Genomic DNA, 57,671 nt, shown 5'->3' with positions numbered 1-57,671 from the left:
CGTTGCATCTATGACGATATCTCCTTCTCCCGCGGTCATTTTCAGCAGTTCTTTGCTGTAAGGAAGAATTTTCTTCAAAATCATAGCGCTGATTCCTCCTCGAACCGCTGAAAGAGCTTCCCTTGATAGCTGCCGCGATTTTCAAATTCTATATTAATGGCGCCAAGCACTTCCCATTTGTTGACGCTCCACATCGGCCCGATCATCAATTCTATAGGTCCGTCACCTGTAATGCGGTGGACGATCATTTCCGGCGGAATGATCTCAAGCTGATCGCAAACGAGCTGCACATATTCATCTTGAGAAAGGAATTCGAGTTTTCCTTTTTCATATTGCTTGACCATCGGCGTGCCTTTCAATAGGTGCAAAAGATGGATTTTAATGCCCTGGACGTCCAAATCTGCGACAGCCTTTGCGGTTTCCATCATCATGTCCCGGTCTTCCAAAGGCAGTCCGTTGATAATATGTGAGCAGACCCGTATGCCGTGTTTTCTTAATTTTTTGACGCCTTCCACATAGCAGTTAAAATCATGTGCGCGGTTGATCAGAAGAGCGGTCCGTTCATGAACCGTTTGAAGCCCAAGCTCCACCCACAAATACGTGCGGTCATTCAGCTCTGCCAAGTAGTCCACGACATCATCAGGCAGACAGTCCGGGCGTGTGGCGATCGAAATGCCGACCACATCATCAAGTGCGAGAACAGATTCAAACTTCTCACGAAGCACCTCAACCGGCGCGTGTGTATTGGTGAAGGCCTGAAAATAGGCGATGTATTTGCCGTCCTTCCATTTTTCGTGCATGCGGTTTTTGATGTCATGGAATTGCGTAATTAAATCATCGGCCCGGTTCCCGGCAAAATCGCCGGAACCTGCAGCGCTGCAAAAAGTACAGCCGCCGTGTGCAACGGTGCCGTCCCGATTTGGACAGTCAAAGCCGCCGTCAAGCGCCACTTTAAACACCTTATGGCCGAAATGTTCTCTGAGATGATAATTCAATGTATGATAGCGTTTTTCCGTATTTGAATAAGGAAAAGGATTGTTCTGCATCACAATTCATGTGCCTCCTTGCGTACGATTGCATCCTAAAATTGTAGCACGCATTTTGCAAGAGAACAAATGAATATCGACCATAAATTACTTTATTGAACGAAGTCAGATGGGGCTACAATATGAATGATGGATTATTCCATTACCAAGAGGAGGGGTTACTGTGGCAACAAGACAATCAGTAGATGAACATCTCCAGCAATGTATGCAGGCGTATGATTATGCTGAAGAACAGCTGACAATCGCTTCAAAACAAGAGCATTATAACGACCAAGAATACAGTGATGCGCAAATGCAGCTTGAAAATGCGGTAAATGCCTTAAATAAGCTGTGGCTGTCGTCAAATGATCAGCAGAGGGAGCAGCTGTACAGAATGAGGCTTCAGCTTCAAGCTTTGCAAAATAACATGATCCTTCAGCACCCTCTTGATGTGTAAGAAACGGACCCTTTTCATAAGGGTCCGTTTTTTTGTAAAAAAAGGATTGACTTTGTGTGGGAAAATATTTATTGTATTAAGTGTACTAATTGAAGTAATACACTATAGACACTGATGAAAAGTCATTTATATATTAAATTAAGGGAGGCAGTTATGAAACATAAAAAACGAAACAAACGTAACTTGCCGATGCTGATCGCGGCATCTGTGATCGCTTGTTCTTTTTTTCTTGTTCTTGTGATAATCGGTTTTGAATGTCAAAAAAGTATCATTGATCAGTTTTATTTATAAAAGGTTCAGATCGTATAGAAAGTAGGGAAGTAAATGATTCAAATCGATCCAAGAAGCTCAACACCCATTTACGAACAAATTATTCAGCAAATGAAAGAGCTTTGTTTGAAAGGGATCATGAAGCCTGGCGATAAGCTTCCTTCTGTCAGAGAATTGGCGACGATCATTATTGCGAATCCGAACACTGTCAGCAAAGCGTATAAAGAGCTTGAGCGAGAGGGGATTATTGAAACGCTGCGGGGCAGAGGAACCTATATATCGGAGAATGCAAAAACGACACTGGTTGAAGGGAAGATGACGATGATTAAAGAGCAACTCAAACAGCTCATCATCGATGCACACTATGCAGGGGTTGAGCTGGAGAAACTGCAAGAATGGATAAAGGAAATCAGCGCTGATGTGAAGGGAGGCACAGAAAATGATTGAACTACGGCAGCTGTCAAAAACGATTGACGGCAATCAAGTATTAAAAGATGTTTCATTAACAATTGAAAAAGGAGAAATTTTCGGGCTGCTCGGCCGGAACGGATCGGGCAAAACGACGATGCTCCGTTTAATCCAGCAAATCATTTTTGCAGACAGCGGGACGATTTTGTTTGACGGCGTAGAAATCAAAAAGCATCCGAAGGTCAAACAGAATATCATCTACATGCCTGTTCAAAATCCTTTTTATGACAAGTATACATACAAGCAGCTTGTTGACATCCTGAGAAGGATTTATCCGAAGTTTGATGTCACCTACGCGAATGAGCTGATGAACAGATACGAAATTCCGGAAACGAAAAAATACCGCGAGCTGTCGACAGGTTTGAAAAAACAGCTTTCGCTCGTTCTGTCGTTTGCAGCAAGGCCGGCGCTGATCCTCCTTGATGAGCCGACGGATGGAATAGATGCGGTGACAAGGCATGATGTGCTGCAGCTGATGGTCGATGAAGTGGCAGAGCGTGATACGAGCATTCTGATCACCTCTCACCGGCTTGAGGACATAGAGCGGATGTGCAACCGAATCGGTTTTCTCGAAGATAACAGGCTGACGAATGTGATGGATCTTGATGAGCTAAAAGAAGAGTACATCAAAATTCAAATGGCGTTTGATACAGATGTCAATTTGGCCATCAGAGAGCAAAACATTCCGATGCTCGATCAGGCCGGCGTGTTCTATACGGTGCTGATTCCGAAAAGCGACGAAGAGAACAAGAGCTTTTTGAGAGAGCTGAAGCCAAAAGTGTGGAATGAGCTTCCTGTCAACTTGGAAGAAGTGTTCATTGCGAAGTTTGGAGGGAAGCGGAGATGGTAGACCGAGGTCTCCTCTATCGAGAGTGGAAGCAGAATCAAGTGGTGATTTTGCTAAGTATTGCGTTTTTAGTGCTGGCAAATCCGCTTTCTATCGTTAATACGTATTTGTCTTATCAAGGATGTCTGGCTCATCAAGACCCGCAATATTGTGATTTTATTGTCAATTATAGGGTAAGCAATCTGATAGATATCAACTGGGTGCCGGGTGTCATTTTGGCGGTCTGCTTCCTGGGAATGGAACGTTCGAAAGGCACGATGGATTTTATATTAAGCCTCCCGTATAACAGAAGCCAAATTTTCCAGACGAAATTTTGGTTAGGCGGTATTGTGATTGTGCTGTCGCAATTGATTGGCTTTTTAGTTTCATGGCTGCTGATTCTTATCTATAACCCTGAACACGTCTACTTTTTTGAGCACAGCAGCGTTGGAGTGATCGTGATTAGCTTTATGGCTTACTGTTTGTTGATGGCCGCTGGGGCATTAACGGGGAATGTTTTTGCCCAGTTATTAACGGCATTTGCTGCTGCGGTTTTACCGTATTTAATTGTTGCTTTGCCGCTTGGAAACTTTGAAGTTGTTTTTGGCGTGAGTATATGGGAACTATTCCCTTCTCCTGAGGCTTATTTTTCTCTAACGAGCAATTTATTATATCTAGTGCCTATTAGTTACGTTGCAAATGGATGGCTGTCTGACAGTAAATATATTTTATTGATTCCAGCTGCTATGTGCATACTGTTTTACTTGATTGGCTATATAAGCTTCAAAAAGCATCCAAGTGAGCGAAATGGACACTTTTTCCTTTGGAACAGATTAGACCGTCCTGTACAAATTCTGGTGATGTCCTTCGGTATTCTTGGTTTTGGTTTATTTGGATACTCTGCCGGACAGTCCATCATTGGTTACATTTTTGGAATGATCATTGGAGCCGTAGTTGGATTTTTTGTGAGCTACTTCTCTATTTATAAGAAAACGAAACATTAAGAAATACTTTCGGTTTGGAGGGAAGTGATTTGCCGGATTCCGGGCTGTTTTATAAAGAGTGGAAGCAAAATAAAGCTCTGCTAATCATGATTTTTTTGGTGTTTATGCTGAGCAATCCCTTTACCGTATTAAATACGTACATCTCATATCAAGGCTGCGTGGCTAATCAGAACGAGTGGGTTGGAACCTGTGTATTTACGATTAACTATTTAAACGGCACATTTATCTCGCTGTTTTGGATTTGGGGTGTCGTTTTGGCGGTCAGCCAGCTTGGGATGGAGCGAAGCAAGGGCTTGTTTGATTTTACATTAAGCCTTCCTTATACACGTGGGCAGGTATTTAACGCAAAGTTTATAATGGGCGGAATAGCGATTGTGGTTTCACAAATCACGGGATATGGATTATCTGTTTTGCTGGTTATGCTCTTGAAGCCTGATCAGGTTGTTCATTTTCATAACTACAGCCTTGGAATGATCATTATTAGCATGCTGGCTTATTCTTTGGTTATGGCTGGCGGAGCTCTGACAGGTCATATTTTCGCACAGCTTTTGGTCTCATTTACCGTCACCATCTTGCCTTTTTTAGGTATTACTTTGCCTGCAATCAACATAGATATCCTTTTTGGCGGAGCAGCATTTTTAGATCACCCTATTCCTGAATGGATGCAGTATATATTTCCTATCACATATGTTGTTCCAAACTGGGTTGAGGATTCACCGCATTATTTAGTGATTCCAGCGCTGATGAGCATCATGTTCTACATCATCGGCTATATTAGCTTCATCAAACTGTCAAATGAAAGAAATGGGTATTTCTTTTTGTGGAAATCGCTTGATCGTCCGGTTCAAGTAATCGTCATTATCATTGGAATCATGGGCTTCGGATATTTTGGATTTGCCGCAACGGAGAGTTTTGTCGGCTACATATTCGGCATGGCTGCAGGCGCTGTGATTGGTTTCTTCATCAGCTATTTTGCAATTTATAAAAAAACAAAACATTTATAAGGGAGAGAGAAAAGATGATTGATGTTCAGCATATCGACCATTCTTTCACGATCGGAAAAAAGGGCCGTGAGAATGAAGTTCCAGTATTGAAGGGTGTTTCCTTAAGCGTGGCGAAAGGTGAAATTGCCTGTATTGTCGGGCGAAGCGGATCAGGAAAATCAACGCTTCTAAATTTAATTTCCGGCTACATATCTCCAACAAAAGGGCGGATTGTCATTAATGGAACTGATGTTACTGGATTTAATGAAAAGGAATGGGCGCAATTTCGGCTTGACCATTTCGGGTTTATTTTTCAAAGCTTTCAGCTTATCCCGGGGTTAACGACGTATGAGAATGTTGAAATGCCGCTGGCGTTAAAAGGGATCAAGCCCTCTGAGCGGAAGCAAAAGGTGCAGGACATGCTGAAACGAGTCGGTCTAGAAAACCACGCCGCTCATTATCCGAATGAACTGTCAGGCGGCCAGCAGCAGCGTGTCAGTATTGCTCGAGCGTTGATTTTAAATCCTTCGATTATCTTAGCGGATGAGCCGACGGGAAGCCTTGATTCAGAAACGGAACATGAAGTGCTGGAATTGATTCAGCAGCTGAATCGCGAGCGGGGCATTACATTTGTGATCATTACTCACGATGATGAAGTCGCTTCTATCGGACATTCAAAATTTCAGCTTCATGACGGTGTGTTAAAAGGGGGAGTTACCGTTGAGGTTTAAGGATCAGGTTCATTTCATCAGAAGAAATATGAAGAAAAACAGATTGCGTGTCTTTATGACCATTCTTGCGACGACAATGGCGTGTGCGTTTTTGGTTGTACTGTCATCTGTTGGATTCGGCATTCAAAAGACGATTACAGATATCACGATGAGCCAGCAGGTTGTGACGAAAGTCAGTGTAATGGGCAAGGAAGGGGATAAGCCCATTAAAAAAGCTGATTTAGAGAAGTACGATCATGTAAGGTCAGTTGTAGAAAGAACGCAAGTGTATGAACCAAACAAAGCAACTTTAGGCAATCGTACAAATGAAAGCTCTAATTTGATCTTTACCAATATGAATGATGAACTGAAGGCCAATATGGAGTTGGACAAAGGAAGAGTCGCAAAGTCGCAAAATGAAATCGTAGTAGGATACGACTTTGCAAAGAGATTATTGACGAAAAAAGAATCGGAAGAGTATAACAAAAAAATCGAGGAAGCAAAGGGAAATCCGGAAGATATAAAAGAACCAGAAGGCTATAAGAAAGATATTCTGAACAAAACGATTGAATTAAGTGTATCGAAAACGGATCCTAAAACAGGCGATGTTGAAAAAACAAAAACATATGACTTTAAAATTGTCGGTATTACAAAAAAGCCATCTCAAGATTGGATGGAGGACTCAAACATTTTCATCAGTGATCAATTCAAGAAGGATTTTTCGGAATTCTTAGATTTCAAAGGCGGAAATGTGGAAAATAACATTGGCGTTTTTGCTGATAAATTTGAGAATGTGGAGCAGCTGACAAATGATTTGACAGATGATGGATACTATGTCACATCAGTTACTACCGAGCTTGAAGGAGTCAACACCTTCTTCATGGTCTTCAAAATCGGCTTGATCTTTGTCGGATGTATCGCTGTTATTATCTCAGCGATCGGCATTTTTAACACGATGACGATGGCGGTTACAGAAAGAACGCAGGAGATCGGCATTATGAAAGCGATTGGGGCAAGTCCGTCCATCATTCGCCGAATGTTTCTGATGGAAAGCGCGTATATCGGGATTTTAGGCTGTGTCATTGGGATTATCATTTCTTACGGCGTGAGCTACCTTGTCAACCTAGCCGTTCCGATGATTCTTGCGGCAACAAGTAGCGGCGATGCGGGCGATTTGAATTACACTTTCTCCTACATCCCAGCCAGCCTTGTGATCATTGCCGTTGTAATTTGTGGAGGGGTTGCGGTGATTTCGGGTATGAACCCGGCAAGAAAAGCAACCAAAACCAACGTGCTGACTGCGTTGAGAAGAGAGCTATAATGCGTACGAGCCGGCTGAGACAGCCGGCTTTCTCTATAGCGTATGAAGGCGTTTTGCTATACACTTGATAAAAAAGGAAAAAGTGCGGTGAGTCGATTGTTTAAACTTTTGCTGATTGAAGATGATGAATCGCTGTTTCATGAAATCAAAGATCGTTTAACGGGATGGTCCTATGATGTATACGGCATTCAGGATTTCAGTCAAGTGCTGCAGGAATTTGCGGCGGTTAAGCCTGATTGCGTCATTATTGATGTGCAGCTGCCTAAATTTGACGGTTTTCATTGGTGCCGGCTGATCCGCTCCCGGTCAAATGTTCCGATTCTCTTTTTATCCTCCCGAGATCATCCTGCTGATATGGTGATGTCCATGCAGCTTGGTGCTGATGACTTTATTCAAAAGCCGTTTCATTTTGATGTGCTGATTGCGAAAATCCAAGCGATATTCCGGCGCATGCATCATTATAATACGGAGCCAAGCACGATCAAAACATGGTGCGGGGCTGCCGTAGACGCAGAGCAGAATCTCGTCAGCAATGACAAAGGATCTGTTGAACTGACTAAAAATGAAATGTTCATTCTGAAACAGCTAATAGAACAAAAAAACAAGATCGTCAGCCGGGAAGAGCTGATCAGAAGCTTGTGGAACGATGAACGTTTTGTGAGTGATAATACGCTGACCGTCAATGTCAATCGCCTAAGGAAAAAACTGGATGATCTGCAGCTTGGCACATATATCGAGACAAAGGTCGGCCAAGGCTATATGGCGAAGGAAGAGGATCATTTCTATGATTAAAGCATTCCTTATCGAAAGGCGAAGCTGGATTGCAGCGTTTTTGTTTCAGCAGGTTTTGATCTTGTTTATTGCTTTTGTTGATCCCTCCATTTCATTTGAAAATGTTCTTTATATGGTGTATTTGTGTGTCCTGTTTTTTATGATATTTCTCCTGGTCCGCTATCGGAAAGAAACGGCGTTTTATAAAAGCCTGAAAACATGGGAGAACAATCTTGACGTGACAGCGATAAATGAACCGGAAACGCCGTTTGAATCGATGGTTGAAAGAAGCATTACAGGGCAAACGGAACACTTGAAGCAAACCGCTGCCCGGCACCGCTTGGCTTTAGAAAATGAAAAAGATGAGCTGATGGCATGGATCCATGAAGTCAAAACCCCATTAACAGCGATGCATTTAATCATTGATAGAATGGAAGACCAAGCTTTGAAACCCCAGCTATCATACGAATGGCTGCGTATTCACCTGCTTCTAGATCAGCAGCTTCATCAAAAACGTATGTCATTTATTGAAAACGATCTGTCTGTAGAATTCATTCAGCTTCAGCCTTTGATCTTCAAGGAAATTAAAGATTTACAATCGTGGTGTATCCAAAAAGGGATCGGCTTTGATATTCAGTTGGAGGCAGAGGAAGTGCTGAGCGATGCAAAATGGCTCGCGTTTATCGTCAGGCAGCTGCTGACAAACGCAGTGAAATACAGCGAAGCCTCTGAAATTGAGATCAAAAGCTTTCAAAAAGGGGAACGGGCGCAGCTCCAGGTGAAAGACTTTGGCAGGGGCATTGATCAAAAAGATGTACCGCGAATTTTTGATAAAGGCTTTACCTCCACAATGGACCATCATGATCAAGCGTCCACTGGCATGGGTCTGTACTTGGCGAAAAAAGCCGCGGCGCCGTTATTGATCCATATTGATGTTGATTCGGAGTTCGGTGCGGGGACCGTTTTTACATTAACCTTTCCAAAACGGAATCAATTTGAACGTGTCATAAGCATGTGACGAAAATGTCACATGCTTTTCTTTTTTGTTCGCTGTTTCGAAGGAAAAGACCGGCATTCCTTTTTATAATGAGATTATCCAATATAAAGGAGATTATAGAAATGATGATCTTACAAGCAAATAAAATTCGAAAAAGCTATGGAAACAAGCATAATAAACAAGAAGTGCTCAAAGGCATTGATATCCATATCCAAAAAGGCGAATTTGTCAGTATTATGGGGGCGTCCGGTTCTGGGAAAACCACATTGCTCAACGTACTGTCTTCGATTGATCAGGTCAGTCACGGAACGATCAACATTAACGGAAACGAAATGACTTCTATGAAGGAAAAGCAGCTGGCTGAATTTAGAAAACAGCATTTAGGCTTTATCTTTCAAGATTACAATTTGTTAGACACATTGACAGTGAAAGAGAATATCCTTCTGCCATTATCGATCACGAAAATATCAAAAAAGGAAGCCAATCGCAAGTTTGAGGAAGTTGCAAAGGAACTGGGAATTTATGAATTGCGGGATAAGTACCCGAATGAAATTTCCGGCGGCCAGAAGCAGAGAACATCGGCCGGGAGAGCATTTATTCATGACCCTAGCATTATTTTCGCTGATGAACCGACCGGCGCGCTCGATTCGAAATCAGCATCTGATCTATTAAACAAGCTGAGCCAGCTCAATCAAAAACGCAACGCCACGATTATTATGGTCACCCATGATCCTGTCGCGGCCAGCTACTGCGGCAGAGTCATTTTTATTAAAGACGGGCAAATGTATACACAGCTGAATAAAGGAGGCCAAGACAGACAGACGTTTTTCCAGGATATCATGAAAACGCAAGGCGTGTTAGGCGGGGTGCAGCATGAACATTAATCAGCTCATCCTGCGAAATTTGAAAAAGAATCTACGGAATTACTATTTGTATGTGTTTGCGTTAATCTTTAGCGTGGCGCTTTATTTCGCCTTTGTCACGCTCCAATATGATCCTGCGATTAACGAAGTGAAGGCTTCAATCAAGGGAGCCGCTGCCATTAAAACCGCTTCGATTTTGCTTGTGGCTGTAGTGACGATCTTCATTTTATATGCCAATACGATTTTTATTAAAAGACGGAGTAAAGAAATCGGGCTGTTTCAATTAATCGGAATGACGAAAGATAAAATCTTTCGCATCTTAAGTGCAGAAAATATCATGCTGTATTTCGGTTCTTTAGTGATTGGGGTAGTGGCTGGGTTTTCGATCTCGAAGCTTGTCCTGATGATTCTGTTCAAAATTGTCGATGTCAAAGCTGCTGCGAAACTGCACTTTTCCGAGCAGGCCTTAATCCAAACGATCATTGTGTTCTGTTGCATTTACCTATTAATCATGGTGATGAATTATACGTTTATCAAAAAACAAAGTATTTTATCTTTATTTAAAGTGGCGTCTTCCACTGAAGATAAAGTGAAGAAAATATCATTTTTCCAGATGCTGATCGGCGCTTTAGGCATCGTGCTGATTTTGACAGGGTACTATGTGTCTTCTGAGCTGTTTGGCGGAAAATTTAAGACCATAAATGAACTGTTTGGCGCGATGAGCTTTATCCTGGGGACTGTCATTATCGGGACGTTTCTCTTTTATAAAGGTTCGGTTACGTTTATCTCTAATATCATTCGAAAAAGCAAGGGCGGCTACTTAAATATTTCAGAAGTCCTGTCACTGTCATCGATCATGTTCAGAATGAAATCGAACGCTTTGCTGCTGACAATTATTACAACCGTTTCAGCGCTCGCCATCGGGCTGTTATCGCTCGCTTATATTTCGTATTACTCGGCAGAAAAGACTGCTGAACAAAATGTAGCGGCTGATTTTTCATTCATGAATGAGAAAGATGCCAAACGATTTGAAAGCAGTTTGGTTGATCATAACATCTCGTTTGTAAAAAAAGTAACCCCTGTCCTGCAAGCAAATGTTGACATTGCAAATATCATGGATGGAACCCCGAAAGAGATGCAGGGCGATCCTAGCAAAACGCAGCTTGCTGTTATCAGTGACAAAGATGTAAAAGATGTCGATGTGGAGGCTGGAGATGCCGTTTTCTCAGGATACACCGACTTGCTGCAAAAAATAATGGTTTTCAAAGACTCGGGTGTCATTAAAGTAAAAAGCAAGCATGAGACGCAACCATTACACTATAAAGGATTAAGAGAAGAGTTTCTTGTATCCTACACGTTTACAAGCGGGGGTCTGCCCGCTGTTATTGTGGATGACAGCTTGTTTAAGCGGCTGAACAAAGATAAAGATCCCCGCATTCAACTTGCGCAATCTGAATTTATTGGCATCAATGTGAAACATGAAGACCAGCTTGAAAAAGCAAATGAGCTTTTTCAAAAGGTGAACAAGAAGGATCAGCATTTATCAAGATTGGATACAAGCATTATGCAAAAATCACTGTTTGGTCTTGTTATGTTCATCGTCGGCTTCTTAGGATTAACGTTCCTGATTACATCAGGATGTATCCTTTATTTTAAACAAATGGGTGAAAGTGAAGATGAAAAACCAAATTATACGATTTTGAGAAAACTTGGTTTTACGCAGGGCGACCTGATAAAGGGCATACGCATCAAACAAATGTACAACTTCGGCATTCCGCTGGTTGTCGGCCTCTTCCACAGCTACTTTGCCGTCCAATCCGGCTGGTTCTTATTCGGGTCAGAGGTATGGACGCCGATGATAGTGGTGATGGTGTTATATACTGCGCTCTACTCGATTTTTGGTTTTCTGTCAGTTCTTTATTATAAGAAGGTTATTAAATCGTCGTTGTGAAACAGAAAAAGCTCCAGAGATTCTGGAGCTTTTTGTTTATCGTTTTGGCGCCCGGTAACCGGCGGCTTCAGCTTCTTCAACTGAACAAAACATTTCAGCCGGGTCGGTTGTCCGGTCGTAGTATGTACTGCCCGGCGTATGGTAGATGCCGTTTTTACTTCCTTTAATATTGCAGCCTTCTGCTGTATCAGCGGTTTTGGATTCATCACTTTTATTGGTATTGCTTGAAGTATTTCCAGTGTCTTCATGAGAACTGGCAGTATGGCTTTTTGCCTCTTTTAATTGCTTTTCAAGCTTTGTTTTATCTTGTTGGAGTGTTTCATTTTCAGCCTTTAACGTTTTTGTATCTTCTTTGAGCTGTTTTTGATTTTCTTGAAGCTCTTTAATCTCAGCTTTTAATGATTTCTGAGTCTTTTTTAGTTCGCTATTTTCTTTTTCAATCTGCTTTAGCTTGTCTTGATCTTCTGTGTTATCTTTCAATTTCTGTGCTTCAGAGCTGACAGATTTATATTCTTTCTCAAGTGCTTCATGCTCTTTTGTAAGACTATTATATTCGGCGTTTAGCGCTGAATACTTTTTCTCAGCATTTGCTGCAGCAGCATCAGGTTCTGTCAAGCCTGCTCCGGTGAAGAGCAGCACCAGGCCCCCTATCAAAAGCGGCCAAAAGAGTTTCTTAGAGAAACGTTTTTCTTTTTTTAGCACATATCTGACGAGGTGATACAATCCATAGCCAAGCGAAATGAGACATGCGAGAAAACCTAAGAATGCTAATACCATTTCCATAAAATTACCCCTTTTTCTATTTATTTTACAGTTTTTGAGCAATATTTGTTAGATTTTTTCACGCTCATCAGTTGAAAAATGTGAGATAGACAGATAGAATGAATGTGCTATGATAACTCGATTCGTACGGAGCCGTTTTAGGTTTCGTTTTTTTCATGAGCTTTTTTAGGTAAGAAAGGGGGATGAGTATGCCGCGTGCTCTTAAAATTTTAATCATTGGAATGTTTATTAATGTGACGGGTGCTTCTTTTTTATGGCCGTTGAATACGATTTATATCCATAATCATTTAGGGAAGTCATTAACAGTAGCCGGACTTGTGCTGATGCTGAATTCCGGCGCCAGTGTGGCAGGAAATTTATGCGGCGGTTTTTTGTTTGATAAAATCGGCGGCTTTAAATCGATTATGCTTGGGATTGCGATTACGTTAGCAAGCCTGATGGGCCTTGTCTTTTTTCATGATTGGCCGGCTTATATTGTGTTGCTGACGATTGTGGGCTTTGGTTCCGGTGTTGTTTTTCCGGCCAGCTACGCAATGGCTGGATCGGTGTGGCCTGAAGGGGGAAGGAAGGCATTTAATGCGATCTATGTCGCGCAAAACGCGGGTGTGGCCGTCGGCTCAGCACTTGGCGGTGTAGTGGCGTCTTTCTCGTTTTCATACGTATTTTTGGCGAATGCTGCATTGTATCTGGTCTTTTTCTTTATCGTATATTTCGGATTTCGAAATATTCAGACGAAGGATGCGTCTCAAACATCGGTGCTTGATTATGATGCTGTAAATAGCAAAGCAAAATTTGCCGCGCTCATCATATTAAGCAGCGGCTATGTACTCGGGTGGCTTGCTTATTCTCAGTGGTCTACCACAATTGCTTCGTACACACAAAGCATTGGAATATCTCTTTCCTTATACAGCGTGCTGTGGACGGTTAACGGAATTCTAATTGTGCTTGGCCAGCCGCTTGTCAGCTTTGTGGTGAAAAAATGGGCGGAGTCGCTGAAAGCGCAAATGGTCATCGGATTTATCATTTTCATTGTATCCTTCAGTATGCTGCTGACGGCAAAGCACTTCCCGATGTTTATGGCTGCCATGGTGATCCTGACCATCGGAGAAATGCTTGTCTGGCCTGCGGTGCCGACGATTGCCAACCAGCTTGCCCCTAAAGGGAAAGAGGGTTTTTATCAAGGCTTTGTCAACAGCGCGGCGACAGGCGGGAGAATGATTGGTCCGTTGTTCGGCGGTTTGCTTGTTGATCATTTCGGCATTCAGGCTCTTGTTTTATCTCTATTGGTTTTGCTGTTGATCAGTATTGCCACTACGCTTTTATATGACAAACGGATAAAACCGGCAAAAGGAACAAATAAGCAAGCATCTATCTCTTCATAATAAAAGATCCCGCCGGATGAGCGGGATCTTTTTACATGATCGGAAGCACGTTAACGGCATCCTTTACATTTGAATATGTTTTCAGCGATGAAAAATTAGCATCCAGTCTATTCATTTTCATGGCCAGTTCGGGCTTAATGCCGGTAATAATTAATTCGGTTCCAGTCAATTTCAGCAAATGGCTCAGCTTGAAAATCTGGTCGGCGGTTTGTTCATTCACTTGTGCCAATCCTGATAAATCAATGATCAAATAATCATCTTTGGATGTTGATAAGATATTCGTCAATGTGCAGACGATGGAATTAAATCGTTCCTCTGTCAGGTTGCCGATCAGCGGAAGAGCCGAAATGCCGTTGCGAATCGGGACAATAGGCGTTGAAAGTGCAGTAATTTCTGTGAGGGAATCCTCGAGAAGCTTTTCATACTCTTTTTGCTGGGTGATGTTATTTTGAATTCCGACAAAATAGGTCTTGTCTTCGATCTCCAGCGGATCAATACTCAATTCATTCCAGAACATCGTTCCGTCTTTTTTGTAGTTTTGGATCTGAACGGTAACCGGTTCTTTATTTTGTAAAGCGATTCTGATATTGTCTACTTCAGCGGGGTCTGTGTGTTCTCCCTGTAAGAAGCGGCAGTTCTTTCCTAAAATCTCTCCGGCTTCATAGCCGGTCATTTGAACAAAGCCTTGATTTACGTAGACAATAGGATTATCTTCAAGTGCAGGATCTGTAATTACCACACCAACCCGCGCGTGATCAAGCGCTTTTTTGATAACTTCCAGCTGTCCTTGTATTCCAAATGATTGAAAACTAGCCATATAAATCCCCCTTAGGCTGTCAGCTAACTGTGCGAGAGCCTGGTATTCCCCTTTTTTTAATGAATTCTACAGTAACCGTAGCACAACACATGTTCTGATTCAAGCAAGCGCAGTTTGTTGTTTGTCATTAGGGCTTGTCCTCGTATACACTAAAAATAAGAACAGAGATTGAACATATGAACGGAAGAATATTGTATAAGCTTAATAAGTGACTAGGTCAATGTCACTGGGTGAAAAATGAATCCAATGCATCAAGCTTACCGATCATGTGTTCACATATAATGGAAGAAACAAGCTTTTTTCAGATTTGCCAGTATGTAGATATCGAAAATCATCGGAATCGTTTAAGGGGGCTGGATGGCCTGAAGTCGCTTTACGAAATAAGGGCTTTAGGAAGGTGATGATGAAGATGCTGCATCAGGTACTTATTGCTTGTGTAATTGGAGGAATCATGGGGATTCTCGGTCATGTGAAAAAGAGAGGCAGGCTGGAGAAGCCCAGAATGACGAAGCGGTTTATCTATCTTGGATTTTTGGAAGATTGGTTTATTGGAATGACAGCTTCCATTTTACTTGTATTATCCGCTGACCCCGATTCAGGAATTCAACTTGTCATCTTATCCATTATCTCAGGCTACGGCGGTGAAGCTGTTCTCAGAAGTTTTGACTTTGTGAGAGAAATGAACAGCGGCGGCGAACCGGCCGAGTCCAAACGTCAAACCAAAACTCCACCCGAATAATTGTCCTCAATCCTCGCCCGTTCAGGGTACATTCCCATTGTATACAAACCTGCTTGCACTTATGAACAGAATTCTATAAAATACAGTTAAGATTACGGTTGCGATAAGAACAATGAAGAGGAGCAGTAAGAAACAGATATTGTTGCAGAGAGTTGACGGCTGGTGAAAGTCAATCAAGTTTGTTTCCGAACTCACCTCAGAGTTGCAGCGGTGAAAAGCCGCTGACGCATAACTGCGTTAAAAGTATCAAGTGAGTGCGGCGTATGCCGCACTAACGAGGGTGGTACCGCGGGAAAACGAAAGTCTCTCGTCCCTTTTAGGGATGAGGGAGTTTTTTTTAGTTTGGGAATATTCTGAATATAATCCTCTCCTTCCCGTCAATACTTGAACCATAAACGCCGTATTCAATCAGAAGGAGGTTTTTACTTTGAGTTTTCAGCACAAAGAGATAGAAAAGAAATGGCAAACATATTGGCTTGAAAACAAAACATTTGCCACTCTTGATAATAATGAAAAACAAAAATTTTACGCGCTGGACATGTTCCCTTATCCGTCAGGAGCGGGATTGCACGTCGGCCATCCTGAAGGGTATACAGCTACGGATATCCTGTCCCGCATGAAGCGCATGCAGGGCTATGATGTCCTTCATCCAATGGGCTGGGATGCATTCGGCCTTCCGGCTGAACAATACGCACTCGACACAGGAAACGATCCCGCTGTGTTTACGAAGCAGAATATCGATAATTTCCGCCGCCAGATTCAGTCGCTTGGCTTCTCATATGATTGGGATCGTGAAATTAATACAACTGACCCTGAATACTATAAATGGACGCAATGGATTTTCTTAAAGCTTTACGAAAAAGGCCTTGCTTACGTTGATGAAGTGCCTGTAAACTGGTGCCCTGCGCTCGGTACGGTTCTTGCCAACGAAGAAGTTATTGACGGCAAGAGCGAACGCGGCGGCCATCCGGTCGAGAGACGCCCGATGAAGCAGTGGATGCTGAAAATTACAGCATATGCGGACAGGCTTCTTGAAGACTTGGAAGAGCTTGACTGGCCGGAGAGCATTAAAGATATGCAGCGCAACTGGATCGGCCGTTCTGAAGGCGCTCACGTTCATTTTGCTATAGATGGACATGATGAATCCTTTACGGTGTTTACGACAAGACCAGATACGCTGTTTGGCGCTACATACACTGTACTTGCTCCAGAACATGCATTGGTGGAACACATCACAACGGCTGAGCAAAAAGATGCTGTTGAAGCATATATCAAAGAAATTCAATCAAAGAGTGACCTTGAGCGTACAGATCTTGCGAAAACAAAGACAGGCGTTTTCACAGGCGCCTATGCGATCAATCCTGTAAACGGAGAAAAATTGCCGATCTGGATTGCGGATTATGTTCTTGCATCATACGGAACAGGTGCTGTTATGGCTGTTCCTGGGCACGATGAGCGTGATTTTGAATTCGCCAAAACATTCGGCCTTCCGGTGAAGGAAGTCGTGAAAGGCGGAAATGTTGAGGAAGCAGCGTACACTGGTGACGGCGAGCACGTGAACTCTGATTTTCTGAACGGCCTTAACAAGCAGGAAGCGATTGAGAAAGTGATCGCTTGGCTGGAAGAAACGAAAAACGGCGAGAAGAAAGTGACGTACCGTCTGCGCGACTGGCTCTTCAGCCGCCAGCGTTATTGGGGCGAGCCGATTCCGGTCATTCATTGGGAAGACGGAACATCAACGGCTGTGCCGGAAGAGGAACTGCCGCTGATTTTGCCGAAAACGGATGAAATCAAACCGAGCGGAACAGGCGAATCACCGCTTGCGAACATTAAAGATTGGGTGGAAGTCACAGATCCTGAGACTGGTAAAAAAGGAAGAAGAGAAACGAATACAATGCCGCAATGGGCGGGAAGCTGCTGGTATTTCTTGCGCTATATTGATCCGCGCAATCCGGATCAGCTGGCATCACCAGAAAAATTGGAAAAATGGCTTCCGGTTGATATGTATATCGGAGGTGCAGAACATGCCGTGCTTCACCTTCTGTATGCCCGCTTCTGGCATAAGTTCCTTTATGATATCGGCGTAGTGCCAACGAAAGAACCGTTCCAAAAGCTGTACAACCAAGGTATGATTCTCGGCGAAAACAACGAAAAAATGAGTAAATCTAAAGGGAACGTTGTCAACCCTGACGAGATCGTTTCCTCTCACGGCGCTGATACGCTGAGATTGTACGAAATGTTCATGGGACCGCTTGATGCTTCTATCGCCTGGTCTGAATCAGGATTAGACGGCGCGCGCCGCTTCCTTGACCGCGTATGGCGCCTGTTTGTTGAAGACAACGGTGAGCTTAATGGCAAAATCGTTGAAGGGGCCGGTGAAACATTGGAGCGCGTGTATCATGAAACGGTCATGAAAGTCACAGACCATTATGAAGGCCTTCGTTTCAACACTGGTATTTCCCAGCTGATGGTCTTTATTAATGAAGCTTATAAAGCAACAGAGCTGCCGAAAGAATATATGGAAGGCTTCGTGAAGCTTCTTTCTCCTGTCGCGCCTCACTTAGCGGAAGAGCTTTGGGAGAAGCTTGGCCATTCCGGCACGATTGCATACGAAGCTTGGCCTGTATATGATGAGACGAAACTTGTCGATGATGAAGTTGAAATCGTTGTTCAGCTGAACGGAAAAGTAAAAGCAAAATTACAGGTTCCTGCCGATGCGACGAAAGAACAGCTGGAACAGCTTGCTCAAGCAGATGAAAAGATCAAAGAGCAGCTTGAAGGCAAAACGATTCGAAAAATCATCGCGGTGCCTGGCAAGCTTGTCAATATTGTGGCAAACTAAGCCTAGAAAAAATCCCCTTTGCCAAAAGGGGATTTTTTTCATCAGTCTCTAAATAGCAATCGTCCAGCTGACTTTGATATACTGAACATAATCATTGTGAATAGGAGTGTTTTCTTTGGAGATAAAAGAAATCAGCACAGCCGCTTTGAAAGAAAAAATTGAGGCGGACGAAGAACTATATTTAATTGATGTAAGAGAAGATGAAGAGGTGGCGGAAGGCATGATCCCGCAAGCCGTTCATATTCGGATGGGGGATATTCCTGAAAAAATGGACACCCTTGACAAAGACAAAGAGTACGTGTTTATCTGCCGCTCAGGAATGCGCAGCATGAATGTCTGCAGGTACTTGGATGAGCAGGGCTTTAAAACAGTTAATGTTGAAGGCGGCATGATGGCCTGGGAAGGCGAAACAAAACCAAAAAACTAGGGAGAACGATCCCCTAGTTTTTTTATTTATATTTCGGGAGCCAATCGCCGTGTGCTGCAAATAAATCATCACACATGGAGATGATGTCAGTCATGGAAAGCTCCGCACTTGTATGCGGATCAAGCATTGCCGCTTGATAAACTGCTTCTTTTTTCAATGTAACAGCGGCTTCAATTGTCATCAGCTGTGTATTAATATTCGTCCGGTTTAAGGCTGCAAGCTGCTCAGGCAGTTCTCCGACGAAGCACGGGGTGATTTTTTTTCTGTCGGCGACGCATGTCACTTCTACAACCGCTTTTGAAGGAAGATTGGTGATCAGTCCAGTATTCAAGACGTTTCCCCCGAAGGTAAACGGCTCGTTCGTTTCCATTGCTTCTATAATTCTTGACCCATATTCTTTTGAGCGTTCGTGTGTAAGGTTTTTATTATTGACAATATCATCCCGCATTTTCTCCCAATTTTGAATCTGTTTGACGCACCTTCTAGGATATTCGTCGAGCGGGATTTGCAGCTCGCTGATCAGCTCGGGATAGTTCCGTTTAATAAAGTATGGATGGTATTCTGCGTTGTGTTCGGACGATTCCGTGACATAATAGCCGAACTTATCCATTAATTCAAACCGCACCATATCATGATGTTTTGTTTTTTGTTTTTCTTTCGCTCTCCTTTTAATTTCTGGATATAGATCTACGCCGTCTTTTTTGACTTCCAAAAGCCAAGCCATATGATTGATGCCCGCGATGCGCTCCTCGATTCCGCCATGCTCCATTCGGAGAGATTTGAATAAATCCTTCGTACACACTTGAACACTGTGGCAGAGCCCAATTGTTTTAATATTCGTATAGCGGAGCATGGCGCCTGTAAGAGAGGCCATTGGATTTGTATAGTTTAAAAACCACGCATCCGGGCACATTTCCTCCATATCTTTTGCAATATCAAATAAGACCGGGATTGTTCTGAGTGACCTGAAGATTCCGCCGATGCCGACTGTGTCGGCGATCGTCTGGCGCAGCCCGTACCTTTTAGGAATCTCGAAATCTATGACTGTGCTCGGTTTATATCCTCCAACCTGAATCGCATTGATGACATAGCTTGCGTTCTGCAAGGCGAGTTTTCTGTCATCATAGCTGTTGATGGCCACACTCGGGTTATAGCGGTCTCTCAAATTTTCGAGCATGAGCTGGGATTCCTGCAAGCGTTTAGGATCAATGTCGTAAAGGGCGAATTCAAATCCATTCAGCGCTTCTGTTAACAAGCAGTCTCCCAAAACATTTTTGGCGAAAATGGTGCTCCCTGCACCGATAAATGTAATTTTTTTCATATTGCTTCCTCCTTTAACGTTATCCCTTTACCGCTCCGGATGAAAGGCCGGCAATAAAGTATTTTTGCAGCGCCAAAAACAGAATAACCATCGGCAGCATCGCCATAAGGGCAGCTGCGGCAACTAAATGCAGATTGTTGGCGTTTTCTCCGAAAAAACCTGCCATGGCTACTGTTAATGTCTGAACCTTTTGATCTTGTAAAAAGAAAATCGCAAATTGATAGTCGTTCCATATGAAGACACAGGAAATAATACAGATGGTCGCGGTGATCGGCTTCAGCAGAGGAAACACGATCGTAAAAAAGATTTTCAGCATGCCTGCACCGTCAATTCTTGCGGCTTCTTCAAGCTCTTTTGGAATGGTCGAACGGATGAAGCCAGAATACAAGAATACGGTTAACGGCATATAAGCCGCTGTATTGATCAAAATGGCGATGGCATGTGTATTGACCATTCCGGCGTCCACGACCATTCGGTACAAAGGCACCATCGACGTTAACGGAGGGATGATCATAATAGAAATCAGCAAGGCAAAAACGGCTTTATTCAGTTTCGTTTCCCGCCTGGCAAGGGGGTAGGCGGCAAGTGAGCCGAATATAATCAATAACAAGGCAGAAAAACCTGTGATTAGGATGGTGTTTATAAATGAGTTTCCTAATGAAGCGCGCTCCCACGCTTCTAAAAAATTGTGAAAGGAGATGTCGGCTGGAAACAGCCATTTTGAACTGTAGTCTCCTTTTGCTTTTAATGAAGTGGTCACCAAGATGTAAAAAGGAATAAAATGCGCACAGGCTACAATGGCGGCAAAAAGCGTAACGATCCGCAGGTTTTTAGAACGGGCGGCTTTCATGACATTTCCGTCTCCTTTCTTTTAAAGTACGCAAGCGCGCAAAAGCTGATGATCAAAATGACAAATGCCATAAATATGCCTTGTGTTGCGGCATAGCCGGCATCCTGCCGTTTGAAATACAAATCATACATAAACGTGGACATGGATTGAGACGCATTTCCGGGGCCGCCTGCGGTGAGGGCGATAATGACATCAAACAGCTTTAAGCCTCCGATAATGTTGATGACCATATTAATCGTGATCGAGGGCATTAACAGCGGCAGTGTAATGCTGAAAAACTGCTGGCCTTGTTTCGCGCCATCCATTTGTGCAGCTTCATAGTAGTCTTTCGGAATGCTTTGCAGGCCAGCTAAGTAGACAACCATAGCGATCCCGACATATTGATAGGTGTTAATCATGACAATAATCCATGGATTGAGCGTTGGGCTGGCGAGCGCATTGATCGGACTGATGCCGAAAACACCGAGCAAATCGTTGAGCGCGCCTCCGTCATAGGAGAAGAAAAAGTACCAGATGTAGCCCATAATGAGCGGGCTGATCATCACCGGCAAATACACAATTGTTCTTGTTATCGCTTTCATTTTGATGCTTTGATTCAATAGAAGGGCGTACAGGAGTCCGATCACATTTTGGAAAAAGGTGCTGCCGAGTCCGTAAAGCAGCGTGTTTTTTAAGATGTGCCAAGTGTCAGGATCAGAAAACAGCCTTTCATATTGCGCGAATCCCACCCATTGGTAGATTTGTGAAAAGCCGTTCCAGTTTGTAAAGGTGATCAATGCGCCTTTCACAAACGGATAAATCATAAAGATCAGAACGGAGAGCAAAGCAGGAATGTACATCCACCAAAGTGAGGACTGCTTTTTTGGCTTAACCTGTTTCACATGAACGTCCCTTGCGATCTCACTCATTGTTTTCAGCTCCCTGTGTTTCCGATTGCTCCCGGAGTCGTTTATATTCTCTCCCCAGCTTCTTCGAAATTTCTTGAGGCGTCAATATGTCAGCCGCAAGCTCCTGCCCGGCCGTGCCCAGAACATCCCACATTCCGTTTGGCAAGTATAAACGGTCGAAGTAAGGTTCGACTTTGACATCTCGATAGTGATCATAGTCATTTGCGTAGAAAATATCAGCTTTCACATTGGTCAGCCCTGATGGAAGCGATGTGGCTTCAGCCATTTGTTTGGCATTGGCAGGGCGGGCCATAAATGAGATGAATTCTTTTGCTTCCTTTACGTGAGGGGAGTCTTTCCATGCTGCAAGTGTGTAGCGTTCACCGCCGATCCATATCGGATCATCACCGGCATGTATGGCAGGTGTCGGGATAATGCCGACCTTGACCTTCGAATTGATCTGGGCAACGTCTTGGCCGAGTGTGCCGCCTTGCATCGTAAAGGCGATTTTGTTTTGGGCCATTAATTCAATGAGTTGTGATTTTTTTGCGGTTACGGCGTCAATATTGAGCAGTTTTTCTTTCTGCATTTGTTTAAGGGTGTCTGATAAATAAGTGAATTTGCTCCAGTGAAAAGTGCCGTTGGTGAGCTGTTTTTTTTCATTATGGGCAGGATCTGTGATGAGAAGAGGTGTAGCGAATTGGTCGTAATATTGGGCAAATGAGCTTTTGTCATATCCGGCAAACCAGAAGGGAACAATGCTTCCCTTGCTCTTTTCTTTAATCATTCTCAGCGCTTTCATAAAGTCATCCATGGTTTCCGGAGGATCAATGCCGTATTGGTCTAAAATATTGCGGTTATATGCCAGACCGTCTTTTGCCTGATTGATCGGATAGGCATACACCTTTCCGCTTTTATTTTTGAGGATGCTGTTTAAATTTGGATCGAGATCTTGGGTCCAATCCATATCCCTGAGATCTGCTGTATATTCTCCATACCTGATTTTTCCCCAGCCATGTGTATCGAAAAGGTCAGGCAAATCATTGGCTGCCATTCTGACACGCATCATATTTTCATAGTCATTGCCTGGGAAATGAAGGCTGACACGAATGTCTCTGTGTTCCTTTTCGAACGCTGCCGCCAGTTTTCTGAACGTATCTCTTTCACTGTCCGTTGACATTGTAGAATAAATGGTTAACGTCTTTTTTGCGGTCTCAGCTGAGCTTTTCTCTGCTGAGCAACCGGGCAGAATAAGCAGAATAAGAGAGAGAAATAAAACAAAAGTGTGTTTCATCTTTTCCTCCTTATTATCGTGATGAATGCTTGCTTATGTCACCTCCTTAGCTGTATATCCGCAGCTTTGTCTTACGATTAATGTTGTGGGCAGGGTGACATGGTGAGGAAGCGTTCGGCCATTGAGGCGGTCAAGCAGCAGTTTTACGCCTGTACGGCCCATTTCCTCTGTGTACACCTTCACCGTCGTTAATGGCGTACTGGCAAATTCAGTTTCCTCAATGCCGTTAAAGCTGACGATCGCAGCATCCCGAGGCACTTGGAGTCCGGCTTCCTGAAACGCTTTTAATGCGCCGATCGCCATGGAATCGCTGGCGATAAAGAATGCTTCCGGCAGATTGCCTTGAGCTATTGCTTTCTTCATCAGGCGATAGCCCTCACGCATGCTGTATTCTCCGACCAGCACATGCTCAGGCTGGGGGGCGGCGGACTCCAAAAAGGCGGTCAGCCGTTTGTCTTCAATCGTTCTGCGAATGCTTTGACCGTCCTTCAGCGTATGCTCTTTTTCCTGTCCGCCAATGTAGCCTAGCCGTTTGTAACCAAGGCTGAGAAGGTGATCAATCGCTTGGCGTGAAGCGGATTCAAAATCAATGCCAATCGAATCGTATGTTTGCGGATCAGGAGAATGATTGATAAATACGGCATGTTCCAGCCTTCCGCTGATATGCTTCACTGCTTCATCATGAACACGGCCGATGACAATGACACCATCCAGTTCCCGAAAAATATGCTCCTGAAAGGAACCGAGATGAATTGAATTCGTAATGAAAATTTCTTGTTTAAAGCATTCTTTTTCAATGCCTTTGCGAATCGAAGAAAAATAAGGGTCCTGCCGTTCCTGATCAGGGGACAGACAGCTTAGTACGCCGATCAGCGGCTGGGCCCGCTGTTTTTGCCCGCGGGATTTCCGGCGTTTGGCAACCGTTTGATAGCCAAGCTCTTCTGCGATCGTGATGACTCTTTGTCTCGTTTCGCCCGCAACAGAAAGCGACTCATCTTCATTTAAAATCCTGGAAACCGTCGCACTGGAAACATTAGCTTTCAAGGCGATATCTTTAATCCGAACCATAGTAATCCCTCTCATCTATTTAGTAAAATATTAACTCCTCTGTTTTGATAAATTGATACTATCATACGAAAGTAAGCGGTTACAATGATTATTTTCGGAATATTTCGTTATATTTACTAAATATTTAGTAAATGATGCGATTTGCATTGGAAAAATAAAGGGGAAACCAGATCCATCTCGTAAATGTGAAGTAAGCGAATAAGGAAGGGTGAGGGAATGAGTACGGAAAGAAGAAAGCAGCTGTTTCGATTGCTTGGAGATTTGCCTGATCGGAGGAAAACCAGTACGGAGATATTGCGTATTGAAGAAAGAGAAGGATATATCATTGAAACGCTTCTGCTCGATCTAAACGGACATGAAAAGGTGCCCGCCTATTTTGTGAAACCGAAGTCTGCAGAAGGGCTGTGTCCAGCCGTATTGTTTCAGCATTCGCATGGCGGCCAGTATGACAGGGGAAAAAGTGAACTGATTGAAGGAGCGGATTATTTGAAAGCGCCATCTTTTGCCCGTGAGTTTACTTCTCTTGGGTACGGCGTGCTTGCGATTGATCATTGGGGATTTGGAGATCGGCGGGGAAAAACGGAAAGCGAGATTTTTAAAGAAATGCTTCTAACCGGAAGAGTGATGTGGGGCATGATGATTTATGACAGTTTAAGAGCGTTAGATTATATGCAGTCTCGTCCTGATGTTCAGCCTGACAGAATCGGAACGATCGGCATGTCTATGGGAGGGTTGATGGCGTGGTGGACAGCGGCGCTCGATGACCGGATTAAGGTGTGTGTGGATTTGTGCAGCCAAGTAGATCATCACGTCCTGATGAAAACAAAGAATCTTGACCGGCATGGCTTTTATTATTACGTCCCGTCGCTTGCAAAGCATTTTTCCGCATCGGAGATCCAAAGCATGATCGCGCCGCGCCCGCACCTTAGCCTTGTTGGTGTACACGACCGGTTAACGCCGGTGGAAGGTATGGACAAAATCGAAAAAGAATTGACGGCTGTGTATGCTGGACAGGGAGCTTCTGATCGCTATCGGATGATCCGTTCCGCTTCGGGGCATTTCGAAACAGCAGTTATGAGGCATGAAGCTGTCCGGTTTTTGCAAAAGTGGCTGTGACCGTTACGGGAAACTGGCAGAAAAGCACAAATTAAAGAGTATTGTCAGAAACACATCAAATTTCTATGAGCGAGGGAAGTGGAACCAATGGAATTACAAGACATTTTGGATTGGGCTTTCCGGCGGCATCTCAATCCAATAAGCTGGTATATTCGCCCCCTCTTTTTACTAGTATTGGTTTATGCTGCGTATAAGCACAGCTGGAAAGGCATTATCATCACTTTTGTATTGATGATGAGCAGTATGGTCTGGTTTCCAGAACCTAAGAAGATTCATCTGCAAATGCAAAAAGTGCTCGAATTCGAGCAAATGCTTTTAAGCAGTCCGGTCTCGGCTGTTTTAACAATTGCTTTCATGATGGTTTTTCTCGGTTTTATTTTGGCTGCTTTCTGGAAGCGGTCGCTTGTATTCGGTTTAATCCTATTGAATGTGACACTCGTTGGGAAGGTGGCCCTGTCCTTATTTTTCACAGGTGAGAATGGCTGGGCACCGTTAGGCAATACGATTTTTGGACTGGTGATGGTAAATGGGATCGCCTTGTTCATCAAGTATCGAAATCGAAAAAAACACAGTGGAATAGACATCTAAGGCTAGGACCGTTTTACTGTAAAACGGTCTTTTTGCTCATTTCAAGAACTAGCCCTAAAAAACAAAATGAAGATTTCTTATATTGACAGAATCATATGTGAATAATAATATTCTAATTGTTAACTTTTATTTATAATTGGTTAACAATTAGAATAGGATGTGATATACGTTCTTTAGTTATCAGTGAAAGGGCGAGAATGGATGCAAGAAGAAACTTTTTATAGTGTCAGAATGAGGGCTTCCATGAATGGATCTCATGAAGACGGCGGAAAGCATATATCTGGCGGAGAACGGCTTATTCCTTTCCATGAGATGAAGCGTACAGTCAATGCCTTATTAGAAAAAGGGTTATCCCATTCAAGGGGAAAGCCTGATTTTATGCAAATTCAATTTGAAGAGGTTCATGAACCGATAAAAGTCATTCAGCCATTGCCGGTGCATACGAACGAAGTGAGCTCCCCAGAAGAGGGACAAAAGCTTGCCCGATTGTTATTGGAAAGAGAAGGCGTTTCACGAGAAGTGATTGAAAAAGCATATCAACAAATCCCTGAATGGGCTGTTGTCAGGGGAGCTATTTTGTTTGATATTCATTCAGGCAAGCGGATTGATCAAACAAAAGGAAAAGGGGTGCGGGTCTCCAGAATGGATTGGCCGGACGCCAATTTTGAAAAATGGGCGCTTCGCTGTCACGTGCCGGCACATTCTAGAATAAAAGAGGCCCTTGCGCTTGCTTCAAAGGTTAGCCGGCACCCGGCAGCCGTTGCAGAATTATGCTGGTCAGATGACCCTGATTACATAACAGGATACGTTTCAGGTAAAAAAATGGGCTATCAGCGTATTACAGCAATGAAAGAATACGGGACTGAAGAGGGCTGCCGCATCTTTTTTGTTGATGGCTCCGAAGATATAAACACGTACTTACATGACCTGAAGAAGCAGCCTATTTTGATAGAGTGGGAGGAAGACTATGACTCATGATTTGATAGAAAACAGTAAAAAGCACCTCTGGCTGCCTTTTACCCAAATGAAAGATTACGATGAGAACCCCTTAATTATAGAAAGCGGCACTGGAATCAAAGTCAAAGACATAAACGGCAAGGAATACTATGACGGTTTTTCTTCTGTTTGGCTTAATGTCCACGGGCACCGAAAAAAGGAATTGGATGATGCCATAAAAAATCAGCTCGGAAAAATCGCGCACTCCACGCTATTGGGCATGGCCAACGTTCCAGCAACCCAGCTTGCCGAAGTATTAATCGACATCAGCCCAAAAAAGCTCACACGTGTTTTTTATTCAGACAGCGGTGCAGAAGCAATGGAAATAGCCCTGAAAATGGCGTTTCAGTATTGGAAGAATATTGGAAGATCTAAGAAACAAAAATTTATCGCAATGAAAAATGGGTATCACGGTGATACGATTGGCGCCGTCAGTGTCGGTTCAATTGAACTATTCCATCATGTATACGGCCCGTTAATGTTTGATAGTTACAAAGCTCCGATTCCTTATGTGTACCGCTCTGAAAGCGGCGATCCTGATGAGTGCCGTGATAAGTGCCTGCGAGAGCTTGAACAGCTGCTCGAGGAACATCATAAGGAAATTGCGGCACTTTCCATTGAATCAATGGTTCAAGGAGCTTCCGGTATGATTGTGATGCCGGAAGGATATTTGGCAGGCGTGCGCGAGCTATGTACAAAATACGATGTCTTAATGATCGTAGATGAAGTAGCTACAGGTTTTGGCCGTACAGGAAAAATGTTTGCGTGTGAGCACGAGAATGTCCAGCCTGATCTGATGGCTGCCGGGAAAGGCATTACAGGAGGCTATTTGCCAATCGCCGTTACATTTGCCACTGAAGACATCTATAAGGCATTCTATGATGATTATGAAAACCAAAAAACCTTTTTTCACGGCCATTCCTATACGGGAAATCAGCTAGGCTGTGCGGTTGCGCTTGAAAATCTGGCATTATTTGAATCTGAAAACATTGTGGACCAAGTAGCGCAAAAAAGTGAAAAGCTCCATTTCCTTCTTCAAGATCTGTACGCTCTTCCGCACGTGGGGGATATTCGGCAGCTGGGCTTTATGTGCGGTGCAGAGCTTGTTCAGTCAAAGGAAAGCAAAAAGCCTTATCCTGCTGATTGGCGGGTTGGATACAAAGTTTCTCTTAAAATGCGGGAGCTTGGCATGCTGACAAGGCCGCTGGGGGACGTGATTGCATTTCTGCCTCCTCTCGCCAGCACAGCCGAAGAGCTTGCAGAAATGGTTGCCATTATGAAACAAGCGATCCAAGAGGTTACCAGCCTTGAAGATTGACGCCTGGTTAAACGAGCGGTTAGACAGAGCGAAGGAAGCCGGCGTATACCGCAACCTGCGGACAATGGATGGAGCCCCGATTCCAGAGAGGGAAATTGATGAAGAGAATCAAACGGTTTGGTCTTCAAACAATTATTTAGGACTGGCAAGCCATAGCCGCTTGATCTCTGCAGCCCAAGAAGCACTGCTCCAATTTGGGGCAGGAAGCAGCGGCTCCCGTTTAACGACAGGCAATTCGGTTTGGCATGAAAAGCTTGAAAAAAAGATTGCCACCTTTAAACGGACGGAAGCGGCTTTACTGTTTTCGAGCGGTTATTTGGCTAATGTCGGTGTCCTTTCATCATTGCCAGAAAAGGAAGATGCCATTTTAAGTGATCAACTCAATCATGCAAGTATAATTGATGGCTGCCGGCTATCTAAGGCTGATACAGTTGTTTACCGGCATATTGATATGGATGATCTTGAAAACAAGCTAAATGAAACACAGCGTTATCAGCGCCGTTTTATCGTAACAGACGGGGTATTCAGCATGGATGGCACGATTGCCCCTCTTGATCAGATCATCTCACTTGCGAAACGCTATCATGCCTTCGTAATCGTTGATGACGCCCACGCCACAGGTGTTTTGGGTGAATCAGGAGGGGGAACGAGTGATTACTTTGGCGTTTGTCCTGACATTGTGATCGGCACCTTAAGCAAAGCTGTTGGCACGGAAGGCGGTTTTGCGGCAGGTTCAGCGGTCTTCATAGATTTTTTGCTCAACAATGCCAGAACATTTATCTTTCAAACTGCTATTCCGCCAGCCAGCTGTGCAGCCGCTTATGAGGCTTTCAACATCATTGAAGCCAGCAGGGAAAAACGTCAGCTTTTATTTTCTTATATCAACATGATCAGAACGAGTCTGAAGAACATGGGTTATGTGGTAAAAGGTGATCATACTCCGATTATCCCTGTGGTCATCGGCGATGCCCGTAAAACTGTCACATTTGCTGAAAAGCTGTATGACAATGGGATTTATGCCCCTGCCATTCGGCCGCCGACTGTTGCGCCAGGTGAAAGCCGGATTCGATTAACCATCACAGCTGACCACAGGGCAAGTGATATTGATCATTTGCTGACATCATTTCATTCAATTGGAAAGGAGCTGCACATCATTTGAGGGGTTTTTTTGTGACAGGAACAGATACAGAAGTGGGGAAAACGGTTATATCCAGCGGTCTTGCCGCTTTATTGCGAGAACATAAAAAAGATGTCGGGGTGTTTAAACCATTTTTAAGCGGTATATCTCGTCATCATCCGGATAGTGATACAAGTCTGCTGAAAGACATGTCGCAGACCAATCTTTCGCATGAAGACATTACGCCTTTTGCCTTCAAAGCGCCGCTTGCACCATATATCGCAGGAAAGCTGGAAGGGAAGGCTGTCACCATGGAAGAGGTCTTAAGCCATTGGGAGCGGATAAGAGAAAAACATGAATGCTTTATTGTAGAAGGTGCGGGCGGTATTTCTGTGCCATTGGGAGAGGATTTTTTAGTCAGTCATGTTATAAAAGCGTTACAGCTTCCCGTCATCATTGTGGCACGTCCTCATCTCGGAACCATTAATCATACCTTTTTAACTGTCCAATATGCACAAAGCATGGGTCTGTCAATCGCCGGAATTGTCATCAATGGAATCAGTGATTCTCCTGACGATGATGAAAAAACCAATCCTGAAATGATTGAGCGCTTATGCGGTGTGCCGATTTTAGGGATTACGCCAAAGCTTGCCAACGTGACGAAAGAAACAGTTCTACATATGGTAAAAGACCATATCAAACTATCATTATTGAAGAATCAAGTGGGGGTATGAGAATGAATCAATGGATGGAACTCGCAGACCGGGTGCTTACTGGAGCAGAAGTGACCGACGAAGAGGCGCTTTCGATATTAAACTGTCCGGATGAAGATATTTTGCTTTTAATGCATGGTGCTTTTCACATCAGAAAACACTTTTATGGAAAAAAGGTAAAGCTCAATATGATTATGAATGCGAAATCAGGACTCTGTCCGGAAAACTGCGGCTATTGTTCACAGTCTGCGATTTCAAAAGCACCGATTCAGTCGTACCGGATGGTGAATAAGGAAACGCTTCTGGAAGGCGCAAAGCGGGCGCACGATCTGAATATCGGCACATATTGCATCGTGGCAAGCGGCAGGGGGCCGTCCAACAGAGAAGTGGATCAGGTCGTAGACGCGGTGCAGGAAATTAAAGAAACATATGGACTGAAGGTTTGTGCGTGTCTCGGACTGTTAAAGCCGGAGCAGGCAAAGCGGCTGAAAGAAGCCGGAGTAGATCGCTATAATCATAATTTGAATACTTCACAGAGAAACCATTCAAACATTACGACCTCGCATACATACGATGACAGGGTCAATACGGTTGAAATGGCAAAAGAATCGGGGCTGTCTCCATGTTCAGGCGCCATTATCGGAATGAAGGAGACAACACAGGACGTCATCGATATTGCAAGAAGCTTGAAGGCCCTTGACGCAGATTCCATTCCGGTGAATTTTCTGCATGCGATTGACGGCACGCCATTAGAAGGCGTCAACGAATTAAACCCGCTGTATTGTTTAAAAGTGCTGGCGCTGTTCCGTTTTATCAATCCGTCAAAAGAAATCCGCATTTCAGGAGGAAGAGAGGTCAATCTCCGTTCATTACAGCCATTAGGGCTGTACGCCGCTAACTCCATTTTTGTCGGAGATTACTTAACAACTGCCGGACAAGAGGAGACGGAAGACCATAAAATGCTGAATGATTTGGGCTTCGAAGTCGAATCTGTCGAAGAAATGAAGGCCAGTTTAAGTGCGAAAAGCTGAAAGAATCAATAAAAGCAATCGGTGTGATGTCGATTGCTTTTTATTTTTAAATAGTGAGGAGAAGGTACACATGACAATTGCATTTTCAACTGCATCTTCTGAGTTTTTGAAAAATCCATATCCTTTTTACGAAACATTGCGCGCTGTTCATCCTATATATAAAGGGAGTTTCTTGAAATACCCGGGCTGGTATGTCACAGGATATGAAGAAACGGCAGTTATCCTGAAAGATGCCAGATTCAAAGTCCGTCCTCCGCTTCCTGAGACGTCAATCAAATATCAGGATCTTAAACATGTGCAAAGTCAGATGATGCTGTTTCAGAATCAGCCTGATCATAGACGATTACGCACGCTGGCCAGCGGAGCGTTTACGCCGAGAATGGCAGAGAGCTATCGTCCGTATGTCAATGAAACTGTCCATCACTTGCTTGATCAAGTGCAAGGTGAAAAAAAGATGGAGGTGATTTCGGACTTTGCTTTTCCTTTAGCGAGCTACGTCATAGCCAGCATTATAGGTGTACCGGCGGTAGATAGGGAGCAATTAAAAGAATGGGCTGCAAGTCTCATTCAAACCATTGATTTTACCCGGTCAAGAAAGGCGTTAACAGAAGGCAATCATATCGCTGTACAGGCTATGGAATATTTTAAAGATCTGATTCAAAAGCGAAAACGGCATCCGCAGCAGGACATGATCAGCATGCTCTTGAAGGGGAAAGAAAAGGATAAGCTGACGGAAGAGGAAGCGGCATCTACATGCATTTTGCTGGCGATCGCCGGACATGAGACAACGGTTAATCTCATCAGCAATTCAGTCCTTTGTTTGCTGCAGCATCCTGAACAGCTTTTGATGCTGAAAGAAAACCCAAATCTTATTGATACCGCAGTTGAGGAATGTTTACGCTATGAAAGCCCCACGCAAATGACTGCCAGAGTTGCATCAGAGGATATTGACATCAACGGGGTGACGATTCGTAGAGGGGAACAAGTCTATCTTCTGTTAGGGGCTGCTAATCGAGATCCAAACATATTCACGCACGCCGATGATTTCGATATAACCAGAAGCCCTAATCCGCATCTTTCATTCGGGCATGGACATCATGTTTGCCTAGGATCCTCACTGGCACGATTAGAAGCAAAGATAGCGATTCATACCCTTCTGCAGCGAATGCCCGGCCTCAAGCTCGCTGGCTCTGAATGGCAGTACCGGCCGCTTTTTGGCTTCCGGGCGCTTGAGCAGCTGCCGGTGACTTTTGAATAAACTAAAAGAGCATGTGAGTGCCAAAAAAGTGTCAGCCCCGGCGAAAATGGGCAATCTATAAAAAAAGGGGAGTGAACACAGTGAAAAAAGTGCTGATCGCCGGCGGAAATGGTGTGATTGGGAGACTGCTTGCTGAAGGGCTTATATCAGATTATGAAGTGACAGTGCTTGATAAAGATGATTTCGATGGCACTGCCTCTTCCATTCAGGCTGATGCGGCAAATTATGAGGAGCTGTTGAAGAAGATTCCGAAAGATACCGATGTGATCTTGAATTTATTGGCTGTCAAAATCAAATACGATGTCATGGACATCGCTGAATTTGAGAAAATGACGGATGTTTTCTATAGGGCAAGCTATTACTTGTGCCGCGCCGCAGCGGAGCTCGGCATTCAAAAGCTCGTGTTCGCCAGCAGCAACCATGTCACAGATGTATACGAAAAGGACGGGCGTTCTCTCTTAGGGCGGGAAATCACAACAAGCGATTATCCGCTGTCAAAGAACTTGTACGGTGTATTAAAGCTGACCTCGGAACAGATTGGCCATTTATTTTATTTGGAAAATAAGCTTTCAGTGATCAACCTTCGAATCGGAACTGTCGTCACAGATGAAATGGATACGCTGCATGAAAAAGAACGGGTGAAAAAGACGCTGCTGTCTCATCCCGATTTGCTTTCGATTTTCAAAGCTGCCATTGAAACCAATATCCGGTACGGCACTTATTACGCTGTCTCGGATAATCCGGGCCGGCCATGGTCCATTGAATCCGCTGTCAATGAACTTGGATTTTCACCTCAAATCAATACTGCCGAGCTTCTGAAAGAGGAAGAGAACGGAGCATAATCATTTTCTAAGATTATGCTCTTTTTCTTTTGTCATCAGTTCTCATTCACGGCAAGCCCCGCAGCGAAAGGGACTCTGTTCAAATGATTATAGACATGGCAATCACAGATTTGCTACATTTTAGACACGATATCGTCACATGCTGCAGCTCGTTTAAAAAAGAATGATAACGCTTACAAAAGAGAGGTGGGAGCTATCGCACATTCACTGAAAAATCGCCTGTTTGATATTTTGATTTACGGGTTTTTGCTGATGTTCGCTTTAATATGCGTACTTCCGTTTATTCATGTCATCGCGGCTTCTTTCGCCACAGTAGAAGAAGTTGTGTCGAAAAAATTTATTTTAATACCGACCACTTTTTCGCTTGATGCTTATCGTTACATTTTTTCAACAGATATTATTTATAAGAGTTTGCTTGTTTCTGTGTTTGTGACAGTGATAGGCACTGCAGTCAGCATGTTTCTTTCGTCACTGATGGCTTACGGGTTATCCCGCCGTGATTTAATCGGCCGGCAGCCGCTCATGTTTCTCGTCGTATTTACGATGCTCTTCAGCGGCGGCATGATTCCGACTTTCCTTGTAGTCAAATCGCTTGGATTGCTCGATTCTTACTGGGCGCTCATTTTGCCGACAGCCATTAATGCCTTTAACCTGATCATTCTGAAAAACTTCTTTCAAAATATCCCGTCAAGCCTGGAAGAGTCGGCGAAAATCGACGGGTGCAATGATCTGGGCATTTTCTTTAAAATTGTGCTGCCGCTGTCTCTTCCTGCGATCGCAACGATCTCGCTATTTTATGCGGTTACGTATTGGAACACGTATATGACGGCGATCTTGTACCTAAATGATTCAGCAAAATGGCCGATTCAGGTGCTTTTACGCCAAATCGTGATTGTATCAAGCGGGATGCAGGGGGATATGTCAGAAATGGGGTCAAGCAGTCCGCCGCCGGAGCAAACCATCAAAATGGCGGTCATAGTGGTGGCGACTATCCCAGTTCTGCTTGTCTATCCTTTTATACAAAAGCATTTTGCAAAAGGAGCTTTGCTGGGATCTGTCAAAGGATAAAAAATATGAAACGGAGGGGTACGATGGGAAACAAATGGAGGGTGCTTTTGATTGTGCTTGTACTTGCACTCGGAGGAGTGCTGGCGGGCTGTAAAGGGGCTGATCAGTCTTCAGCTGAAGGCAAAGCTGACTCTGATTCAAAGGTAAAGCTGTCTTGGATGGCGATTTTGTACCATCAGCAACCGCCGAAAGACAGAGCAATTAAAGAAATTGAAAAGCTGACAAATACAGAACTGGACATCACCTGGGTTCCAGACGCGGTGAAAGAAGACAGGCTGAATGCCGCGCTTGCAGCCGGCAATCTTCCGCAAATCGTGACCATTCAGGATATTAAAAATTCGTCAGTCATGAATGCCTTCAGATCAGGAATGTTCTGGGAGATTGGCGATTATATCAAGGATTATCCGAACTTAAGCAAAATGAACAAACTCATTAATAAAAACGTAACAATCGACGGCAAGCTCTACGGGATATACCGAGAACGTCCGCTTTCCAGACAGGGGATCGTCATTCGGAAGGACTGGCTGGACAATTTGAATTTGAAAACGCCGAAAACACTGGATGAGCTTTATGAAGTGGCCAAAGCGTTTACGGAGGACGACCCGGATAAAGATGGGAAAGACGATACATTCGGGCTGACAGACCGCAATGACTTAATTTACGGCGCGTTTAAAACGCTTGGCTCGTATGAAGGCATGCCGACAGATTGGAAGGAATCAGGCGGCAAATTCACGCCTGATTTCATGACGCAGGAATACAAAGATACAATGAACTATATGAAAAAACTGCGTGACAACGGCTATATGAATAAGGATTTTCCTGTCACAAGCAAAACCCAGCAGCAGGAGCTGTTTTCTCAAGGTAAAGCCGGCATCTACATTGGGAATATGGTAGATGCGGTTAATCTGCGCGACCATGCCTCCGATAAATCGATGAAGCTTGAAATCATCAACCGCATAAAAGGCCCAGATGGGAAAGAGCGGGTGTGGGCATCAGGAGGGCATAACGGCTTGTTTGCTTTTCCAAAAACGAGTGTGAAAACGGAAGCTGAGCTTAAACGGATTTTGGCGTTTTTTGATCGAATTGCCGAAGAAGACGTCTATAGCCTGATGACTTATGGCATTGACGGCGTTCATTACAACAAAGGAGAGGGCAAAACGTTCACACGCGAGGAAAGCCAAGTGAAAGACTGGCAGACTGATATTCAGCCGCTGTCCGCCTTAATCGCCATTGATAAAGCCTACTTAAAAAACACTGGGGATCCGCTTCGGACGGCGTACGAGGAGCTGACCGAAGACAATGAAAAGATCATCGTCCCAAACCCTGCTGAAAGCCTGTATTCTGCTGCGGAGTCGGAACGGGGGGATGAACTGAAGAAAATTATTGATGATGCGACCTATAAATATATGATTGGAGACATCACAGAAAGCCAGTTTGATCAAGAAGTGGAAAAATGGGAGTCAAGCGGCGGAAAGCAGATTATTCAGGAGTACGAAGAAGCGTTTAAACAAGCAAAATAACACTGGAAAAACCCAAAACGTGTAAGCTGTTTTGGGTTTTTTACATGCTTCTTTTTTGCTGGCGGTAGTTTCCCGGTGTAATCCCCTCCAGCTTTTTAAATGATCTGATAAAGTTTTGCGAGTTTTTGTATTTCAGCTTTTCGGCAATGTCTTTTACCGCCATATCGGTTTCGGCAAGCCAGTTTTTCGCCATATGATGGCGGTAGCTGGAGACATATTCGCTGAATGAAATGCCCATTTCTTTTTTGAAAATGCTGCTTAAATAGTTTGGGTTGTAATGCAGCCTGCGGGCGATTTCGTCCAGTGTCAAATCGGATTCAAACTCATGGTGGATGATATGAATAATGTTGTCAGAAATATTTTTGTACTGGGCATCCGCGCGGGCGTTCACTTTGTCTGTCATCGGATCAATGAACTCATTCTTGAGCCAGTTTTCGGTATCCTCGAACGTTTTCAGCTCAAAAATTTGGTCATACAGCATTTTGTTTTCTTCAAGCTCAAACAATTCGATACCGAGCACATGCATCAGTTCAATCACATGGTTCAAAAAGCGGGCGATTGCGATTTGGAATTGATACGGATTGGTGTTTTGAGTGAAGATCGACTGCAAAATCGCGTGCAGGCATTTGTCCGCTTTCTCCTTGTCTCCTGCTTTTACGGCATCGAACAGCTCATGCTGAAGCTGTTTTGGAAAATGGGTTTTGAAGGTTTTTTTCTGGTCAAGGTCTTCATAAAAGATAATCGATTTGTTTTCTGCTTTGAGCCGGTATTTCAACGCCTCCGAGCCTTCAGCGTAGGCTGTTTTCGCCTTTGTAAGCGCATCAAACGGCTGGCTGATACCGATGCTGACTGACAGCTGCAGCTCAGTTTCCGCCTTTTCCTGAATCATCCGTGCAGTCTCATTCAGCTCATCCATGAATTCTTCCTTTGTCCCATTCTGATTGATCAGAATGGTTGTCTGCTGTTTGTCTACGACGGCGGGGGCAAGATGTTTGTCTGCCGGTATGTTGCGCTCAATCAGGCTGTTGACGGCAAACAAAAGCAGATCCATATCTTTTTTCTCATAAGGCGTATGATTCAGGGTATCAATTTGCAGCACGAGCAGGGCGAGATGCCGCCAATTTTGCTTTAAACCGAGGCTTTCAAAACGGTTATTGACCTCCTCATCCGTCAGTTTTCCAAGCATGAGCCTAACCATAAAATACTGCTGTAAATGAGTCGCCTGCTGTTTCATCGTCTCTTCAAGGTCGTCATTTCTGTCTTTTAGCTGCTTAAAGCTCTGTTCAATTAACTCGAATTCATTTTGAGGCGGCTGTTTCTCTTGTATAGCACTATGTCTTGCAAATGATTCGTAAAGCACTCTGATCGGCTTGTAAAAATGGCGGGAGCCAAGCCAAGAGAACAACAGTGAAAGCGCTAACAAAATAAAGCATACTGTAAAGGTGATCCAGCCAATTGACTTGGCTTCTTTTTTTAGTTCAGGCAAGGAAACGAGAGAAAAATAAGTCCATGTGTTATAGTCAGATTTTTGATAGGTGACTTTATAATGAATCCGGTCAATTACTGTTTCAAACTGTCCGTTATTGGCGGTCTGCGCCAGCATGTTTTGGACAAAGTCGTCGTTTTGAAGAGATTCACCGATATCAGACATGCTGTTATGCAGGATGATACGGCCTTTTTCATCAATGATATACAGGTTGTTGGCGTTTGAATAGTCAGGCATATTTTTGACAAGCGAGCAGCTTGGGATGCTCGCGGCGGCCAATCCCTTCGTATTTGTGCTGTTCAGAGGAAGCTGTTTAATCAAATTGATATTGTAGCGACAGTTGTCTGATGTCCCTTCTTTTGTCGAAATCAAATGATTGTTTTCTTCAAGGGTCCAATACGAGCGGCTCGCTTTGTGTTGCGTGTACGCTGCGGCTGCTTCATGAAGAGAGTCTGTATTCAAGCGGTACAAGCCGGAATTGTTCATGTACCATTTTTTCATATAACTGACTAGCGTCATGTTGGACAGGTCGGTATCAAAGCTTTGCAGATAGTTGAGCTCTTGGTTCACTTGGTTATAGATTTGAAATTGGTCAGAGTGCAAAGGCTCGGACAGTGTGCGAAGGAGAGGCGGCGAACTCACATAGTGGGTTAAAGAGTGATCGACAGTTTTCAATATATGCTCGATGCTTTGCTGAGTCTGCTGGAGTGTGTCGAGTTTTTCCTCCGAAACGTTGGAGATAGCTGTCTTCTGAGAGTGCTCGTACGAAAACAATCCGACCAGAATGACCGGAATGGTGCTGAGCAGACAGAAAAACGTGATTAGTTTGTAATAAAACTTGTATTGGCTTCCTTTCATAAAACCCCCCATTTCATAACATCGACATCACCTTAATACAATTAATCCAAAGATTGATAGATATTGTCAATAATCATTTTCTAATATCGGTGTCTTTTTTTCAGGTGGAATGGCTGAACCCTTGATCATAAAGGGATAAGGCAGGATGTGATCAGATGATTGTAGACGGACTTTTGCCTGCTGCGCTACAGTGAATGCAAGAACCCGTGAAAGGAGGCTTGGAAAAGATGAAAACCGCAGAAGCGCAAGCGCCGGCTGTTGATGCAGTCATTTTAAAAAAAAAAAAAAGAAAGCGCTTACTAAATAAGCTGATGCAACAGAAATATTTATACTTGATGATTTTGCCGGGGTGTATTTATTTTTTGCTTTTTAAGTATGTCCCGATGTGGGGAATTGTGATTGCGTTTCAGGATTATCAGCCGTTTCTCGGCATTTTGGGCAGTGAGTGGGTCGGGCTGAAGCATTTTATCAGGCTGTTTACAGAGCCTACATTTTTTCTCCTGTTAAAAAACACGCTCGTGTTATTTGCTTTGAATCTGGTTATATTTTTCCCGGTGCCGATTTTGCTGGCGCTTCTATTAAACGAAGTGCGGATCGCTCTCTTTAAAAAATTTGTTCAAACGCTGATTTATATCCCGCATTTTATGTCTTGGGTCATTGTTGTATCGCTTTCGTTTGTGCTTTTAACAGTAGACGGAGGCTTGATTAATGAACTGATTGTGTTTTTTGGCGGTGAAAAAATCAATTTTCTGCTGAACGAAGAATGGTTCCGGCCCCTGTATATTCTGCAGGTCATCTGGAGGGAAGCGGGCTGGTCGACAATCATTTATCTGGCGGCCATTACAGCTGTTGACCCCCAGCTGTATGAAGCGGCGAAAATGGATGGAGCGGGACGGCTGCGGCAAATGTGGCATATTACCCTGCCCGCCATTAAAAGTGTCATCGTCGTTTTATTGATTTTAAAAATCGGAGACACGCTGGAGCTTGGCTTTGAGCATGTGTATTTGCTGTTAAACGCGACAAACAGGGAAGTGGCGGAAATTTTTGATACGTACGTTTATACTGCAGGGCTGAAACAGGGCCAATTCAGTTACAGTACAGCAGTCGGTGTATTTAAAGCGGCGGTCGGGCTGATTTTGGTCATGCTTGCGAATCGTTTGGCGAAGAAATTTGGCGAGGAAGGAATCTATTAAGAAAGGGATGGGATCAATGGATCAATCAATCGCTGTAAAATCGCCTCTTACGTACGCGGAGGCATTGGCAAAAACGATTATGAACACGTACACAGTGGAGGAGCTGCCGCCTGCAAACCGCTGGCACTACCATCAGGGTGTTTTCTTATGTGGGGTATTGCGGCTGTGGGAAGCAACCGGGGAAAAGCGGTATTTTGAGTATGCGAAGGCTTACGCAGATCTCTTAATCGATGATTATGGCAATCTGTTATTTAGAAGAGATGAGCTTGACGCTATTCAAGCGGGTCTTATTCTTTTTCCATTATACGAGCAGACCAAGGATGAGCGGTATGTCAAAGCGGCAAAAAGGCTGCGCAGCTTGTATGGGACACTGAACCGGACGTCTGAGGATGGTTTTTGGCACAAGGACGGCTATCCTTATCAAATGTGGCTTGACGGTTTATACATGGGCGGGCCGTTCGCACTGAAATACGCCAATCTGAAGCAGGAGCCGGAGCTGTTTGATCAGGTCGTGCTCCAGGAGTCGCTGATGAGAAAGCATACAAAGGATTCTAAAACGGGACTCTTTTATCATGCCTGGGATGAAGCGAAAAAAATGCCTTGGGCCAATGAAGAGACAGGCTGCTCCCCAGAATTCTGGGCGCGTTCCATCGGGTGGTACGTCATGTCTCTTGCCGACATGATTGAAGAGCTGCCGAAAAAGCACCCAAACCGTCACGTGTGGAAAAAAACGCTGCAGGACATGATGAAAAGCATCTGCCGCTATCAAGACAAGGAGACGGGGTTATGGTACCAGATCGTTGATAAGGGCGACAGGTCCGATAACTGGCTGGAAAGCTCAGGATCCTGTCTGTACATGTACGCAATCGCAAAAGGACTCAATAAAGGATATCTAGACAGTGCATACGAACCAACACTGTTAAAAGCGTACCAAGGTTTGATTCAGCATAAAACCGAAACAACAAAAGATGGTGCGTTTCTCGTCAAAGATATATGTGTCGGAACGTCAGCCGGTTTCTATGACTATTACGTCAGCCGGGAAAGAAGCACAAACGATCTGCACGGGGCCGGTGCGTTTATTTTGGCCATGACAGAGCTGGAGCCTCTTTTTAGGTCAGCGGGGAAATGAAAATAAGTATACGTACGGCTTTGTGTGTGATCATCTCAGTGCTCTTTTTGGCATCATGCTCAAGCAGGCCGGACGGAATGCATGTTATCCTCTTTTCTGATATGCAGGCAGGCGTACAGGAAAACATAAAAGAGGCCGCTGAGCAAAAGGCCGGGAAGGTTGATATCTTTCCAGCCTTTCCGGAAAAACTGCTGACTGAAATCACCGCTCGTGAGGGAGATGTTTTCATCGTGCCTGAAGACATGTTTCAAGCGTACGATGATCCAGAAAATTTTCAGCTGTTAGACGGATTGCCATCGGAAAAAACATCTCCTTATACAACGGTTAATAAAAAAACAGGAGAAAAAACGGTCTATGCCGTTCAGATCGAAAAAGGGGAAAAACAGCTGAACGGCTATACTTTTCGATTGAATCGCAATATGGCGGCGTTTATCCCTGTGTACGCTAAAAAAACAGAGGAAGCGCTGCAGCTGATTTCTCAACTAACTGAAGCCCGATAGAGGTGAGGACATTGAAGAACATCGTCATTTGCGGAGTGAGCAGCAGAGCTCTCAGTATGTTTATCAAACCGCTGATGGAGCGGTTTTCAACACATTATGAGATTACAGGATTGCTGGATGCTGATCCGAAACGTTTTGCCGTATGCAAGAAGAAGTTTCCCGAGCTTGCCCACGTGCCGGAGTACAACGAAGATGCTTTTGATGAGATGATGCGCGTTTCAAAGCCTGATATCGTCATTGTAGCAGGCAGGGATGACACCCATGTCGCATATATCTTAAAAAGCCTTCAGTGGGATATGGATGTGATTACAGAAAAACCAATGGTGACGACGGTACAGGATGCGAATCGGGTGCTTGAGGCGGAGGCGAAAAGCAAAGGAAATGTCACCGTGGCGTTTAACTATCGCTATAGCCCGTTTCATCGGAAAATTAAAGAAATGATTCTGGACGGAAAAATAGGCAGGGTAACCTCTGTTGATTTGAATTGGTATATTGATACGTATCACGGCGCCAGCTATTTTAAACGCTGGAACCGGTCAAGACCACTTTCTGGCGGTCTTTCTGTCCATAAATCAACACACCACTTCGATCTCGTTAATTGGTGGCTCGGGCAAAATCCGGCGGAGGTATTTGCTTACGGCGCCTTGAATTACTATGGGCCGGACAGTGAGTGGAACCCGCTGCCGGAAGAAGACGGGCGTTTTTGCGGGACGTGCAGCGTCAAAGAAAAATGCCATTACTATTCAAGATGGCATCCCCGCTCCTCCAAAGCCTCTGTTAAGGATGATCACCTCCAAACGGGGGACCAGTCCAGCTTATATACTGCATACAGGCCTGACGCGTGTATTTTTGACGAGGAAATTGACATTGAGGATACGTACGTGGCGGCTGTCAAATATGACGGCGGTGCGCTTTTAAGCTACTCGATCATATTTTCCGCCCCGTATGAAGGCTACCGGCTGACAATCAATGGCACAAAAGGGCGTATCGAATCAAATGAATTTCACGAGCCTTCCAGAATTCCGTTTGCTTTTCCTGAGCAGACGATTGAATATTATCCGCTCTTTGAATCAAAGCAGACGATACAAGTGGTCAAAAACGAGGGCGGGCACGGTGGAGGCGATCCGTTATTGCTTGAAGATCTTTTTTTAGGAAAAGACCCGTTGCGCCGCTATGACATTTTAGCCGGGGCTGAAGCAGGAGCTTACTCCATCGCGGTTGGTGAGGGGATGTGGCGCTCGGTTGCTGAAAAGAAGCCGATCGACATTAAAAGGCTTTTTCAGATGCAAAATGTATAATGCGAAAAGGAGGGGCCGCTGTGGAGCATGATGGTTCAATGGGGCGGGTGCTGCGCTTTTGTGAGTGGATCATGAGATTTGCTTATACAAACCTGCTTTGGCTGTTTTTTACGTTGCTCGGTCTCGGTGTGTTCGGCGTCATGCCCGCGACCGCAGCTTTATTCGCTGTCATGCGGAAATGGGTTCAGGGGCAGGACAGCGTTCCAGTGCTAAAAACGTTTTGGCGGGAATACAAGGCAGAATTTTTTCGTTCAAATTTGATCGGTGCTGTACTGGCCATCATCGGATTGATTATTTATATTGATTTGGCCTTTATTTATCCGAGCCATTTCCTCCTGCATGTCCTGCGCTTCGCCATTATGATATTTGGATTTTTGTTCGTATCCATGCTTTTTTATGTGTTTCCGCTGCTTGTCCATTTTGATTGGAAAAAACGTCTGTACGTGAAGTTTTCGCTCTTGCTCAGTGTAGCCTATTTGCAATATACACTCGTGATGCTTGCGCTGACAGTGGCTCTCCTTTTCTTGCTTGCGTTCCTGCCCGGCATTGTCCCTTTTTTCAGCGTCAGCCTGATCAGCTACTGTCATATGCGAATCGTTTATGCTGTGCTGCTCAAAGTGGAGCAGCAAGACGATGAGCCGCAGAGAAAACACCATACACGGGAAGCTTTTTATCCGAAGATGAGGTGATCATCATTTCTCTATCATAACGCTGTTCCAAACGGAATAGATTGATAGAGAAAGGAGAGCGGATAAGATGCTGAAGGTGGCAGTATTTGATGAAGAGCATGAAAAAGACTTACAGACGGAAATCAATTCATTTCTAAAAGGGATATCGGAGGAGCAGCTGATTGATATCAAATATACGGTTTCGGCGGCGTGCGACCCAGACGGCGAGCAGCTTTACTGTTTTTCCGCCCTTATTCTATATCGCAAATAAAAAAGATCTTCCCGCAGGTGCGGAAAGATCTTTTTTGTTAATATGCCTTTTTCACTCTTGGACTTCTCGGTTTGTCGATTTTCTCTGCTTTTTTGATCTCTCTTCGTTCTTTAGAGAGCGATTTATAGAGAGCGGCAATCATCAGCAGGATGACGATAGAAAACGGCAGCGCTGCCAGAATCGCTGTGTTTTGCAAAGCGGAAAGCCCGCCGGAATACAAGAGGACAGCAGCCATGGCAGATTGAATGATGCCCCAGCTGAATTTTACTGAATTGGCCGGGTTCAATGAACCGTATGTCGTCTGCATGCCGAGAACAAATGTTGCAGAGTCAGCAGACGTAATAAAGAACACAGCGATCAGGATTAATGACAAAATAGATGTCACCATCGCCAGAGGATAATGGTCAAGTGTTCCAAACAGCATCGTTTCAGTTGACAGCTTGGCTACATTGAATGTGCCGTTCTGCTGAAGATCCATAGCCGATACACCAAAGATAGAGAACCATAGGAACGCGAGAATACATGGTGTTACCAAGACACCGATCAAAAATTCACGGATCGTCCGTCCTCGGGATACCCGGGCGATGAAAATGCCGACAAATGGAGACCAGGAAATCCACCATGCCCAATAGAAAATCGTCCAGCCGTTAATCCATTCACGTTTTTCAGGATCGTACGGCGTCAGTCTGAAGCTCATTTGCACAATGTTTTGTATATACTGTCCGATAGAATCTGTAAATGAGTTCATAATCAGTACGGTAGGTCCGGCAAACAGCACAAACAGCATTAACAGTCCAGCTAATACCATATTGGTGTTGCTCAAGTACTTAATGCCTTTTCCGAGTCCGCTCCACGCAGAAATCAAGAAGAGCACAGTAACAACGGCTATCAAAATAAATTGAACGAGAAAGTTATTTGGAATGCCAAATAAGTAACTCAATCCGCCGTTAATTTGAGTCGCCCCGATACCAAGGCTTGTCGCTACCCCGACGACTGTGGCAAAAACAGCAATACAGTCAATCAGTTTTCCGATTGGGCCGTTTACTTTATCGCCGAGAATCGGTGACAGCGTACTGCTGATTAATCCTGGAGCGCCTTTTCGGAATTGGAAATAAGCGATGCATAATGCCACAACGGCATAGATGGCCCAAGCGTGCAGACCCCAGTGGAAAAACGTATAGCGGAGTGCATCTCTAAAGGCTTGGGGGGTTTCTGTTTCACCTGATGGAGAGCTAATTGCGTAATGGCTGATCGGTTCAGCCGCACCGTAGAATACCAAGCCGATTCCCATGCCTGCGCTGAACAGCATGGCAAACCATGATAATAACCCGAATTCCGGTTTTTCATCGGGCTTTCCGAGTTTGATTTTTCCGATCGGGCTGAAAATCAAAAAGAGACAGAACCCGACAAACAAAGAGACAACTAAAAGATAATACCAACCAAACGAATTGGTGATAAATGATTGTGCGGATTGGGATACGTTCTGCAGGCTGTCAGGAGAAACAACGCCCCACAATACAGCGGCAGCTGTGATCACAATCACAATCCAAAATACACTAGATATATTTTTCAAGTATTCTCACCCTCTAAATTTTTTGTGTACGCCTATATCTGCTCGTAGGCTTAGTATGGTCGTACTCTGGCAGATCATTCCTCTCTTAAAATTACCCCGCAATCAGGTGAAACAAAACAAGTCCCACCGTAACATGAATGCGGAGAATTTTCAAATGTTCAGCGTTTTGTACAAAATTGAAAAGACTTGTCAAGAACGGGAAAAGCGACCGGCATTCAGCCCCGCAAGCCTTCCTGTTACAAGGGCTGAGGTAATATTGTACCCTCCTGTGTAGCCGTGGATATCCAGAATTTCACCGCAAAAATAAAGCCCCTCCATTTTTTTAGAAGCCATCTTTTTTGGATCAATTTCTTTTACAGATACCCCTCCCCCTGTGACAAATGCCTTATCAAGAGACAGTGTGCCGTTTGCGAGTATTGTAAACTGCTTGCAGTCCTTTACAAATTGTCTGAAAGGGTCCTTCGGCAGCTCAGAAAACGATACGTTCGGAGAGATGCTGTTTTTTTCGAGCAAGAATAGGAGATAGCGCTCCTGCATCCAAGGTTTCAGTACGTTTTTAATGGCTTTTTTCGGTGCTTCCTTCAGTTCTTTATACATCTTTTGGAATAGTGTTTCTTCATTGATATCCGGATATAGATCAATTCTGATCGGTACTTGCGGCTGTTTTTTCAGCTCTTTCACGACAAATTGGCTGCATCTCAGAATGGCAGGTCCGGAGAGGCCGAAATGGGTAAACAGCATGTCCATTTTATGTGTGATGACCGGTTTGCCTTTTTTATTTAACACACTGACAGCAACATCTCTTAGTGATAAGCCCTGAAGTGTTTTTTGCTTAATGAACGGTTCGGCAGATGTAACGGGAACCTCTGTCGGAAACAGCTCTGTTATGGTATGGCCCGCGGCTTCAGCCCATTCATAGCCGTCTCCCGTGCTTCCGGTATGAGGCACACTTTTACCGCCGACAGCGATAATGACAGCCTGACTATGGATCAATTCGCCGTTATTCGTCACAATCCCTGCTGCTTGTCCATCTTCATAGATGACAGATTTAATTTTCTCATTCGTTCTGATCGTGACGCGAAGCTGTTTCAGCCTGTTTAACAGCGCGTCAACGACACTTTGGGCTTTGTCTGTCACAGGAAACATCCGGCCATGATCCTCTTCCTTCAATTGAATGCCGAGATTTTCAAAAAACTTGATAATGTCTTCATTACTAAATTCAGAAAACGCACTGTATAAAAAACGTCCATTGCCGGGGATGTGCTTAATAATTTCCTCCACAGGAAGGCGGTTCGTCACATTGCAGCGGCCACCCCCGGAAATCGCGAGTTTCCGCCCTAATTTATTTCCTTTATCGATCAGCAAAACATCTGCGCCCTGTTCACCTGCTGCAATCGCAGCCATCAAGCCTGAAGGGCCTCCGCCGATTACGATTACGTCATATTGTTTCATCTTTATCATCAACTTTCTTTTTCCGTTTCGTGTGCGAACACCCCGTCCGCAATATTATTATAGCGAAAGAAGGCCTCTCCTTAAACGTCTTTTGCCGCGAACCTGAATGTTCATAAGATTGCTTTTGTATTTATTACCGTCTAAATGCCCAGTTGTGGTAAAATAGAAAAGTTGAATCTTCGTAGAAAATGGTGATGAAGAAACATGTCAAGCAAACTGTTAAGAGGCACGTTTGTATTAACGCTCGGTACATATATATCGCGGATTCTGGGAATGGTCTATTTAATTCCCTTCAGCATTATGGTCGGGGCGACAGGCGGTGCATTATTTCAATACGGATACAACCAATACACTTTATTTTTGAATATTGCTACGATGGGCTTTCCAGCCGCTGTTTCTAAATTTGTTTCCAAATATAATTCCAAAGGGGATTATGAAACAAGCAGAAAAATGCTCAAGGCGGGCATGTCGGTTATGCTCGTCACAGGAATGATTGCCTTTTTCATTCTGTATTTATCCGCTCCGATTTTTGCGGAAATATCGCTGGGAGGCAAGGATAATAACGGTTTGACAATTGATCATGTCGTCTATGTCATCCGCATGGTCAGCTTAGCGCTTTTGGTCGTGCCGATTATGAGCCTTGTCCGCGGATTCTTTCAAGGTCACCAAATGATGGGGCCGACAGCTGTTTCCCAAGTTGTTGAGCAGATTGTCCGCATCATCTTTTTACTCAGTGCGACATTCTTGATTTTGAAGGTTTTGAACGGCGGCCTTGTGATCGCTGTCGGTTATGCAACTTTCGCAGCGCTGATCGGCGCCTTCGGCGGACTGATCGTACTTTATATTTATTGGAACAAACGGAAGGGCAGTCTGCTGGCGATGATGCCCAATACGGGACCGACAGCAAACCTAAGCTACAAGAAAATGTTTTTTGAGCTGTTCAGCTATGCTGCTCCGTACGTTTTTGTCGGACTAGCCATCCCTTTGTATAACTATATTGATACAAATACGTTTAACAAAGCGATGATTGAAGCCGGCCATCAAGCCATCAGTCAGGACATGCTGGCGATTCTTACCCTGTATGTGCAGAAGCTCGTGATGATCCCGGTTTCCCTTGCAACGGCTTTCGGCCTGACATTAATTCCAACGATTACTGAATCGTTTACAAGCGGAAACTATAAGCTGCTGAATCAGCAGATCAATCAAACGATGCAGACGATCCTGTTTTTGATTATTCCGGCTGTTGTCGGTATCTCTCTATTGTCAGGACCTACGTATACGTTCTTTTACGGATCAGAGAGCCTTCATCCAGAACTGGGGGCAAACATTCTGCTTTGGTACTCGCCAGTTGCGATTCTGTTCTCTTTATTTACGGTCAACGCAGCCATTCTGCAGGGCATCAATAAACAAAAATTTGCGGTTGTCAGTCTAGTGATCGGCGTCGTGATCAAACTTGTGCTGAATGTTCCTTTGATCAAGCTGATGCAGGCTGACGGCGCGATTTTAGCGACAGCGCTTGGATATATCGCTTCACTTTTATACGGATTTATCATGATTAAGCGCCATGCAGGCTATTCGTACAAGATATTAGTCAAACGGACTGTTTTGATGCTGGTTTTATCAGCCATTATGGGTATTGCCGTGAAAATCGTACAGTGGCTATTAAGCTTCTTTATTTCCTACCAGGATGGCCAGGTGCAAGCTGCGATCGTTGTGGTGATTGCGGCCGCTGTTGGCGGAGCTGTCTACCTGTATTGTGGCTACCGATTAGGATTTTTGCAGAAAATATTAGGCCGCCGTTTGCCGGGGTTCTTAAAGAGAGGCAGACATGCCGGCTGATGAACAAATATATGAAACTGAGGGCTCGCATACTGCGGGCTTTCTTTTATAAAGGAGAGATTGGGTATGAGACTTGATAAGCTGCTTGCCAACAGCGGGTATGGTTCCAGAAAAGAAGTCAAAGCCGTTGTGAAGGCGGGGGCAGTCATGGTCGACGGCAAACCGGCCAAAGATGTAAAGGCGCACGTTGATCCAGATACGCAGGAGGTTACGGTATACGGGGAACCGGTTGATTACCGCGAGTTCATTTATCTTATGATGAATAAGCCGCAGGGAGTGCTGTCGGCGACTGAGGACAGCCGGCAGCAAACAGTGGTCGATCTGCTGACGCCGGAGGAGATAAGGTTTGAGCCGTTCCCCGCCGGCAGGCTTGATAAAGATACAGAGGGCTTTTTGCTGCTCACAAATGACGGCCAGCTCGCACATCGGCTCCTGTCGCCTAAAAAACATGTTCCCAAAACATATGAAGTCCATTTAAAATCACAGATTTCACCGGAAGGCATCTCCGATTTAGAAACGGGTGTCTACATTGAAGGCGGCTATAAAACAAAGCCGGCGAAAGTGGAAATCAAAGCAAACGACAACGGCAATACCGTGATATACCTGACGATTACAGAAGGAAAATACCATCAGGTCAAGCAGATGGCAAAGGCTGTCGGCAATGAAGTCATTTATCTAAAGCGACTTTCAATGGGGCCAGTTTCATTAGATCCCGCTCTGGAGCCGGGAGAATACCGTGAGCTTACAGAGGAAGAGCTAAAGTGGCTGAATGAGCCGCAAGCATAAAAAAATCCCGCATCGAAATGCGGGATTTTTTATTTATAAGCACACAAAAACAAGGCTCAGAAGTTTCTTCGCCCTGTATCTATCAGGCCGCTCGCAGGCGGCCCTATGTAATTTTTCAATTTATGAGGTAATCTTTACTTTCTTTCTCGTTGTCTCCCACTTGCCACGGCTTGGACTATGAACAAGATCATTATATGCCAACACATTTAAGTCTCTTTGAATCGTTCTAGGTGTAATGCCGAATTCGTCAACCAGTTCTTGTGTTGTCACAAGACCTTTTTCTTGGATAAACATGTAAACTGATTTGATTCGAGTTAGCATACGGTTTGTTGAAGGTTTCAAAAAACCACTCCCTATCATAAGATCGGATGGACTTGACTAACCACAACTCACGACTATCAACTGCGTACGAAATAGCAACAAAGGCAGACATCTGTAATGTTTAAAATAATTCGCCCTCATTATACACGATATCGCAGTGATGAATCTAGGGATAACTCCTATTAATTTTTTCCAATTTGAGCTGGGCAGCCATCCTTGTTGGATTACTATGTATTTCGACACAATATTATTATGGTTAAAGAAACTTTTTTTATTCTGTTTCGTAGTAAATTTTGGAGGTGGATGAGATTTGACAAAATTGCTTGAAGCTTCAATAGAACAGGCAGGGTATACAAGCCGAAAAAAGGTGCTCACCGATGTTTTTTTGGAAGTCGAAAAAGGGGAGCTAGTCGGTCTAATTGGAGCTAACGGCGCTGGAAAAAGCACCGCAATCAAGGCGATACTCGGCCTCTCAGAAGACTTTAAAGGGCATATTGCCTGGAACGACTGTACATTTGCATATATTCCAGAGCATCCGTCCTTTTACGAAGAATTAACGCTGTGGGAGCATTTGGATCTGATCAGCACGCTCCGCGGTATTGAAGAGAGTGAATTTGCGCACCGGGCCGAAAACTTGCTGCGAACGTTTTCGCTTGATCAAGTCATGCACGAGCTGCCTGTCACCTTTTCAAAAGGTATGCAGCAAAAACTGATGCTTATTCAGGCTTTTCTATCAAAGCCGGATATGTATGTGATTGATGAACCATTTATCGGCCTTGATCCGATATCGACGAAACGTTTTGTGGACATGCTTCAGGCTGAAAAAGATCGGGGCGCCGGCATTCTCATGTGTACACACGTACTCGATACCGCGGAAAAAATCTGCGACCGGTTTTACATGATTGAGAAAGGGTCTTTGTTTCTCCAGGGCACGTTTAAAGATATTCAGGACCAGACCGGATTAGCGGGGCAGTCATTGCTTGACTGTTTTTATAAGGCGGTCCAAGGTGATCAGCCATGAACGGGCGATCGCTCTTTTTTCGTAGGCTGTTTGACTATTATAGGTATCAGTTTAGAGTATTCCATGCGGTCATTGACTGGACAGTCGCTCTCTACATTGTTTTGCCGGGGCTTGCTTTTGTCATCTATCAGTATATCGATTTGATGAACGAAAGAGGCCTTTTTTATGAGTGGTCTGAAATGATGGAATGGAGATGGCTGTACGCTGTGTGTGTGCTGATCGTGTGCACAGGCTCAATCCATACGTTTTTAATGGAAGCAGACAAAGTGTTTTTGCTGCAAAAGAAAGAGATGATCTATCAGCTCAAACGGTACGCGCTGGTGTATTCTTTTTTGGTCACGCTCGCCAAATGGCTGTTGCTCTTTTTCATTGTTCTTCCCTTTATCAGTTATTCTGTTCACGTCACATTGGCAGAAAGTATTGCTCTATTGTGTTACCTGTTTGGCCTTCATACATTCTTTTTATCCTTAAAGCAAGACAGGGTCAGAAAGCCGCGTTCCATTTCGAGACGGATTGCCGAAATTCTTTTCAGGGCCGTTCTTTTCTCTGGTTCTACTGTCCTGATCGTTTTCACTGAGTGGCGTTTGCTTGCGCTCATTGGCATTTTGTTTTTGATATTCGCATTCGTCCGCGGTTTGAAAAAGGCAGCTTCGTTCTCGGCTTTTGAATCAGAGGTAACTGAAGAGAAAAAAAGCAGGCTTGCGCTTGCCGGGCTTGTGATGATGATGAGCCAGGAGGCGGGAATCCCGAAAGTGAAAGACAGGATGAGAAGAAAACCGTTATTATACCGAAATTCAAATAGGATATTTAAAAGACGGACGATCTGTACAGGCTATAAGGAATTGTTTTTTAAAGTCATGCTGAGGAATGGTGAGTATACGAGGCGGATGTGCATGCTGCTGTCAGCATTCATGATTCTTATCATTATGTCCCCAATCTGGCTGAAACTGATTGCGCTGCTGGTGTACATAGGCGTTTGCCGTTATATCCTAACGCTTATCTTTGACAAAGTGATGGATGCGCCTATTTTAATTGGAGCCGATAAGGAAAGTGATGAGTATTACCGGGCCAGAAAAAGCTGTATACACACGCTGCATTATGCGTTTGTCACCTGCTGTTTTTTAGCGGCTACTGTGTCTTTATTGTTTACATAAAAAACCCAAACGGCTGGCGTTTGGGTTTTCTCTATGTGTTATAAAATAAACAGCTGGATGAAAAACAGAATGGCGAAAATGATGACGAGCGGATGAATCTCTCTCCATTTTCCCCGCGCTGCTTTTACGATCGGATATGAAATAAAGCCGAGCGCAATTCCTGTAGAAATGCTGGATGTCAAAGGCATGGCCAGAATGACGAGAAACGCAGGAAATGCCTCGTCCATCTCTTTCCAATTCATATTGGAAACCGAGCTCATCATCAGGCTGCCGACAATAATCAAAGCAGGAGAGGTGATGGCGGCTATACCGGATAAGGCGCTGACTAGCGGACTGAAAAACATTGAAACCGCAAACAGCACCGCAACAGTCAAAGCCGTAAGCCCTGTTCTTCCCCCAGCTGCGACACCAGCGGAAGATTCGATAAATGCAGTTGTCGGACTTGTGCCGAAAACAGCTCCTACTGTCGTCGCGGTCGAATCTGCAAGCAGCGCTTTTCGCACGTTCGGCAGCTTGTTGTTCTTCATCAGCCCGGCTTGCTCGGCAACACCGATCATCGTGCCGGTCGTATCAAAAATCGTGACCAATAGAAAAGAAAAGACGACAGCGTACAGGCCGTGATGGACGACATCGCCAAAGGCGGAAAACGGATTAGAGATGATCAATCCTTCCGGCAAATGAGGAAGCGACATAAAGCCCTTTGGAAAATGCAGCTGCCCGGTAAAAAAGGCGATCAAAGCGGTAGCTGCCATTCCGATGAATAAGGCGCCGCTGACATTCAGCACCATTAAGACTACACTGATCAGTAGGCCGATCAGTGTTAATATAACACCAGGTGAATGCAGATTGCCGAGAGTAACCAGGTTTGACTCATCAGCCGCCACAATTCCCGCCTGCCGCAAACCGATAAAAGCAATAAACAGACCGATCCCTGTTGTGATCCCGTATTTTAAATTATTTGGAATCGCTTCTATAAGTTGTTTTCTTAAAGGTGTTAACGATAGAATAATGAAGAGAACCCCTGCTGTAAATACAGCGCTGAAAGCTGTTGCGTACGTAATGCCGCCATCGCTTGCGCTTACGACATGAAAGGCTAAATAAGCGTTCAAGCCCATGCCGGGCGCAATAGCAATCGGATAATTTGCTGCCAGGGCCATCCACAGCGTTCCGACAATGGAGGCAATAATCGTTGCGGTGAAAACCTGGTCGAAAGGAACTCCGGCGTTAGCCAGAATGACCGGATTAACCACGACGATATAGACCATTGTGAAAAAGGTGGTCAGCCCTGCTATGATTTCTTGCTTTATGGATGTTTGCTGCTCTTTTAGATGAAACATAGTATCCTCCAATTACGAACGTTTTAACAAAACACCATTAATATTATTCGTTTTATTTTGTTTTTGCAAGTCATTTCTTGCGGAAAGGGGATCGTTATGAACTGGGAAGTCGAAGTGATCAGAAAAAAAGAGGATTTAATTCGTGATACGCAGGAATTTTTGAGAATCAACAGTGTAATGGACGAAACAACCGCCGGACCCGGCAAACCGTTTGGAGAAGGAGTAAACGCCAGCCTGACTTCACTGCTGGAGCTCGGAGAAAAAGAAGGCTTTACAACAAAGAATCTTGACGGCTTCGCAGGTCATATTGAATGGGGAGAGGGCGATGACATTGTCGGCGTACTTTGCCATGTTGACGTCGTGCCGCCAGGAGACGGATGGACGAGTGATCCGTTTTCAGCTGATATCCGTAACGGACGAATTTATGCAAGAGGCGCCATTGATGACAAAGGTCCGACGATGGCAGCATTCTACGCGCTGAAAATCGTGAAAGATATGAATCTGCCGCTGTCCAAGCGTGTCAGAATCATTATCGGAACAGACGAAGAAAGCGATTGGAGATGTGTGGAGCATTATTTCAAGCTTGAAGAAATGCCAACGCTGGGATTTGCGCCTGACGCCGATTTTCCGATTATTAACGCGGAAAAAGGGATTGTTGATGCTTCATTACTCATCCCGCACCGCTCAAACCAAGCCAATGCAGAGGCAGTGCTTGTCTCATTTCAGTCAGGCCTTCGCTTGAACATGGTGCCTGACGCTGCGGAAGCTGTTATTAAAGGGCCGAAAAAAGAAGAGATTCTTGCTTCGTTTGAAGACATGCTTCGCACGACAGATCAAAAAGGAGAAGCTGGAATAGAGAACGGACAGCTCATTTTGCGTATGTACGGGCTTTCCTGCCATGCGATGGAACCGAATAATGGAATCAATGCCGGTCTTTTATTGTGTGAATTTCTCCAGCAGGCTGAGCTTGACGAAGCAGGACAGCGATTTGTGCAAGTCGTGACAGACAAGTTTTCAGACGATACGAGAGGAAAGAAACTGAATATTGATTGTGAGGATGACATTAGCGGCGAGCTTACATTAAATGTCGGAACACTGCGCTATACGGAAGGGCAAGGAGGAGAGCTCGGGATCAATATCCGCTATCCTGTAACCGCAGAAAGCAAAGTAATCCGCGATGCATTCGAAAGCGCATCTGAATTTGAGCTGGGAGAATTCAAAGACAGTAAGCCTCATCACGTGTCAGCAGACCATCCGTTAGTCAAAACTCTGCAAAAGGTTTATGAAGGCCAGCTGGGCAAAAAAGCTGATTTAATCTCAATCGGCGGGGGGACTTATGCTAGATCTTTAAAAGCCGGTGTCGCGTTCGGCCCGCTCTTCCCCGGACGTCCTGACAGCGCACACCAAAAGGATGAATATATCGAAATCGATGACCTGCTCAGATCGACAGCGCTATATGCGCAGGCGATCTACGAACTTGCAAAATAAAAGGACCGGCTTCTTCTGAAGCCAGTCCTTTTTTAAACAAATGACCATAAATCAGTTGATAAATACCGTTCTCCCGTATCGGCTATCATACAGACTACGACTTGGTCAGGAGAGAGGCGTTTCGCTGTTTCGATTGCCGCGAAGCAGGCAGCGCCTGACGAAGGCCCGACAAGAATTCCTTCTTCAGCAGCGAGGCGTCTAGTCGTCGTATAGGCGTCTTCATCAGAAATTTTGATAATTTCATCATATACGTCTTGATTTAAAATCGGAGGTATGAAACCTGGGCTTGTCCCTACAAGCTTATGTGCACCGGGTTTTCCTCCGGATAATACAGGCGAACCCGCAGGCTCGACAACATGAACCGTGATATCCGGAAAAAGCTCTTTGAGCGCTTCACCTGTTCCGGTAATGGTTCCGCCCGTTCCGGAAGACGCTACAAAAGCGCCGAGCGGTTTTCCGATTTCCTCTATTGCCCGGGCAATTTCAGGTGCCGTCGTTTTCCGGTGCGCGTCAGGATTCGCAGTGTTATCGAACTGCATTGGAATATAGCTGTTCGGAATTTGTTCGGCAAGCTCTTTTGCTTTTTTGATGCTGCCCGGCATTCTTTCCGCTCCGGGTGTTAATACAACTTCTGCGCCGTAAGCTTTTAATAGGTTGATCCGTTCCTTCGTCATCGTATCAGGCATAACTAAGATCGCTTTATAGCCGCGTGCTGCCGCATTCATGGCGAGTCCGATTCCGGTATTTCCGCTTGTCGGCTCTATAATAACTGAGCCCGGCTGGAGCAAACCGTTTTGTTCTGCTTCTATGATCATATGATAAGCGGCTCTGTCTTTCACACTGCCGCTTGGATTGAAGAATTCAAGCTTTAAATAGACTTGTGCTGCATTTTCCGGCTGAAGCCGATTCAATCTCACAAGCGGTGTATCTCCTATCAGATCAGCTGTGTTTTTAACGATTTTCAACATTGTCATTCCTTTCTGAATAAAACAAGTGTCATATAATATCCTAACATAATAAACGTTTGTGTGAGAGTGTTTTCATACACTGTTCCTCTATTCGCACAGCCTCTTTATTGATAAAATAATAGCTGTTAAAGAAGGGAGTATCAGACGGATGCCAGATATACGGCCTCATTATTTCATCGGTGTTCCCATTCCTGAGGGAATTGCAAATCCGATTTACCAAGCTGCGAAAAACGAGCCAGTTTTGACATTTCAAAAATGGGTGCACCCGCTTGACTACCATATCACGTTGATTTTTCTCGGAGCGGCGGATGAGACACAAATCCAGCAGCTTGAAGGCTCACTAGCTGTGATTGCTTCAGAAACTGATCCGTTTCCGATTGAGTTTGGCAAAATAGATGTATTCGGCGACCGCAGAAGGCCGCGTGTTTTACATCTGGAGCCAAAGAAAAACAGAACGCTTGAAATGCTGCGGGAACATATGAAACAGGCTGTTCTTCAAGCCGGCTTTCAAGTGGAAAAAAGACCGTATCACCCTCATATGACGCTGGCTAGAAAATGGACAGGCGAGGAAGGATTTCCGGCACATGTTCCGTTTGAAAGCGGCGAGGTTTCGATGATGGCTGAACGGTTTTCGCTCTTTCAAATACACTTGAATCAATCACCAAAATATGAGGAAATAGTCAAATTTCATTTATCTTAATTCATTGCGGAGTGGAGAAACGAATATGGCACAAATCATCAAAATTCATGATTATATATCGAGATATGAGCTTGATCCGTACCATTATATGAACCAGTTTGTACGGCTGAAAAAAGAGCGCTGGCTTTCACTATTAGAAGCAGCGGAGCGCCAGCATGAAGCAAGACAAGCCAGTGCCGAAGAGCCGGAACCGGTGCAGAAACGAAAAAAATTTTCATTGAAAAGAAGAAAAGAAGAGATAAAAGCCGATATACAAGAAGAGAGACACCAATGGTTTGAGGAAGAAGACGATCTACATGTAAGGCTGCCGAAGAGCAGGATGGCGCTTGCTTCTTTTTATAAAAGACATTTATATGACTTTCAGCTTAAGTGGGCAAGCTCTACTCTTTCAGAAATATCTCATCTCTCAAACCAGGTGAAGCAAGACCGCATTTTGCGTTATCTGACCCAGCAGCTGCCTGATTCTTATTTCATTATGTATAAACCTGTACTGCAAATTCAGCAGGCGGCGGTTGAATTAAGCATTGTGGTTATTTCCCCGCTTGACATTTATTGCGTTTCTTTTTTAGAGGCGGAGGAAGACAGTGTGTACATCGGGTCTAAAAATCGTTTTTGGGAGAAGAAAACAGCCTCTCAGACTGCATCAGTGTTAAATCCGGGGTTGAGCCTGTTTCGCACGGATTCCGTTGTGTCAAAGATCATAAAGGAAAAACAGGCTGAGATTCCGGTTCGAAAATTGCTTCTGAGCAGAACGTCGTACATCGATTACCCGGAACCGCCATACGGCTTAGAAATAGCAGATAAGCGGGGCGCAGAAGAATGGATTGAGCGGCAGAAGAAAAATACTGCTCCGATTAAACATCATCAGGTAAAGGCTGCAAAGGCCCTATTGTCTTACTGCATGTCTGACTCCTATCGCAGACAAGAGTGGCTGGAGTAAAAGAGAACGATTTGAGCGGTTTTCTCATAACATAAGCAGGTGAGAAAAGTGAGCCATTGGTTTTTTATTATTAATCCGACAGCAGGGCATCGAAACGGCCTGCGGGTTTGGAAGTCCATTCAAAAGGAATTGATCAAACGAAAGATTGAGCACCGTTCATTTTTAACTGAACATCCGGGACACGCTGAGGTGCTCGCCAGGCAGATTTCAACGATACAGGAATATAAGCTGAAGCGCCTGATTGTCATTGGCGGAGACGGAACCATGCATGAAGTTGTTAACGGGTTGAAAGATGTTGACGATATTGAACTGAGCTTTGTGCCGGCGGGCGCGTATAATGATTTTTCGAGAGGATTCTCTATTAAAAAAATCGATCTGATAAAGGAAATCAAGAAGTTAAAGCGTCCGTTAACCCGAACCTTTCATTTAGGGAGCGTCAATTTCCTGCAGGATAAATCGCAGATTCTTTATTTTATGAATCATATCGGGATTGGGTTTGACGCATATGTCAATAAAAAGGCGATGGAATTTCCGTTGAAACGTTTTTTTCTTTTTCTTCGCCTTCGATTTCTTGTGTATCCGCTTTCTCATTTGCATGCCTCGGCGACCTTTAAGCCGTTTTCATTAGCCTGTACAATAGAAGGAGAAACGCAAGAATTTCATGATGTCTGGTTTGCAGTTGTATCCAACCATCCATTTTACGGGGGCGGCATGAAGGCGGCGCCGCTTGCAAATCCGCGTGAGAAGGCATTTGATATCGTGGTCGTTGAAAATCAGCCGTTCTTGAAAAAATATTGGCTTTTATGTCTGATGGCATTTGGAAAACATACAAAGATGGACGGCGTTACGATGTTTAAAGCAAAGGACATTACGTTTTACACGAAGGACAAAATTCCGTTCCATGCTGACGGAGAAATCATGGGCACCACCCCGTTTCGTCTGGCATCGAGTCCTTCGCCCCTAAAGGTCAAAACATAAACGTGTTTGGAGGAGAGAGCTTCCAATGGTCAGCATCAGCCGCAGCTTCGAAGCGTATGTCGATGACATAAATATCATTACCATTCTG

General features: G+C 44.4%; 57 protein-coding genes and 1 other annotated feature (2 of these 58 cut by a window edge). Of the genes, 42 read left to right on the top strand and 15 right to left on the bottom strand.

Annotation, left to right across the window (positions count from 1 at the left end; all coding sequences use genetic code 11):
* Window positions 1-84, bottom strand: partial view of a tRNA 5-(aminomethyl)-2-thiouridylate-methyltransferase MnmM gene (gene mnmM / locus M0696_RS15210; protein WP_248602120.1) — the start only. 501 nt of this gene lie to the left of the window's left edge; the window shows 84 of its 585 coding nt (coding positions 1-84); it begins with the start codon at window positions 82-84; its stop codon lies off the left edge, out of view.
* Window positions 81-1,049: a tRNA modification radical SAM protein MnmL/YtqA gene (gene mnmL, locus M0696_RS15205; RefSeq protein ID WP_248602119.1), complete on the bottom strand. Its 969-nt coding sequence runs from the start codon at window positions 1,047-1,049 to the stop codon at window positions 81-83. Before mnmL ends, mnmM begins: the two co-directional genes overlap by 4 nt.
* A gap of 160 nt (window positions 1,050-1,209) precedes the next feature.
* Here mnmL and M0696_RS15200 point away from each other — a divergent pair, with 160 nt between their 5' ends.
* From M0696_RS15200 to bceB, 12 genes are all read left to right on the top strand, one after another.
* On the top strand, window positions 1,210-1,482 hold the full coding sequence (locus M0696_RS15200; protein WP_072566728.1) for a YtzC family protein: 273 nt from the start codon (window positions 1,210-1,212) through the stop codon (window positions 1,480-1,482).
* Window positions 1,483-1,635: 153 nt separating this feature from the next.
* A complete protein-coding gene (locus M0696_RS15195; protein WP_166849389.1) occupies window positions 1,636-1,773 on the top strand; it encodes a hypothetical protein in 138 nt (45 codons plus the stop codon).
* Window positions 1,774-1,806: 33 nt separating this feature from the next.
* Window positions 1,807-2,199 (top strand): GntR family transcriptional regulator YtrA, encoded by a 393-nt coding sequence (ytrA, locus tag M0696_RS15190; RefSeq protein ID WP_060399329.1) that lies wholly within the window; start codon window positions 1,807-1,809, stop codon window positions 2,197-2,199.
* Window positions 2,192-3,070: an ABC transporter ATP-binding protein YtrB gene (gene ytrB / locus M0696_RS15185; protein WP_003223329.1), complete on the top strand. Its 879-nt coding sequence runs from the start codon at window positions 2,192-2,194 to the stop codon at window positions 3,068-3,070. Before ytrA ends, ytrB begins: the two co-directional genes overlap by 8 nt.
* Window positions 3,064-4,050 (top strand): ABC transporter permease YtrC, encoded by a 987-nt coding sequence (gene ytrC / locus M0696_RS15180; RefSeq protein WP_222143378.1) that lies wholly within the window; start codon window positions 3,064-3,066, stop codon window positions 4,048-4,050. Before ytrB ends, ytrC begins: the two co-directional genes overlap by 7 nt.
* A gap of 29 nt (window positions 4,051-4,079) precedes the next feature.
* Window positions 4,080-5,054 carry an ABC transporter permease gene (locus M0696_RS15175; protein WP_222143377.1) on the top strand — a complete coding sequence of 325 codons (975 nt, stop codon included), beginning with the start codon at window positions 4,080-4,082 and terminating at the stop codon, window positions 5,052-5,054.
* A gap of 14 nt (window positions 5,055-5,068) precedes the next feature.
* Window positions 5,069-5,764, top strand: coding sequence for an ABC transporter ATP-binding protein YtrE (ytrE, locus tag M0696_RS15170; RefSeq protein ID WP_222143376.1), 696 nt, complete (start codon window positions 5,069-5,071; stop codon window positions 5,762-5,764).
* Window positions 5,754-7,064, top strand: a complete 1,311-nt coding sequence (gene ytrF, locus M0696_RS15165) for an ABC transporter permease YtrF (RefSeq protein WP_222143375.1) — start codon at window positions 5,754-5,756, stop codon at window positions 7,062-7,064. Before ytrE ends, ytrF begins: the two co-directional genes overlap by 11 nt.
* A 96-nt stretch (window positions 7,065-7,160) precedes the next feature.
* Window positions 7,161-7,856 carry a two-component response regulator BceR gene (gene bceR, locus M0696_RS15160; RefSeq protein ID WP_166849423.1) on the top strand — a complete coding sequence of 232 codons (696 nt, stop codon included), beginning with the start codon at window positions 7,161-7,163 and terminating at the stop codon, window positions 7,854-7,856.
* On the top strand, window positions 7,849-8,853 hold the full coding sequence (gene bceS / locus M0696_RS15155) for a two-component sensor histidine kinase BceS (protein WP_248602118.1): 1,005 nt from the start codon (window positions 7,849-7,851) through the stop codon (window positions 8,851-8,853). The genes bceR and bceS overlap by 8 nt, the downstream gene beginning before the upstream one ends.
* 101 nt (window positions 8,854-8,954) lie before the next feature.
* On the top strand, window positions 8,955-9,716 hold the full coding sequence (gene bceA, locus M0696_RS15150) for a bacitracin ABC transporter ATP-binding protein BceA (protein ID WP_166849429.1): 762 nt from the start codon (window positions 8,955-8,957) through the stop codon (window positions 9,714-9,716).
* Window positions 9,706-11,646: a bacitracin ABC transporter permease BceB gene (gene bceB / locus M0696_RS15145; protein WP_248602117.1), complete on the top strand. Its 1,941-nt coding sequence runs from the start codon at window positions 9,706-9,708 to the stop codon at window positions 11,644-11,646. The genes bceA and bceB overlap by 11 nt, the downstream gene beginning before the upstream one ends.
* A gap of 36 nt (window positions 11,647-11,682) precedes the next feature.
* Here bceB and M0696_RS15140 read toward each other — a convergent pair whose 3' ends face one another.
* A complete protein-coding gene (locus tag M0696_RS15140; RefSeq protein ID WP_248602116.1) occupies window positions 11,683-12,429 on the bottom strand; it encodes an LMBR1 domain-containing protein in 747 nt (248 codons plus the stop codon).
* A gap of 188 nt (window positions 12,430-12,617) precedes the next feature.
* On the opposite strand from M0696_RS15140, the gene M0696_RS15135 reads away from it, so the two are divergent.
* A complete protein-coding gene (locus M0696_RS15135; RefSeq protein WP_248602115.1) occupies window positions 12,618-13,811 on the top strand; it encodes an MDR family MFS transporter in 1,194 nt (397 codons plus the stop codon).
* Between the two features lie 31 nt (window positions 13,812-13,842).
* Here the strand turns inward: M0696_RS15135 and ytvA are convergent, their stop codons facing one another.
* On the bottom strand, window positions 13,843-14,628 hold the full coding sequence (ytvA, locus tag M0696_RS15130) for a YtvA family blue-light photoreceptor (RefSeq protein WP_166849439.1): 786 nt from the start codon (window positions 14,626-14,628) through the stop codon (window positions 13,843-13,845).
* Window positions 14,629-15,031: 403 nt separating this feature from the next.
* Here ytvA and M0696_RS15125 point away from each other — a divergent pair, with 403 nt between their 5' ends.
* The 3 genes from M0696_RS15125 (at window position 15,032) to M0696_RS15115 (ending at window position 18,636) form a co-directional block, all read left to right on the top strand.
* On the top strand, window positions 15,032-15,367 hold the full coding sequence (locus M0696_RS15125; RefSeq protein WP_003223352.1) for a DUF4257 domain-containing protein: 336 nt from the start codon (window positions 15,032-15,034) through the stop codon (window positions 15,365-15,367).
* A gap of 103 nt (window positions 15,368-15,470) precedes the next feature.
* Window positions 15,471-15,685: a binding site (T-box leader), on the top strand.
* A gap of 109 nt (window positions 15,686-15,794) precedes the next feature.
* Window positions 15,795-18,209 (top strand): leucine--tRNA ligase, encoded by a 2,415-nt coding sequence (gene leuS / locus M0696_RS15120; protein ID WP_222143371.1) that lies wholly within the window; start codon window positions 15,795-15,797, stop codon window positions 18,207-18,209.
* Window positions 18,210-18,324: 115 nt separating this feature from the next.
* Window positions 18,325-18,636 carry a rhodanese-like domain-containing protein gene (locus M0696_RS15115; protein ID WP_003237998.1) on the top strand — a complete coding sequence of 104 codons (312 nt, stop codon included), beginning with the start codon at window positions 18,325-18,327 and terminating at the stop codon, window positions 18,634-18,636.
* 22 nt (window positions 18,637-18,658) lie between these two features.
* Here the strand turns inward: M0696_RS15115 and melA are convergent, their stop codons facing one another.
* From melA to M0696_RS15090, 5 genes are read right to left on the bottom strand one after another with little or no spacing between them, the layout of a single operon-like run.
* Window positions 18,659-19,957: an alpha-galactosidase MelA gene (melA, locus tag M0696_RS15110; RefSeq protein WP_222143370.1), complete on the bottom strand. Its 1,299-nt coding sequence runs from the start codon at window positions 19,955-19,957 to the stop codon at window positions 18,659-18,661.
* Between the two features lie 19 nt (window positions 19,958-19,976).
* Entirely contained in the window at window positions 19,977-20,807 is an 831-nt protein-coding gene (locus M0696_RS15105; RefSeq protein ID WP_166849445.1) for a carbohydrate ABC transporter permease, read from the bottom strand.
* The gene (locus tag M0696_RS15100; RefSeq protein WP_222143369.1) at window positions 20,804-21,715 is read right to left on the bottom strand and encodes a carbohydrate ABC transporter permease; all 912 of its coding nucleotides are present in this window, start codon (window positions 21,713-21,715) and stop codon (window positions 20,804-20,806) included. The genes M0696_RS15105 and M0696_RS15100 overlap by 4 nt, the downstream gene beginning before the upstream one ends.
* Window positions 21,708-22,988, bottom strand: a complete 1,281-nt coding sequence (locus tag M0696_RS15095; RefSeq protein WP_248602114.1) for an ABC transporter substrate-binding protein — start codon at window positions 22,986-22,988, stop codon at window positions 21,708-21,710. Before M0696_RS15095 ends, M0696_RS15100 begins: the two co-directional genes overlap by 8 nt.
* A 33-nt stretch (window positions 22,989-23,021) precedes the next feature.
* The gene (locus M0696_RS15090) at window positions 23,022-24,056 is read right to left on the bottom strand and encodes a LacI family DNA-binding transcriptional regulator (protein ID WP_248602113.1); all 1,035 of its coding nucleotides are present in this window, start codon (window positions 24,054-24,056) and stop codon (window positions 23,022-23,024) included.
* Between the two features lie 216 nt (window positions 24,057-24,272).
* Between M0696_RS15090 and M0696_RS15085 the strand changes: the two genes are divergently transcribed.
* From M0696_RS15085 to M0696_RS15035, 11 genes are all read left to right on the top strand, one after another.
* Window positions 24,273-25,172 carry a dienelactone hydrolase family protein gene (locus M0696_RS15085; RefSeq protein WP_248602112.1) on the top strand — a complete coding sequence of 300 codons (900 nt, stop codon included), beginning with the start codon at window positions 24,273-24,275 and terminating at the stop codon, window positions 25,170-25,172.
* 87 nt (window positions 25,173-25,259) lie between these two features.
* Window positions 25,260-25,760: a hypothetical protein gene (locus tag M0696_RS15080; RefSeq protein WP_222143366.1), complete on the top strand. Its 501-nt coding sequence runs from the start codon at window positions 25,260-25,262 to the stop codon at window positions 25,758-25,760.
* Between the two features lie 201 nt (window positions 25,761-25,961).
* A complete protein-coding gene (bioW, locus tag M0696_RS15075) occupies window positions 25,962-26,738 on the top strand; it encodes a 6-carboxyhexanoate--CoA ligase (protein ID WP_248602111.1) in 777 nt (258 codons plus the stop codon).
* On the top strand, window positions 26,728-28,074 hold the full coding sequence (gene bioA / locus M0696_RS15070; RefSeq protein ID WP_166849457.1) for an adenosylmethionine--8-amino-7-oxononanoate transaminase: 1,347 nt from the start codon (window positions 26,728-26,730) through the stop codon (window positions 28,072-28,074). The genes bioW and bioA overlap by 11 nt, the downstream gene beginning before the upstream one ends.
* The gene (bioF, locus tag M0696_RS15065) at window positions 28,064-29,233 is read left to right on the top strand and encodes an 8-amino-7-oxononanoate synthase (protein WP_166849460.1); all 1,170 of its coding nucleotides are present in this window, start codon (window positions 28,064-28,066) and stop codon (window positions 29,231-29,233) included. The genes bioA and bioF overlap by 11 nt, the downstream gene beginning before the upstream one ends.
* Entirely contained in the window at window positions 29,230-29,925 is a 696-nt protein-coding gene (gene bioD, locus M0696_RS15060; protein ID WP_222143364.1) for a dethiobiotin synthase, read from the top strand. The genes bioF and bioD overlap by 4 nt, the downstream gene beginning before the upstream one ends.
* Window positions 29,926-29,927: 2 nt before the next feature.
* Window positions 29,928-30,935: a biotin synthase BioB gene (gene bioB / locus M0696_RS15055; RefSeq protein WP_166849465.1), complete on the top strand. Its 1,008-nt coding sequence runs from the start codon at window positions 29,928-29,930 to the stop codon at window positions 30,933-30,935.
* 70 nt (window positions 30,936-31,005) lie between these two features.
* Window positions 31,006-32,193 (top strand): biotin biosynthesis cytochrome P450, encoded by a 1,188-nt coding sequence (bioI, locus tag M0696_RS15050; protein ID WP_222143363.1) that lies wholly within the window; start codon window positions 31,006-31,008, stop codon window positions 32,191-32,193.
* 80 nt (window positions 32,194-32,273) lie between these two features.
* A complete protein-coding gene (locus M0696_RS15045; protein WP_166849470.1) occupies window positions 32,274-33,035 on the top strand; it encodes an NAD-dependent epimerase/dehydratase family protein in 762 nt (253 codons plus the stop codon).
* A 207-nt stretch (window positions 33,036-33,242) separates the two neighbouring features.
* Window positions 33,243-34,103 carry a carbohydrate ABC transporter permease gene (locus M0696_RS15040; RefSeq protein ID WP_148962471.1) on the top strand — a complete coding sequence of 287 codons (861 nt, stop codon included), beginning with the start codon at window positions 33,243-33,245 and terminating at the stop codon, window positions 34,101-34,103.
* A gap of 23 nt (window positions 34,104-34,126) precedes the next feature.
* Complete coding sequence (locus tag M0696_RS15035; protein ID WP_166849472.1) at window positions 34,127-35,623, top strand: extracellular solute-binding protein; 1,497 nt, start codon at window positions 34,127-34,129, stop codon at window positions 35,621-35,623.
* Window positions 35,624-35,663: 40 nt separating this feature from the next.
* Here the strand turns inward: M0696_RS15035 and M0696_RS15030 are convergent, their stop codons facing one another.
* Window positions 35,664-37,979, bottom strand: a complete 2,316-nt coding sequence (locus M0696_RS15030) for a helix-turn-helix domain-containing protein (protein WP_248602110.1) — start codon at window positions 37,977-37,979, stop codon at window positions 35,664-35,666.
* A gap of 215 nt (window positions 37,980-38,194) precedes the next feature.
* Between M0696_RS15030 and rmgP the strand changes: the two genes are divergently transcribed.
* From rmgP to M0696_RS15000, 6 genes are all read left to right on the top strand, one after another.
* A complete protein-coding gene (gene rmgP, locus M0696_RS15025) occupies window positions 38,195-39,160 on the top strand; it encodes a polygalacturonan/rhamnogalacturonan ABC transporter permease (RefSeq protein ID WP_248602109.1) in 966 nt (321 codons plus the stop codon).
* Window positions 39,161-39,167: 7 nt separating this feature from the next.
* The gene (gene rmgQ, locus M0696_RS15020) at window positions 39,168-40,289 is read left to right on the top strand and encodes an unsaturated rhamnogalacturonyl hydrolase (RefSeq protein WP_166854610.1); all 1,122 of its coding nucleotides are present in this window, start codon (window positions 39,168-39,170) and stop codon (window positions 40,287-40,289) included.
* Window positions 40,286-40,789 carry a lipoprotein YteS gene (locus tag M0696_RS15015; RefSeq protein WP_222143358.1) on the top strand — a complete coding sequence of 168 codons (504 nt, stop codon included), beginning with the start codon at window positions 40,286-40,288 and terminating at the stop codon, window positions 40,787-40,789. The genes rmgQ and M0696_RS15015 overlap by 4 nt, the downstream gene beginning before the upstream one ends.
* Before the next feature lie 11 nt (window positions 40,790-40,800).
* Window positions 40,801-42,087, top strand: a complete 1,287-nt coding sequence (locus M0696_RS15010; RefSeq protein WP_166849482.1) for a Gfo/Idh/MocA family protein — start codon at window positions 40,801-40,803, stop codon at window positions 42,085-42,087.
* Between the two features lie 20 nt (window positions 42,088-42,107).
* Window positions 42,108-42,776, top strand: coding sequence for a YesL family protein (locus M0696_RS15005; protein ID WP_222143357.1), 669 nt, complete (start codon window positions 42,108-42,110; stop codon window positions 42,774-42,776).
* Window positions 42,777-42,843: 67 nt separating this feature from the next.
* Window positions 42,844-43,026 (top strand): sporulation protein Cse60, encoded by a 183-nt coding sequence (locus M0696_RS15000; RefSeq protein WP_003223398.1) that lies wholly within the window; start codon window positions 42,844-42,846, stop codon window positions 43,024-43,026.
* A gap of 37 nt (window positions 43,027-43,063) precedes the next feature.
* Here M0696_RS15000 and opuD read toward each other — a convergent pair whose 3' ends face one another.
* Together opuD and M0696_RS14990 are read right to left on the bottom strand one after the other, a co-directional pair.
* Window positions 43,064-44,599 (bottom strand): glycine betaine transporter OpuD, encoded by a 1,536-nt coding sequence (opuD, locus tag M0696_RS14995; protein WP_166849487.1) that lies wholly within the window; start codon window positions 44,597-44,599, stop codon window positions 43,064-43,066.
* A 189-nt stretch (window positions 44,600-44,788) separates the two neighbouring features.
* The gene (locus M0696_RS14990; RefSeq protein WP_222143425.1) at window positions 44,789-46,051 is read right to left on the bottom strand and encodes a BaiN/RdsA family NAD(P)/FAD-dependent oxidoreductase; all 1,263 of its coding nucleotides are present in this window, start codon (window positions 46,049-46,051) and stop codon (window positions 44,789-44,791) included.
* Window positions 46,052-46,255: 204 nt separating this feature from the next.
* Between M0696_RS14990 and murJ the strand changes: the two genes are divergently transcribed.
* A complete protein-coding gene (gene murJ, locus M0696_RS14985; RefSeq protein WP_166849491.1) occupies window positions 46,256-47,890 on the top strand; it encodes a lipid II flippase MurJ in 1,635 nt (544 codons plus the stop codon).
* Between the two features lie 66 nt (window positions 47,891-47,956).
* Window positions 47,957-48,676, top strand: coding sequence for a pseudouridine synthase (locus tag M0696_RS14980; protein WP_248602108.1), 720 nt, complete (start codon window positions 47,957-47,959; stop codon window positions 48,674-48,676).
* A 120-nt stretch (window positions 48,677-48,796) separates the two neighbouring features.
* Here the strand turns inward: M0696_RS14980 and M0696_RS14975 are convergent, their stop codons facing one another.
* The gene (locus M0696_RS14975; RefSeq protein WP_003152337.1) at window positions 48,797-49,018 is read right to left on the bottom strand and encodes a DeoR family transcriptional regulator; all 222 of its coding nucleotides are present in this window, start codon (window positions 49,016-49,018) and stop codon (window positions 48,797-48,799) included.
* A gap of 289 nt (window positions 49,019-49,307) precedes the next feature.
* Here M0696_RS14975 and M0696_RS14970 point away from each other — a divergent pair, with 289 nt between their 5' ends.
* Window positions 49,308-50,018, top strand: a complete 711-nt coding sequence (locus tag M0696_RS14970) for an ABC transporter ATP-binding protein (protein ID WP_222143356.1) — start codon at window positions 49,308-49,310, stop codon at window positions 50,016-50,018.
* On the top strand, window positions 50,015-51,172 hold the full coding sequence (locus tag M0696_RS14965) for an ABC transporter permease (protein ID WP_248602107.1): 1,158 nt from the start codon (window positions 50,015-50,017) through the stop codon (window positions 51,170-51,172). Before M0696_RS14970 ends, M0696_RS14965 begins: the two co-directional genes overlap by 4 nt.
* A 38-nt stretch (window positions 51,173-51,210) precedes the next feature.
* Here the strand turns inward: M0696_RS14965 and pbuO are convergent, their stop codons facing one another.
* Window positions 51,211-52,509, bottom strand: a complete 1,299-nt coding sequence (gene pbuO, locus M0696_RS14960) for a hypoxanthine/guanine permease PbuO (RefSeq protein WP_166849503.1) — start codon at window positions 52,507-52,509, stop codon at window positions 51,211-51,213.
* Between the two features lie 96 nt (window positions 52,510-52,605).
* Here pbuO and pepV point away from each other — a divergent pair, with 96 nt between their 5' ends.
* Window positions 52,606-53,997: a dipeptidase PepV gene (gene pepV, locus M0696_RS14955; protein WP_248602106.1), complete on the top strand. Its 1,392-nt coding sequence runs from the start codon at window positions 52,606-52,608 to the stop codon at window positions 53,995-53,997.
* Window positions 53,998-54,029: 32 nt separating this feature from the next.
* On the opposite strand, the gene cysK is transcribed toward pepV, so the two are convergent.
* Entirely contained in the window at window positions 54,030-54,965 is a 936-nt protein-coding gene (gene cysK / locus M0696_RS14950) for a cysteine synthase A (RefSeq protein ID WP_222143353.1), read from the bottom strand.
* A gap of 148 nt (window positions 54,966-55,113) precedes the next feature.
* On the opposite strand from cysK, the gene thpR reads away from it, so the two are divergent.
* The 4 genes in view from thpR to pulA are tightly spaced (at most 48 nt apart) and all read left to right on the top strand, a layout consistent with a single transcriptional unit that may run on beyond the window.
* The gene (gene thpR / locus M0696_RS14945; RefSeq protein ID WP_222143352.1) at window positions 55,114-55,665 is read left to right on the top strand and encodes an RNA 2',3'-cyclic phosphodiesterase; all 552 of its coding nucleotides are present in this window, start codon (window positions 55,114-55,116) and stop codon (window positions 55,663-55,665) included.
* Between the two features lie 25 nt (window positions 55,666-55,690).
* The gene (locus tag M0696_RS14940) at window positions 55,691-56,605 is read left to right on the top strand and encodes a hypothetical protein (RefSeq protein WP_248602105.1); all 915 of its coding nucleotides are present in this window, start codon (window positions 55,691-55,693) and stop codon (window positions 56,603-56,605) included.
* A 48-nt stretch (window positions 56,606-56,653) separates the two neighbouring features.
* Complete coding sequence (locus tag M0696_RS14935; RefSeq protein WP_248602104.1) at window positions 56,654-57,583, top strand: YegS/Rv2252/BmrU family lipid kinase; 930 nt, start codon at window positions 56,654-56,656, stop codon at window positions 57,581-57,583.
* Window positions 57,584-57,608: 25 nt separating this feature from the next.
* A protein-coding gene (gene pulA / locus M0696_RS14930; RefSeq protein ID WP_248602103.1) for a type I pullulanase crosses the window boundary here: on the top strand, window positions 57,609-57,671 show its beginning. It continues 2,091 nt past the right edge of the window; the window shows 63 of its 2,154 coding nt (coding positions 1-63); it begins with the start codon at window positions 57,609-57,611; the stop codon falls past the right edge of the window.

The sequence above is a fragment of the Bacillus rugosus genome, assembly GCF_023238245.1.
Taxonomy (GTDB): domain Bacteria; phylum Bacillota; class Bacilli; order Bacillales; family Bacillaceae; genus Bacillus; species Bacillus rugosus.
This window is presented reverse-complemented; position numbering and strand designations above follow the sequence as displayed.

Excerpts from the sequence above, each read along its gene's own strand:
- bceS (WP_248602118.1), top strand. The coding sequence starts at position 7,849 with ATGATTAAAGCATTCCTTATCGAAAGGCGAAGCTGGATTGCAGCGTTT.
- rmgQ (WP_166854610.1), top strand. The coding sequence starts at position 39,168 with ATGGGATCAATGGATCAATCAATCGCTGTAAAATCGCCTCTTACGTAC.
- ytvA (WP_166849439.1), bottom strand. The coding sequence starts at position 14,628 with ATGGCTAGTTTTCAATCATTTGGAATACAAGGACAGCTGGAAGTTATC.
- cysK (WP_222143353.1), bottom strand. The coding sequence starts at position 54,965 with ATGTTGAAAATCGTTAAAAACACAGCTGATCTGATAGGAGATACACCG.
- M0696_RS15090 (WP_248602113.1), bottom strand. The coding sequence starts at position 24,056 with ATGGTTCGGATTAAAGATATCGCCTTGAAAGCTAATGTTTCCAGTGCG.
- M0696_RS15030 (WP_248602110.1), bottom strand. The coding sequence starts at position 37,979 with ATGGGGGGTTTTATGAAAGGAAGCCAATACAAGTTTTATTACAAACTA.
- M0696_RS15080 (WP_222143366.1), top strand. The coding sequence starts at position 25,260 with ATGGAATTACAAGACATTTTGGATTGGGCTTTCCGGCGGCATCTCAAT.
- bceB (WP_248602117.1), top strand. The coding sequence starts at position 9,706 with ATGAACATTAATCAGCTCATCCTGCGAAATTTGAAAAAGAATCTACGG.
- M0696_RS15140 (WP_248602116.1), bottom strand. The coding sequence starts at position 12,429 with ATGGAAATGGTATTAGCATTCTTAGGTTTTCTCGCATGTCTCATTTCG.
- rmgP (WP_248602109.1), top strand. The coding sequence starts at position 38,195 with ATGAAAACCGCAGAAGCGCAAGCGCCGGCTGTTGATGCAGTCATTTTA.
- M0696_RS15015 (WP_222143358.1), top strand. The coding sequence starts at position 40,286 with ATGAAAATAAGTATACGTACGGCTTTGTGTGTGATCATCTCAGTGCTC.
- M0696_RS15095 (WP_248602114.1), bottom strand. The coding sequence starts at position 22,988 with ATGAAACACACTTTTGTTTTATTTCTCTCTCTTATTCTGCTTATTCTG.
- ytrA (WP_060399329.1), top strand. The coding sequence starts at position 1,807 with ATGATTCAAATCGATCCAAGAAGCTCAACACCCATTTACGAACAAATT.
- M0696_RS15135 (WP_248602115.1), top strand. The coding sequence starts at position 12,618 with ATGCCGCGTGCTCTTAAAATTTTAATCATTGGAATGTTTATTAATGTG.
- bioA (WP_166849457.1), top strand. The coding sequence starts at position 26,728 with ATGACTCATGATTTGATAGAAAACAGTAAAAAGCACCTCTGGCTGCCT.
- M0696_RS14940 (WP_248602105.1), top strand. The coding sequence starts at position 55,691 with ATGGCACAAATCATCAAAATTCATGATTATATATCGAGATATGAGCTT.
- M0696_RS15100 (WP_222143369.1), bottom strand. The coding sequence starts at position 21,715 with ATGAGTGAGATCGCAAGGGACGTTCATGTGAAACAGGTTAAGCCAAAA.
- bioW (WP_248602111.1), top strand. The coding sequence starts at position 25,962 with ATGCAAGAAGAAACTTTTTATAGTGTCAGAATGAGGGCTTCCATGAAT.
- M0696_RS15000 (WP_003223398.1), top strand. The coding sequence starts at position 42,844 with ATGCTGAAGGTGGCAGTATTTGATGAAGAGCATGAAAAAGACTTACAG.
- bioI (WP_222143363.1), top strand. The coding sequence starts at position 31,006 with ATGACAATTGCATTTTCAACTGCATCTTCTGAGTTTTTGAAAAATCCA.
- bceA (WP_166849429.1), top strand. The coding sequence starts at position 8,955 with ATGATGATCTTACAAGCAAATAAAATTCGAAAAAGCTATGGAAACAAG.
- M0696_RS15105 (WP_166849445.1), bottom strand. The coding sequence starts at position 20,807 with ATGAAAGCCGCCCGTTCTAAAAACCTGCGGATCGTTACGCTTTTTGCC.
- thpR (WP_222143352.1), top strand. The coding sequence starts at position 55,114 with ATGCCAGATATACGGCCTCATTATTTCATCGGTGTTCCCATTCCTGAG.
- melA (WP_222143370.1), bottom strand. The coding sequence starts at position 19,957 with ATGAAAAAAATTACATTTATCGGTGCAGGGAGCACCATTTTCGCCAAA.
- M0696_RS14965 (WP_248602107.1), top strand. The coding sequence starts at position 50,015 with ATGAACGGGCGATCGCTCTTTTTTCGTAGGCTGTTTGACTATTATAGG.
- ytrC (WP_222143378.1), top strand. The coding sequence starts at position 3,064 with ATGGTAGACCGAGGTCTCCTCTATCGAGAGTGGAAGCAGAATCAAGTG.
- pbuO (WP_166849503.1), bottom strand. The coding sequence starts at position 52,509 with ATGTTTCATCTAAAAGAGCAGCAAACATCCATAAAGCAAGAAATCATA.
- M0696_RS15125 (WP_003223352.1), top strand. The coding sequence starts at position 15,032 with ATGAAGATGCTGCATCAGGTACTTATTGCTTGTGTAATTGGAGGAATC.
- ytrE (WP_222143376.1), top strand. The coding sequence starts at position 5,069 with ATGATTGATGTTCAGCATATCGACCATTCTTTCACGATCGGAAAAAAG.
- M0696_RS15195 (WP_166849389.1), top strand. The coding sequence starts at position 1,636 with ATGAAACATAAAAAACGAAACAAACGTAACTTGCCGATGCTGATCGCG.
- M0696_RS15085 (WP_248602112.1), top strand. The coding sequence starts at position 24,273 with ATGAGTACGGAAAGAAGAAAGCAGCTGTTTCGATTGCTTGGAGATTTG.
- M0696_RS15035 (WP_166849472.1), top strand. The coding sequence starts at position 34,127 with ATGGGAAACAAATGGAGGGTGCTTTTGATTGTGCTTGTACTTGCACTC.
- M0696_RS14980 (WP_248602108.1), top strand. The coding sequence starts at position 47,957 with ATGAGACTTGATAAGCTGCTTGCCAACAGCGGGTATGGTTCCAGAAAA.
- bioB (WP_166849465.1), top strand. The coding sequence starts at position 29,928 with ATGAATCAATGGATGGAACTCGCAGACCGGGTGCTTACTGGAGCAGAA.
- ytrB (WP_003223329.1), top strand. The coding sequence starts at position 2,192 with ATGATTGAACTACGGCAGCTGTCAAAAACGATTGACGGCAATCAAGTA.
- pepV (WP_248602106.1), top strand. The coding sequence starts at position 52,606 with ATGAACTGGGAAGTCGAAGTGATCAGAAAAAAAGAGGATTTAATTCGT.
- murJ (WP_166849491.1), top strand. The coding sequence starts at position 46,256 with ATGTCAAGCAAACTGTTAAGAGGCACGTTTGTATTAACGCTCGGTACA.
- M0696_RS14990 (WP_222143425.1), bottom strand. The coding sequence starts at position 46,051 with ATGAAACAATATGACGTAATCGTAATCGGCGGAGGCCCTTCAGGCTTG.